Source organism: Nostoc sp. NMS7 (assembly GCF_017115085.1).
Lineage (GTDB): Bacteria > Cyanobacteriota > Cyanobacteriia > Cyanobacteriales > Nostocaceae > Nostoc.
The window spans coordinates 1-57671 of sequence record NZ_JABXKJ010000267.1; the positions used below are offsets into that span (position 1 = coordinate 1).

Sequence of the window (57671 nt, forward strand, 5' to 3'; positions counted from 1 at the left end):
TAGTACTAGAGTACTATTTGTTAGCGATCGCATTGTGCCAGTTGCGTAAGTCCTGAACAGTAACAACACCGTGCATACGCTTTTTAACAATGCAGCGCCTACGTTCTGTTTGTCAGGAGTAAAGAGAGAAGATTTCTCTGCTAAAATATAGTCAAAATGTCTAAAATAGTCAAAATTGCTATGCAGACCTACACTCTGACTGATGCTCGTAACAAACACGGTGAGGTTTTTGATAAGGCTGCTACTGAGCCAGTCCTACTAACTAAGCAATCACGGCCTAGTCATGTGATTATTTCAGCCGAGAGCTACCAAAAATTAATTAATCGGCTGGAAGAATTAGAGGATATGGTTTTTGGTCAAGCAGCTGAAGTTGCTCTGAGTCAGTCCAAAATGATTGGTGCGGAGGCTTTTACATCTGCATTGGAGCATTTAGTTAATGGCGAAGCTTGATGGTCTAGCAACTGTTCTTGATTTTCTAAACGGTTTGCAGCCTAAAATAGCAGCACAGATTGCAAAAAAGGTTTTGGCTTTGAATGTTGAGCCTTTACCCGCTGATAGTGAGCAGCTATCTGGTTATCAGGGTTTATATCGAGTTGATAGTGGTGAATATCGAATTGTTTACAGGTATTTTCCTGATCAAGATTTAGTAGAAGTGATTTTAGTCGGTAAGCGCAATGATGATGATGTCTACAAAAGATTAAAGCGTTTACTAGCATAAACTTCTGTTTTCATTAAAATGCTAAAATCGCTCCAGCACAAATGCTTTCAGGCATCTTTGATGACTTTCGACCTTCCCGACTCTCTGATTCTCGATAGTGCGCTTTCAGTATCTGGATTAACTGACTATATCCGCTTGCTGTTAGAGCAAGATGAACAATTGCGGCAAGTTTGGGTAACTGGCGAAGTTTCCAGCGCTAACCATCATCGCAGTGGGTTATTTTTCACGCTGCAAGATACCGATCGCACCGCCGGAATTAAGTGTGTAGTATGGAATAGCCAATTGCCAAAACTCGCCCAGATACCCGTTCCCGGTGAGCAGATAATCATTTTGGGCAGTATTCGCGTGTATCCACAACGGGGAGAGTATCAGTTATCAGTTTGGCAGACTCTACCGGCTGGTGTTGGTTTACAGGCGCTACGGTATCAACAACTAAAAAATCGCTTGCTGGCTGAGGGATTGTTCGACGCGCAAAGAAAGCGATCGCTCCCAACTCACCCCCAAACGATCGCTGTCGTCACTTCACCAACTGCGGCTGCTTGGGGTGATATTCAAAAAACTCTCAAGCAAAGGTATCCAGGTTTACACGTTTTATTTTCTCCAGCTACAGTACAAGGTGAGCAAGCGCCGGAATCTATCGTCAAAGCAATTGAGCGGGTGGAAAGAGATGGACGCGCCGAAGTGCTAATTTTATCGCGGGGTGGTGGTGCAGTTGAGGAGTTGGCTTGCTTTAATGATGAACGAGTGGTGCGATCGCTTGCTAGTTGTTCTATTCCGATAATTACTGGTATTGGTCATCAAAGGGATGAATTTTTGGCAGATTTAGTTGCAGATGCTTGTGTGCATACACCGACTGCGGCGGCGGAAATGGTTGTGCCAGCACTTTCTGAGTTGTATACTGAGCATCGGGAGCGAGTTTTGGCTTTACGTGAAGCGGTGCATGACTCTTGGGAAACTGCTGAAAATAAGCTGCAAGTATTGCGGAATCGTTTGCGACGTTTGCGGTTAGATCGACAAGTGCAATTAGAGGTGGAAAAGTTGGCTTGGAAGCGTCAGCAATTGGTGCAAATTACCACGGGGCGATCGCAGCAAGCAACACAGCATCTAGAATTATTGCGGCAAAAGTTGGCAACTCTTGACCCGAAAGCAGTATTAGGGCGTGGTTATGCGGTGGTTAGGCGGGAAGATGGAGCGATCGCGCGATCGGCGGCGGAGTTAGAAATAGGACAAGATTTGTTCATTCAATTGGGGCAGGGTGGGGTTAAAGTAAAGGTTATGGAAATAAATGAACCGCTCCAGGCGCAGAGGACACAGAGAGGTTGATGGTTAAACGTAAGGGTGCTTCTAATTCTGAGGAAGGTTGGAATTATGAGGCGAAGGTTTCTGAAATAGAGGAAATTATCGCTCGCATTGAGGCGGGTGAGTTGGAATTGTCAGATGTGTTTGAGCAATTTGCAACTGCTGTTGAGTATGTGCGTCAGTGCGAAAGTTTTTTGCAACAGCGACAGCAACAGGTAGATTTGTTGATTGAAACATTAAACCAAGAGTAGAAGCTAGAGCCTGAGATAAAGGCTCTAGCAGTCGAATTTCAACCCGGAGATTACCAAATTATTGAAAAAATCAGGGACTTGTTTCTGCGCGTTTGATTCAGGATTGCTATAGTTAAAGTATCTATTTAAAACCTGTATATTTTATAGAGAGTTTTATTAGTCAGTTAAATATAATTAAAAAGCTAAATAGCTAAAAAGAAATAATTTGACTTAGTAAATCTCTGTTTTCCCTACATATTCAACATTTCTGATTTATATCAAAGTTCTAATGAGGAGTTTGAGAAACTGAGAATGACTGACCAGACAATTGATTTGACAAACTGCGATCGCGAACCGATCCACATTCCCAGTCTGATTCAGCCTCACGGGGTTTTACTCGTTTTGCAATATCCTACTTTGGAAATCGTTCAGGTGAGCAGCAATACCCAGAAAGTTGTTGGTCGTCAACCTGAGGAATTGCTGGGCAAGTCGCTATCAAATTTACTGGATGCCAAGCAGATTAAGCTGATTCAACAATGTCTAGCAAAGGATTTTGAGAGTATTAATCCCCTGAATCTGTCTATCAAGCATTTGAATAAATCAATTTATTTTGATGGCATTGTACATCGTTTAGATAATATCATTATTATTGAATTGGAACAGAAAAAAGCGAAGGGCAAAACAGACTTTTTTGACTTCTATCAACAGGTAAGAGGAACCATTACCCGCGTTCAAAAAGCCCCCACGCTGCTGGAAATGTGCCAGATCGTGGTTCAAGAAGTGCGGACAATTACTGGCTTTGATCGCGTCATGGTCTATCGATTTGATCAGGAAGGGGCAGGTAGAGTCATTGCTGAAGACACCAATCAAGAAACCCCTTATTTAGACTTACACTATCCGCCTTCGGACATTCCCAAGCAAGCCCGACAGCTATACACCCTCAACTGGCTACGGCTGATCCCAAATGCTAATTATCAACCTGTTGGTTTAATTCCAGCAGACAATCCCTTGACAAATCAACCGCTCGACATGAGTTTATCGGTGTTGCGGAGTGTTTCGCCGATTCATCTAGAGTATCTGCAAAATATGGGCGTGACCGCCTCTATGTCTATTTCTCTGATACAGGATCAAAAGCTTTGGGGCTTGATTGCCTGTCATCATTCGTCGCCCAAATATCTTTCTTACAATATCCGCACTGTGTGCGAGTTTATTGGACAGGTGATGTCTGTGGAACTGGCAAACAAAGAAGCGAGTGAAGATATTGATTATAAAAGGCAATTGAAGTCATTACAAACTGAATTTGTCGAAGCCTTGTCTCAGGCTGAGTATTTCCTGGATGGGATGGTGCAACTGAAATCTCAATTACTGAATCTGGTGAATGCCACCGGAGCAGCAATATGCAGTGGTGACCAGTGCATTCGAGTGGGTAAAACGCCATCAGAGGAAGAGGTTAACGCCTTACTTGATTGGATTAAACCTCACGTTTATCATAACTTGTTTGAGACGCGATCGCTCTTGTTAGATTACCCTGTCGCCGAGTCATATAAAGCGATCGCTAGTGGCGTGTTAGCCCTGGAAATATCTAAAGTTCACCACAATTACATTCTCTGGTTTCGTCCAGAGGTGATCCAAACCGTGAATTGGGGCGGCGACCCCAACAAACCTGTGGAAGTCTTATCAGATGGCAGTTTCCGAATGTCTCCTCGCAAATCCTTTCAATTGTGGCAAGAAACGGTGCAAGGGTCTGCCCTGCCCTGGAAACCCTGCGAAGTTGAAGCGGTTACTGAACTGCGAAGTTTGGTTGTCGGCGTTGTGTTGCGACAGGCAGACAAATTAGCAGCGATGAATTATGAATTACAACGGAGTAACGAAGAACTCGATTCCTTTGCCTACGTCGCCTCCCATGATTTGAAAGAACCGCTCCGGGGCATTCACAACTACGCTAACTTCTTAATGGAAGACTATGCAGAAGTCTTGGATGATGATGGGGTTGCGAAACTCCAAACCCTGGTAAAGCTGACGCAGCGCATGGAAGACTTGATTAATTCACTCCTGCATTTCTCCCGGTTAGGACGCGCCGAACTAATCCGACAACTAGTGAATCTGGATGAATTAGTGCCGCAGATCATCACCACTTTGACCATTGCCCGACCGCAGAGCGAAGTTGAGTTTCGCATTCCTCGATCGCTTAACAGCATTATGTGCGATCGCGCTCAGATCACTGAACTCTTCAGCAACCTGATCAGCAACGCCATTAAGTACAATGATAAACCTCAGAAGTGGGTTGAAATTGGTTTGCTCGAAGAAAATGAGCAAAGAAAAGTTGCTCCCACTTCCCTGACTTTCTACGTTCGTGATAACGGCATTGGCATCCCCCAACAGCATCTCGACAAAATCTTTCAAATCTTCCGCCGCTTACATGGACGGGATGAGTTTGGCGGTGGAACTGGAGTCGGGTTAACCATTGCCCGCAAAATTGTCGAACGTCACGGTGGTAGAATTTGGGTAGAATCTGTGCCCACTCAAGGCAGTACGTTTTATTTCACCCTGTCAACGGAGGCTAACGCATGACTAGCATTTCAGCTTCTGCTGTCAGGAAAACGCCATTACTTTTAATTGTGGAAGACAGCAACGAAGACTTTGAGGCACTGCAAAGGTTTCTCCGACGATCTCAGATTGCGATCCCCATTCAGAGGTGTGTGAATGGGGAACAAGCATTGGCGTTTCTTTACCACACTGGCAACTATGTTGAGCGCGAAAGTAACCCCCGTCCCGGCATGATTTTGCTTGATCTGAATCTGCCTGGAACCGATGGACGGGAAGTATTGCACCGAATTAAACAGGATGATAATCTAAAAACAATTCCAATTGTGGTGTTTACTACCTCTAACAATCCCAAAGATATCAAAGACTGCTATCAATATGGTGTCAACAGCTACATCGTCAAGCCGATCAATTTTAATCAACTAAAACGAGATATTCAAATACTGGTAGATTATTGGTTTGAAGTGACGATACTCCCCGATTTTTCCCAAGATTACTTATGAGCCAGAGATCACGTATCGTCTTAATTGTCGATGATTCCCCAGAAGATCGAGAACTCTATCGGCAATGTTTGCTGCGCGATCGCGAATATTCTTATACGCTTTTGGAAGCAACTTTGGGAGGGCAAGGACTACAATTTTGGCAGCAACACCAGCCAGACATTATTTTACTTGATTATCGACTGCCCGACCTAGACGGACTGGAATTTCTCGCTCAATTGCAACCCCTAATCCAACAGTCGTCCCTACCTGTGATCGTGATCACCGGGCAGGGGAATGAAGCGATCGCAGTTCAGGCAATGAAAGCCGGCGCACAAGATTATATTGTCAAAGAGCAAATTACCCCAGAAGGGTTGCGACTGGCAGTAAATGGAGCAATTGAAGCAGTGCAGCTACGTATCCAACTGCAACAGCGCATCGAACGAGAGCGGTTAGTCTCACATATTACCCAGCAAATTCACCAATCGCTGAATCTGGATGAAATTCTTCAGACAACCGTAACCCAGGTACGGCAGTTTCTCCAGACCGATCGCGTTTTGGTTTTTCGGTTAATGCCTGATGGGGATGGCACAGTCATCGCAGAATCAGTTGGGGAAGAGTGGCGATCGCTGCTCTTTTCTAATATGTATGATCCTTGCCTCGCTGAGAGCTACGTCCGATCTAATCGACCGAAAACTATCAGCTACGATCCCGCCTTTGTCGAGAATTATATCGAACGCTATCGTCAGGGTTACGTAACCGCGATATTTGATATTCAGGATAGCAGTATTGACCCATGCCACGTTGAATTGTTGGCTCAGTTTCAAGTCAAAGCTAATCTGGTTGTGCCAATTATCCAAGATCACCAGTTTTGGGGATTGCTAATTGCTCATCATTGTGCATCCCCTCGATTTTGGCAGCCCTTAGAGATTGACTTGCTCAAAGAACTAGCAATTCAGGTAAGTATTGCCTTGCGACAGGCGGAACTCTATCAGCAAGCACAGAATGAACTGGCTGATCGCAGACGGATAGAAGCAAAACTCCGCCAGAGTGAAGAACGGCTGCGATTGGCACTGTCATCCTCTCGGATGGGAACGTGGAACTGGAACATCCAGACAGGGGTAATTTCCTGGTCGGATAACCTAGAAGCTTTATTTGGACTGGAACCAGGAGAGTTTGACGGCTCATTTGAGATGTTTGTAGCTCGGCTGCACCCTGACGATCGCGATCGCGTTTTAGCAGCCGTAAATCATGCGATCGCCACCGGAGAAGATTATGACATCGAATTCCGGGTAGTATATCCTAACGGCAACATTCGCTGGGCACTGAGCCAGGGCAAGGTATTTTACGACCAACACAAGCAACCGATTCAGATGGCTGGTATTGATCTAGACATCACCGAACGCAAACGGTCAGCGAAAGCTCTGCGGGATAGTGAAGAACGCTTCCGCCAGCTTGCAGAAAATATTGATGCGGTGTTCTGGATTAGAGAAGTGTGCGAAAACCGAGTCAGCTATGTTAGCCCTGCCTACAAACGCCTCTGGGGATTAGACCCGCAGGAATTGTATAAAAACCAACAAAGCTGGGTTAATCGGATTCATCCAGAAGATCGGGAATCGACAGACAGAGCGTTTCAGGAAAAAGCCGCCGCAGGTGAATTTGATCAAGAATACCGGATTGTTTTCCCCGATGGTGGTATTCGCTGGGTTCACGATCGCTGCTTTCCACTTCGAGATCAAACAGGAGAGATTTATCGGTTTGCAGGTATTGCCGAAGACATCAGCGATCGCAAACAAACCGAAAAAGCTTTGCGCGAAAACGAACAACTATTGCGGCTAGCCCTGGCCGGCGCTCATGCTGGCTCATGGGACTGGGAAATTCCCACAAACAAAATTGTTTGGTCGTCAGAAAACTTTGACCTGTATGGACTTGATCCAGCAAATAGTTTACCTGAGTATGAAGAATGGTACAACACCTTGCACCCAGACGATCGCCAATGGGTTAATGCTGAAGTATATCGTGTGGTTGAGGAAAGGCTGCCAGAATTTCGGGCTGAATTTCGGATTATTCACCCCCAATTAGGCATTCGCTGGCTGCTCGGTGTGGGTCGCCTCACTTTAAATAAGCAGGGTGAGCCAATTCGGTTGAGCGGCATCAACTTGGATATCACCGATCGCAAACAGGCAGAATCAGCGCTGCGGCAAAGCGAAGAGTTTAAACGCCGGATCTTGGAAAGCAGTAGCGATTGCATCAAACTACTAGATTTTGATGGGCGACTCTTGTACATGAACATGGGTGGAATGTGTTTGCTAGAAATGGATGATATTGCGCCCTACCTGAACGTAGAATGGACTAGTTTTTGGCAAAACGGTGATCGCCCAACAGCAGAAGCAGCGATCGCCACAGCCAGAGCCGGGGAACTGATTCGATTTCAGGGCTTTTGTCCAACCGCCAAAGGAACGCCCAAATGGTGGGATGTCGCAGTTACACCCATTCTCGACACCGCAAGGAATGTCTTACAAATCTTGGCAATCTCGCGCGATATCACTGAGCGCAAGCAAGGAGAGCAAGAACGCGATCGCCTGTTAGAACAGGAGCAATTAGCCAGAGCCGAAGCCGAACGCGCCAACCGAATTAAAGATGAGTTTTTTGCCATCCTCTCCCACGAATTGCGATCGCCGCTCAACCCGATTCTCGGCTGGACAAGACTGCTGCGAACCCGCAAGTTTGATCAAATCAAAACAGCCGAAGCTTTAGCTACCATCGAACGCAACGTTAAACTGCAAACTCAACTAATTGATGACTTGCTAGATATAGCCAAGATTCTGCGCGGTAAACTCAGCATGGATGCGGCTCCGGTGAATCTGACATTTGTGATTGAATCTGCGATCGACACGGTAAAGACAGCAGCCCTTTCCAAATCAATTCTGTTACATCCAGTACTGCCGAATATTGGGCAAGTCTCAGGAGATTCCACCCGCCTTCAACAGATCGTTTGGAACTTACTTTCCAACGCCATCAAGTTTACTGACAACGGCGGACGGGTAGAAATCCGACTACAGCGAGTCGATCAGCAAGCACATATTATTGTGAGTGACACCGGCAAAGGGATTAACCCTGACTTTCTCCCAGATATTTTTGAATCATTTCGCCAAGAAGATGTCTCAATTACTCGCAAGTATGGGGGGTTAGGATTGGGGTTAGCGATCGTCCGTCAATTAGTTGAGGCTCACGGCGGCACGATCGCGGCTGAGAGTCCTGGTGAAGGGTTGGGAGCCACCTTTACAGTCCGGTTGCCACTGCTGAATATTGAACCGGAAATCAAGCCGATAGATAAGTTTCCACAACAAGCACTCAATCTCACCGGAATTCGAGTCCTCGCAGTCGATGATGACCTTGATGCCCGTGAGCTATTAACAGTATTACTTGTTGAATATGGAGCCGAAGTTTTGACCGTTGCCTCTGCCGCAGAAGTGTTGGTCAACCTGGAGTCCTTCCAACCCGATGTATTAGTTAGTGATATTGGGATGCCCGAAGTTGATGGTTATACCTTAATCCAACAGATCAGAACATTACCTCCCGAAAAAGGGGGACAGATTCTGGCGATCGCTTTGACTGCATACGCAAGAGAAGATGATCACCAACGAGCGATCGCCAGTGGCTATCAACGGCACGTTACCAAGCCCCTTGATCCAGAAGAGTTAGTTGAAGCTGTGGTGGTACTCGCACACAGTAAACTAAACCATGCCATTCCCTAAAATGATTCGGTTTAACCCTTTTTAAATACTTAACTGCTGAATAAACATCTGATGTTCCACTGAACTTAGGCCTTTCTGCAACACTGCCAACACCTGTTGCATATTTCCCGCAACTAATGCTGATACATCAAGCCACAATCCCGGAAACACTTGACTTTGAATTATGCCTGACGCATTTGGTATCAATGCTACGTATTCACCATTTTGCAAGCTGAACCAACTAACTGTGCTATCAAAAACCTGCCAAACAATATATTCCTGAATACCATTGCGGCGATAGGCACGTTTTTTATCATACAAATCTTTCCTGGCACTGCTGGCGGCAACTTCTGCTACTAATTCGGGCGCACCTTCCACGTATCCATCAGTACCCAGATGAGACAATCCGCCACACGCTGCATCAATTAACAAAATGGCATCAGGTTGGGGTTCATTATCTAAATCTAGCCGCACAGTTGGATTATCGCCCAGTCTGACACCGGGCGTAGCTACTTTATAAATTCCCAGCCAAATCATTAAATTACCATGCGGTTCGGCATCTGGTTCAAAGCGCAAAGGTGATGCCACGTAAACGACTCCCTCAATCAATTCGGCTTTCTTGACATTGGGCATGGCATTGTAGCGACGCTCAAACTCTGGACGAGTGAGGCGATCGCCACTCTCAAGAGGCAGAATGTAGGAGGGAGAATCGCTTGGAGTCGGATGTTGTGGAGAGGTATTGACCACGACCGCAGGTGCTATGAAATGGTTAAATTGATTGTATCGTAGTGCATTAAGCAAAAGAGAAGTAGCACCGCTACGTCTCTACATTGTTTTTCGGTGCTACGTCTCTGTAGATATCGCTCAAATTAAAACATTAGTTGTCAAAGTTTGAACGTTTGTAGCTAATGCTCTGTCATTGATAAGTAATGCTTAAGCATTTGCAAGAAATGTATAAGTAGTTGCCACGTATGCTTAATACTTTCCAACAAACGCTCTTCCATATATAAGAAACGCTTAAGCATTTGCAAGGAATGTATAAGCAGTTGCCCCAAATGCTTAATACTTTCCAACAAACGCTCTTCCATGTATAAGAAATGTTTAAGCATTTGCTGCAATCATTGTAATGAACTTATAAATCTATTTATTACTTAAAATTTAACAGCAAAGGCAGTTTTTCCAGCATGAATATTGCTCTGTTTTGTTAAACCTGACATCTTGCACCATTCTCAATTAGCACCATCGCCCGCCCAGAACTCAAGTTCTGGGCTGATAGCTCAACTCCACGCTTAGTGGACTCAAACTTTTGCTCAGTCTTCTTTAGAAGACTTTAGCTATTAGCCTCAGAATGAATTCTGAGGCGGTTTTTGGAACTGATGCAAGATGTCAGTTAAACCAGACTACATCTATGTTTTCTTTAGATTAAGTGCAAAAAAGACATAAACTTTTTGATGTAAAGCGAAGCATAAGAGGTGTTTATGACTAAATTTCTTTTTGTAACCGATCTAGATGACACCCTTGTATATCGCACCGTGGGAGATGACAGCGCTTTACCAGAACTAAATCAACTGCTGAACAGACATCGCCAAGAATACGGTACTAAAATTGTTTATTCTACCGGGCGATCGCCTCTACTTTACAAAGAACTCCAAGCTCAAAAAAATCTTTTGCAACCGGATGCTCTTGTTCTTTCTGTGGGTACAGAAATCTACCTAGATGGTAGTGATACTCCAGACTCAGGTTGGTCAGAAATCCTCTCTCCGGGATGGGAACGCGAAACTGTATTATCTATTACTAAAAAATACCGAGAGCTAGTTCTGCAACCAGATTCAGAACAGCGTCCCTTCAAAGTGAGTTTTTTCCTAGAACAAGATTCATCTGCAAATGTTCTACCACAACTTGAAGTGGAGTTGCAGAAATATAAATTAAATGTAAAGTTAATCTACAGTAGTGGGATTGACCTTGACATTGTGCCCCATAGCAGCGATAAAGGTCAGGCAATGCAGTTTTTACGCAAAAAGTGGAAATTTGCAGCAGAACAAACAGTTGTCTGTGGTGATTCAGGTAATGATATTGCTTTATTTGCTGTAGGCAACGAACGGGGAATCATTGTGGGGAATGCCCGAAAAGAGTTACTCCAATGGCACAATGAGTATCCCTCTGACTACCACTACCTGGCTTCATGTTTTTGTGCAGGTGGAATTATCGAAGGATTAAAATATTTTGGTCTCTTAGAATGATTAGTTATCTAAAAGGTATAGTCGCTGGTATCCAAACAATTGGCGCTAATCGCGTCATCCTGACTCTGGAAGTGAATGGCTTGGGGTATGATTTGCAAGTTCCTCAACGGCTAGCAAACCATTTACCAGAGTCGGGAGGAGTGGCGCAAATTTTTACGCATTTCCAAATTCGGGAAGAAGTGCCGTTACTATATGGCTTTGCTTCGCCATCCGAACGCGATTTATTTCGCCAATTGCTGACTGTTAGCGGTATTGGTGCAGCCTTAGCGATCGCACTATTGGACACTCTGGAACTACCAGATTTAGTCCAAGCAATTATCGCTGGCAATACACAAATCTTAATTCAGGCTCCCGGTGTCGGTAAGAAAATCGCCGAACGCATCTGTTTGGAACTGAAAAGCAAATTAGTCGAGTGGCGCAAATCAGCCGGGTTCTTCGTCGCCACAGGTGGCCCAGCACCGGGAATCCTTGAAGAAGTGCAAATGACTCTCTTCGCTTTGGGATATACTGCCCATGAGGTCAGTCACGCCCTGCATGTGGTGAGTGAAGACATTGGACTACCCAAAGACGCTTATGTGGAAGATTGGATTAAACAAGCGATCGCTCATCTCAGCAGCGAACAAGTTTAATAGTCATTAGTCATTTGTTATTCTCCTCAGCCTCCCCACTTCCCACCTTTCAAGGGCTTGTAATTACCAACATCTTTATAAATTTTCCGCTTCATTGCCATATAGCCTTGGAATTTATTCCAAGGCTAATAGGGAAAGTCCTCTCAAGAGGACTAAATACAAGATTTTTTTCAGCGATGTAGATAGCTATACTTTTTGACATCCTCCCCGCCGTAAACGGTCGGGGATTCCTAAGACTCACGGCTTAGGTTTCTGTTTCATAGCAACCGCCTCCACCCCCTAAGAGGATTTGGTCTTATGTTCGCTCCACAGACTTTACGACTGCGTGTCCCGCAGCAACTTGAAATTGATAAAATGTTCAGGTGTTTTGTAACTTAAGGGTGTTTCCATTGCCTCTCGTTCTTATCCCAGTCTGCCGTCTTTTCTGCGCCGTCGATAGTCTTCTACCGAACTTTGGTGTTAGGCTTTCTGTCTCCGATGTCTGGGTGGGTCAACGACGACTTCTAACTCTACCACGATACCTCTAATATAAAGCCGTTCTTAAAGGCGTTGCCCTGAGCTTGCCGAAGGGACGGGGTTTTAAACCCATTTTTCTGATAAAAACGAAAATTTTAGTCCACTTGAGTGGACTTTCGCTATTAGCCCAGAACTTCAGTTCTGGGCGGGATGTCGGATGAGATGCCCAACCCACAATAGTTTTACTTACAGGTAATATGCAACTTTTATGTCCAACACCTTACCCTTGAAACCCACTCCCCATTACTAAATCATGTCAAAGCCTCGTTTTATCCGCTTTTTTCGCCACCTCAATTGGCGCACACTCAAAAAAACTTTTACCAGGACAACCGAAAGACGACTTTTGGGACTCGCCTCGGAAATCGCCTTCAATGCCATGTTATCGCTGTTTCCAGCAATTCTTGCTTTCATCACAGCTATTGGCTTATTAGCAGAATCTTTGCAAGCCACCTTTAATAAACTGGCGGTTCAACTAAGTCAAGTTCTACCTGAACAAGCCCTGGAGCTGATTCGTGATTTTGCCACCACAGAAATTACCAACTCCAAAAACAGTAGTTTGTTTTCTCTGAGCTTTATATTAGCAATTTGGGCTGCTTCTGGGGCGGTGAATACTGCTATGACAGCCCTCGACCAAATCCATCTAATTCCTCCAGAAAAGATGCGCCCCTTTTGGAAAGCCAAGCTCGTCTCTCTGGGATTAACAGTCGGTACGATGTTACTTTTAGTGCTGGCTTCTTTTTTAGTGTTTACCAGCGATTGGCTCTTGGGAATAGTAGTGCGCGAAAATGGTTCTTTGATCTTCTTGGTGCATCTTTGGCAGTTGTTACGCTGGCCTTTAGCTTTAACTATTGTTGCTGTCGCCTTTGGCTTTGTCTATCGCTATGGACCAAGCCAGTGGAACTCAGGCACACCAATGATGCCTGGAGCAATTTTAGCAGCTGTTTTCTGGGCAATATTGTCTGCCCTATTTCGGCTTTATGTAGCGAATTTTGGCAACTATAATAAAGTCTATGGTGCTGTAGGGGCTGTGATAGTTTTAATGCTCTGGTTGTGGATGAGCGCTGCTGTGGTGTTAATCGGCGAGCAGTTGAATGTGACTGTGGGCGAAGATATGCGCCCAAAAGCACAGTCAGAATCTCCTGAAAAATATTAATTTGTAAATATAGCTAAAATCTCTGAGGAAATTTTTGCAAAAGCTCAGTAAACAAGTCAAATATATAACGATTCAATACAAAGTTCGCGATCGCCTATTATGCCTGATTCTTCTCCTCGATTTTCGATGATTGAAGCTGATACGAAAGCACCCACCTTGAAGCGCCTGCGTCAGTTAAGTCGGCTGCTGGATAATGTTATTACCATTCCTGGTACAAAGATTGGTTTTGGTCTTGATCCAATTATCGGACTAATACCTATTGGTGGTGATTTTTTGGGAGTTATGTTTTCTAGCTACATCATCTTAGAAGCGGCGCGGCTGGGTGTATCTAGAGCCACCTTAAGCAAAATGGTTTTGAATGTGATCATTGATGGCTTAGTAGGCGCTGTCCCAGTTTTGGGAGACTTGTTTGATTTTGCCTGGACAGCTAACAGTTATAATATCAAGTTATTGGAAGAGTACTTAAAGTTTCCCAGCCAGCAAAGGAGTGCAGACAGGTGGTTTATCTTTGCCGTTTTTGCTGGATTGTTGCTAATCTCCATTGTTTTAGTAGCATTACCCGTCATATTAATTAGAATCCTGTGGAACGCCTTAACTGGCACTTAAATCATTTATTGATAACCGAATGAAAGATTGGTGGCAAGCTACTTTTCCTAAAGGGCGGCAAAGTCTAGTTATTACTGATGGTAAAGGCTATCCTGTACAAATTGCTTATGGCGAAAAAGGTAGAGGTAAACCGTTAATTTTATTACATGGCATGGGTAGTTGGAGCTATAATTGGCGGCACAGTATAGAACCATTATCTAAATATTATCGAGTAATTTGTTTTGATGCCAAAGGTTTTGGTTTTTCCGAAAAACCAGTGTTTCGTAGAGAAGACAACGGTCATCAAGTTATTGAGTTTCAAAGAATTATTCAGGCATTATGCGATGAACCCGCAGTAATTGTGGCTGAATCTCTGGGGGGATTAGTTGCCCTTGCCCTTGCTCAAGAAAATCCGCAATTAATCGGGCGGCTTGTAGTAGTAAACGTACCTGTTTTTACTGAACATCTACCCCATTGGGCTATGTGGTTACTTGCCCAAACGCCCCTGGAAATAATGCAAACAATTGACTCCTTACGTCTGGCATATTTGTTTGCACCCCTATTTAGAGAAATTATGGCAATAGAAAGACGTAGGGTATTATTTGATCCGTCAATTTTGACACAAGAAGATGTCTATTGGATAACTTACCCATTTATTGATCTGCCGGGTACGGTTGCAAAAGTCGCCGAAGAGTTACAAATAGCAGCGCGAGAAATTGAGAATTGGCAATTAAACAAGCCTAATATGCTTACCCAAATTCAAAATAACCTGAATGCGATTAAGTGTCCTACACTAGTTTTGTGGGGTGATCAAGATAGTTGGTTTCCTGTTAGTCATGGTGAAAAACTGCATCAGCATATTCCCAATTCTAAATTACAAATTTTGTCTAACTGCTGTCATGATGCCTCAACTGGTGCTTTTGAGGAGTTGAATACAGCGATTCTTAAGTTTTTACAAGATACTGACTTCTAAAGACAGTTCATGTTTTGATAGAAGCATCTCAATTAGAAATCGCTAAATAAAAAGAGAGTGAGAGGAAGCATATCAGTCAGCTTTCAAACTCCCACTCTGCCATTTGCCGCTGAAGTGAACAGGAATGTATAGAGACGTTGCCCGTTATTTGGGTGCTAATGCGTGTTTCAACAACAACGCCCAGACGCATTTAATATTCCTGTTGCAGCAAATGCCAAACCTGATTATTCATATTTATCTGCTGATAAAAATACTTTGCAAATAATTGGTATAGATAGTTTTTTATTTTTGTAAATCACTTAATAGATTGTGTTTTAGAAAAGGAATTTGCTTACGTGATAGCCATTGATAACAAAACCCTTGAAGTCGTTTATCTTTTACAATTTAACTTGGTTAATCAGAATCGGGTTGCCATTTTGGCAGGTTTTTAAATTTTCTCATTACTCGCCTGTTGCAGCACCGTCGCCTTCTCTTGCTTTTCTGGTGGATACTGTGTGTGATACTTGGATCATCTATGATAATTCTGGGTCTGAACCTCTATTAGTGGCTGCATCAAATATCAATCAGGAAACAATTATCTATGAACCCCAAATCTGGAATCAAATTACAACCAGGGAATAAAGCGCAAATTCCCCTAACAGAAATCCATCAAAAAATTGATGGTGGTGTCAAAGCTGCTGTTGCTAAAGCTATTGAAAGACACCGCCGATTAGGAGAATCTATTAGCATTTGACAAGATGGGCAAGTTGTGACATTAACCGCCGATCAAATTCCTCCTCTTGATTCAACTGTTAGTCATGGCGAATGATAGTTAAACCATATATACAGATTTAATTAAATGGGCTAACAAATCTTCGACTTCCTGATGATGGCGTTAGCTACAATGATTATGTATAAAAGCTTTGGCATTTTTACACCTAGGTTTAATTGCCTAGTATGCCAATTCAGGAGTCAGAATGAATTCTGTACGACGAAGACGACAGAGATTAAGCTGACTGGGGATTCCTAATAAACTACTATTGGGCGATAGTATAACTGTAGATTCTTTCAATTTTCTGAGCTACCATGCCAAAACAGTCTATAGGTCTTGATAACCAACTCTATAATTACCTTTTATCCGTTTCGCTGCGGGAACCGGAGATTCTTTTGAAGTTGCGCCAAGAAACCGCCAGCCATCCCCGAAGTGGAATGCAGATTTCACCAGAACAAGGGCAGTTTATGAGACTTTTGGTAGAGTTAATTGGAGCGAAGAAAACCCTGGAAGTTGGAGTGTTTACGGGTTATAGCTCACTTTCTGTAGCTTTGGCACTACCGGCTGATGGGAAAATTATCGCTGCTGATGTGAGTGAAGAATTTACTGCGATCGCCCGCCGATATTGGCAAGAAGCCGGAGTTGCTGATAAAATCGATCTGCGCTTGGCACCAGCTTTAGAAACTTTAGATCAGCTGTTGGCAACTGGGCAAGCCGAGACATTTGATTTTGCCTTTATTGATGCCGATAAAGAAAATTATGATGGATATTACGAGCGATTGCTACAATTGATCCGTCCAGGTGGATTGATTGCTATTGATAATGTTTTATGGTCGGGAAAAGTTGCTGACCCGCAATATCAAGATGAAAGCACCCAAGTTCTCCGGGCGCTCAACGAAAAGTTACATCATGACGAACGTGTTACCCTTTCCCTTGTCCCCATCGCCGATGGACTTACTTTAGCCATCAAGCGATCTTAAGTATAGTTTCAACCTAACTTACTCAGGAATTACGCAAACAATAGCCGAAAAGAATGATTTTCACGTAGGGGCAATTCATGAATTGCCCCTACCGCGTGTTCTACTTCTATTTAATTAGAAGTTGTAGCCAACTCCGAATAGTACCCCTACATCAGTATCATCCAGAAAAGCAGCATTTACACCACCTGTGAGCGTAAATTTAGAACCGAGAGGAACGTCTACACCACCAGTTAGCAGTAATCCAAAATCAGTATTGTTATTAGCTGCAATTGCTACACCAGCACCTACGTAAGGAGATATAGTATAGGTTCTTTCGCCCACCGAACCTGCTATCTTGGGAGACCAATCTAAAGTCAAGGGAACCAGAAATAGTGTATTATCCCCAAATATTACCGATGGTCGTACTGATATATTGCGTGTCAGACCAACTTTGCTGATGACTGCAAAGTTGCCGTCGCTCAGAGCTCTATCGTTGCCGAGCAAACCAATGTTACCAGCAACTCCGATATAGCTTCTGCCACCACGAGTAGCTCTACCTGGCTCAACATTAGGCGTGTTTGCTGTTGGTGGTTGATTTAACTTACTGATGTTAACATCAGGCGGGATCAGGACTTGGTTAACTGCATGGATAATACCATTGCTAGCTTTGATATCCGGCTGGATAACTCTGGCATTATTCACCTCGACTTGATTGTTAGCGCGATCGATTTTAATATTTACAGGTCTATCTTCATAGGTTTTCAGTTCCCCATTCGTCAGTTGACTAGCAGTTACTGCTCCAGGAACCACATGATATCTCAAAATCTTAATCAATGCTTCTCTGTTTTCTGGTTGCTGTAACTGCTGTAGGGTAGCAGCAGGCAAAGCAGCAAATGCTTCATCGGTGGGAGCAAAAACTGTATAAGGCCCAGGCTGTTGAAGAATATCTGCTAAACCAGCTGTCTTTAATAAAGAAGTCAGAGTTGTCAGAGAACTACTGGATGCAGCAAGAGAAACAATATCGCTACCGGTTTGAGTTCCACCGACAATATACTGACTAGCTGGAAGATTGCTCGCAATCGGTTGTATCCGTCCCTGTTTAGCTAAAGCTTGATATAAAAGTGCCGCAGCTTCAGCACGAGTCAAGGGCTGTTGCGGATTGAGTTGTTTTATATCTGGATAATTAACAACAAGATTAGATTGGGTTGCTGCTGTCACACTATTAACAGCATAGTTCGGAATACTTGAGGCGTCAGTGTAGTAGGTGCCCAGATCACTACTTGCTCCAGTAGTGCTAACAGTCAAACCCAAACCATTTGCTAAAGCAACGATCCCCTGCACTCTCGGAATTTGTTGATTTGGTAAAAACACGTTCCCAGGATAGCCTGCCAAAAATCCAGTTTCGTAGGCGCTCTGAATTGCAGAAGCCGCCCAATAGCCAGTAGGAACATCACTAAATCCACCTGCGCTTAATTGCCGAACTCGGTTTTGGCTCCCAAAAGCTTTTTGAATTAGGGCGGCAAATTCAGCACGAGTCACAGCTTGATTCGGTCTAAAGGTGCCATCAGGAAAGCCTGCAATCACGTTATTGTCAGCTAGGGCTTGAATGAAGGGACGCGCCCAATAATCTGAGGAAACATCAGACAAGTTAACTGTTGAAGTAGGCGCTGGTGTGGCAGATGGAGGAATATTTTGAGATGAAGCTGGGAGAGAAATTAGGATGGGAGTTATTGTCGCGGCTGTCATTCCCAGAACTATTAAAGCAACCCTTGCTGATGATCTACCAAACAAACTAGACATGGAAATATCCTCTTTTCAAATTCTTGGATTGACTATTGGAAAATACTGAATGCAAGGTTAAGTGAATACAAATATCCAGATGATTGTTTAGTTTGCCCCGCAAGGTAAAACATAAATACAACCTTTAACTCTGGAAAATTCAAATGGTGGACATTATGAGTAGCTGCTCTGACATCTCATAACATTTATCCAAATCTTTACCAAACATAGTATAAGATTCGTATTGGATTTTTAAAGAACCGCAGATAGCACTAATCAGGATAAGCAGCTATCCTTTGGTGATCTCGTAGGTTGCAACAATAAAGATACTTAATGCCAGCAAGAGATTTTATCAGTTATAAAATCCCAGTCAAGCAGTAGGATAATTGGCTTTTAATAGCCGTTTCTTCATAATTGCCCAAGAGGGTTAATGCCGTCAAGCTCAATATATCATGATCTTTAGCAAGATTTAAGAAATAAAAGGTGTCTTGGCGATATGATATATTCATAATCTATATATCCAACTTATAAAACTAACTAATGGCTGAATCTAGAGGGAGAAGTTTCACTCTTTAGATAGTTGTCGATGATGGTAAATTTTAAAATATTAGACTGGAAAATAGCGATCGCAATCAAAAATGTCGGGCATGATTACGACGTGGATCGCGTAGAATTGTTTCCCACATCGTCAGCAGCTAGAAGCGCAAGTGGTGTTCCAACCCCCAGAACTTGGGGAAGTTCGCCGCGTGCAATCAGGGCAACGATAATTATGGTTTTAGACAAAGCTGTACTAAGGTGATTAATCCTTTCTCCAGCATAGGCGTAAGAGCGATCGCCTTGATTCTCAAAAAGAACCTCAACCGATTTTATTCTACTTTCGGGTGAACTGGGACTTACTTAAGTAAAAGTTGCTGCCCAGATCCGCGACTCTTCAAGAAATCGGGAATCTAGATTCTGAGATTCATTATTATATAAAGATGCGTTTGTCCTGCATCTTTATATAACTTCATAGTTTACAAACATCCTCTTACATAGCACGACAATCCAAATAAGGGCTTGTCTTCAAACATCACCCCCGGTTTCCAGTTATCATACCTTTGGAATGGTATTTGCTTGGTTTTTTTTCATTAATGAGAAAATATTCATGAGATACAAACTCTTGGGCAAAAGCGGGTTAAGAGTCTCTGAACTCTCCTTGGGAACCATGACCTTTGGTGAAGATTGGGGTTGGGGTGCATCTGTTGACGAAAGTCGTAAAATGTTTGATAGCTATGTAGAAGCAGGGGGTAATTTCATTGATACCGCGAATGGTTATACCGATGGTAGTAGTGAAAAAATTGTCGGTGAATTGATTGGCTTAGAACGAGAACGCTTTGTAGTTGCGACAAAATATTCCTTTCCCTTGCAGATGAATCTGAAGAAGGGCGATCCTAACGCCAGTGGAAACCATCGTAAGAATTTAATTCAGTCTTTAGAAGGTAGCCTGAAACGGCTGAATACCGATTACATTGATTTATTCTGGTTGCACGCTTGGGATTTCACAACACCGATTGAAGAAGTCTTGCGATCGCTTGATGATGTAGTCCGTCAAGGTAAAGTACTTTATATCGGTATTTCTGACACACCTGCTTGGATCGTTTCTCAAGCAAATACCATCGCCCAATACCAAGGATGGACGCAGTTTGTCGCCCTGCAAATTGAATATAGTTTGATTCAGCGAACACCAGAACGTGACTTGCTACCGATGGCCAAAGCCTTTGATTTAGCAGTAACACCGTGGTCGCCTTTAGGTGGTGGTGTGCTGACAGGTAAGTATAATCAGCCTCCTCAAGAGGGTAGCGAACAGGCGCGATTAGCAAATGCAGCCTTAGGAACTATTTCCGAACGGAATTTAGCGATCGCTCAAGTTGTCAGTGAAGTTGCAGCCAAAATTGGACACACACCTTCACAGGTAGCATTAGCTTGGTTACGCGCTCAAAGTGGTGTGATTATTCCGATTATTGGGGCACGTAAATTAACGCAGTTACAAGATAACTTAGCTTCAATAGAAGTCAGCCTCTCGCCAGAACATTTGCAACGTTTAAATGAAGTGAGTCAAATTGAACTGGGTTTTCCCCATGACTTTTTACACAATGATGATATTCGCGATCGCCTTTTCGGTGGTACATTCAATACTATAGAAAACCATCGGATCTGATTAATAGTCATAAACCTTAACACATTCAGACGTTAATTCAATCTGCCGTCAGAGAGTTTCGCAGACCCAAACACTCTTTGTAAAGTTAGATGTAAAAGGTATTAACGTAGAACCATGATCGACAACACCATTTCATCACGTCTGTTCCCGACCCGGATTGACATTCCCGCCGAAGCGCGAGTGCAAATCGTGGTACTTCTCAACCAAACCTTGGCAGCTACTTCGGATCTGAAAACCCAAGCAAAGCAAGCGCACTGGAATGTTAAAGGAACTGACTTCTACCAGCTACACCTATTATTTGATGAACTTGCTACTGAGTTGGAAGGGTACATCGATCTGGTAGCTGAACGCGTCACAGCTTTAGGCGGATACGCTTTCGGAACAGCCCGCGCCGCAGCTAGTAATTCAATTTTGCCAGAATATCCTTTAGATATTTTGGATGGCAAAGACCACGTAACAGCTCTGTCAGATCGTTATGCACTCTATGCTAAACATCTGCGGGAAGCGATCGCTAAAACTGATGAATTAGACGACCTAGATACAGCCGACCTTTACACCGAAATTTCCCGCACCATTGACAAACGACTCTGGTTCTTAGAAGCTCATCTACAAGTAGCAGAAATTAAGGCAGAGAATAGCAAAGCGGCTACTATTACAACTCAAAAGATCCCTGCTGGTGTAAAATAAGCACTTCTGAAATAAAGTAGCTTTTCTTAAATCTAATAGTATGTTTTTAGTAAGTACGTCACTTTTAAGTGCGTACTTTTCATTTATATGTATATACCTTACTATTGAAATAGTTAAAAACTAGGTCGGAAAACTCAAAAATATCTTCGACAAGTGATACATCAAGGTTGATACTTCAACTTCAATAAGCTAGTCGGTTACTGAAAAGGTATGCTAATTCCATTCAATTCCTAACTCTTGTACAGACGCGATTAATCGCCTCTCTAAATACTCATTAACAACAAGGTAAATATATGTCTCAAAATACAATTAGCCATCTAATTCATGATAGAAACGCCCGTGGTCACGCTAAAATGGGCTGGCTCGATAGTTATCACACATTTTCCTTCGGTAGTTTTTACGATCCCAACCGCATGGGATTTCGCTCTCTGCGAGTGATTAACGACGATCGCATCGCCCCTGGTGCTGGGTTCCCTACGCACAGCCATCGTGACATGGAAATCCTCACATACGTCTTAGAAGGTGCTGTAGAGCATAAAGACAGCTTGGGTACTGGATCGGTGATTCGTCCCGGCGATGCACAGATTATGAGCGCTGGTACTGGAATCAGCCACAGTGAATTTAATCCTTCACCAGACGAACCACTACACTTACTACAAATCTGGATTCTTCCCGATGAAGAAGGATTAGCGCCAAGATACGAACAAAAAGCTTTTCCTCTGGAAGAAAAGCAAGGCAAACTCCGCTTAATTGCTTCTAAAGATGGGCGCGATGGTGCTGTGACAATTCACCAAGATGTTGATTTATACACATCTGTTTTAGAGTCAGGTGATGTTGTTACTTATCAAGTCAAACGCGATCGCTATGCCTGGTTACAAATAGCGCAAGGCATAGTTAACCTGAATGGCGAAGAACTCAGAGCCGGCGACGGAGTGCAAATCAACGGCGAAGAACAGCTAGAAATTAGCACCAACATCGGCGGCGAAATCTTGCTTTTCGATTTAGGCTAATATCTCTTTTCTCTGTTAAAGGCTCATTTAGATGAGCCTTTAACTCAGAATATTACGTTTACGAATTAAGTATGTTTGCGTGTTCCGTGAAGGCAAAGAAAATCCTGGAAATGCTAGCAGAACGTCTGAAAGTGATTGGTGTAAATCTAGATTATTTGGTTTAGAATGTGCTTCGGGGTAAATTATGGCGATCGCAATCTCCGACAACCAAGCCACAAATCTAAAAAACTGGTGAACGAGTATCAAAGACTCTCGCGCAAGTATTAAAGACTCGCTCACGAGTATCAAAGAACTCGCCGACGAGTATTAAAGACTCTCCCGCGAGTATCAAAGACTCGCTCACGAGTATTAAAGACTCTCCCGCGAGTATCAAAGACTCGCCGACGAGTATTAAAGACTCTCGCACGAGTATCAAAGACTCGCCGACGAGTATCAAAGACTCGTGGATGAGTCAGCTTAACGCAAAAGGGGCGATCGCTTACAGGAATTCTTCAAAATAGGCGACAGATGCCAACCTGTAAAACCAGATTACAGGAGTTTTTATGTATTTGAACCATATCTGCCGTAAGGGCACAGCATTGCTGTGCCCCTACATCGTGGTATATTTACCTGAAAATAGCTGTAAATTTCAACTTTCTTAATTACGAATTACGAATTAAATCTTGCACTCTCGCCACCACTTGCCCTAATCTCTCAGCATCAGGAGATTGGATACGCTGCAATATCTCCAAGGCTTGCTGCAAATAATCTAGTGCTTGATTGTAATCGCATTGTTGTTCTGCTATACCCCCTAACCACCACAGCGTCATTGCCTTACCTCGATCATTGCCAATTGGTTCTTTGAGGGCAAGAGATTGTTCAAAAAGGTTGATCGCTTCGTTAATTTCTCCGCTATTGGCTTTGAGTATTCCCAAGTGTTGATCTGCAAGTAACTCCAGGCTTATTTTAAACAACATCCCAAGGCAATTTCTCAGTCTTCCTATGCTCTATCTTCTTAAAGCTTCGTTATGCTTTACATCAAATCGTAATTTTCGCTCTCAAGACTGAAGCATCAGCAGTGGGAATAGGTAATATCAATTCTGTATGAAGATGCGTCGATAGTGCAAGAAATAAAGAACGAACCGCTTTACATTTAATACCGTCCGTAGCGGTGCGCTGGCAATGAAAACATAGAACTTATTGCTTCCACTTTGTCTACACTAGAACTGGATTAAAGTACTTAAAAACTAATAAAAACCTAATGTCTAAAAAGTCCGATTCACAGTTCCAAAATCTCTTTACTTCACACAAATCAAGCAACTGGGATGAAAGATTAGGCCAAGTAGCCTATCGCTTTAACCGAGAATATCAAGGTGAAACCTTTGAACTCCCAACAGAAGTACAGGCGATGCCAATATTCCGCGAGTGGATTGCTGGGAGTTTCTCAGGGAGAATTGCTTCCCCTTTCTGGGAAATTGCTAAACCTCAAAAAAACCAGCACTGTATAGATATCGGCTGTGGTATCAGCTTTTTAATTTATCCTTGGCGGGATTGGCAAGCGTTTTTTCATGGGCAAGAAATCAGTAATGTGGCACGCGATACCCTGAATTCCCGTGGGCCGCAGTTGAATTCTAAGCTGTTCAAAGGTGTTGAGTTGGGAGCAGCTGATCAGTTAAACTATTCAGCAGAGCAATTTGATCTGGCGATCGCCACCGGATTCAGCTGCTATTTTCCACTCGAATACTGGGATGCTGTAATGGCAGAAGTCAAGCGGGTGTTAAAACCAGGTGGACATTTCGTGTTTGACATCCTCAACCCAGAACAGCCTTTAGCGGAAGATTGGGCAGTTCTAGAAACCTATTTGGGGGCTGAGGTGTTTTTAGAGCCTTTGGCTAAGTGGGAAAAAACGATTAAGGCCACTGGTGCTAAAGTAATAGCGCAGAAATCAGGGGAATTATTCGAGTTGTATAAGGTGCGGTTTTGAAAATACTATTACTCAGGGATAAGTGGACTCATTGGATCTAAAGAAGTTGTAAAAACAAAATAGATTACCCCAGTTCCGAGAATCATTACAGCGAGACTGAACAGCAACACCCAACGGTCAGTTGGTTCATAAGTATCTTCTTCGATATGACGACGGACAGCGAAATAGTGTGACGTTGAGAGCCATACTGTGATTAAACCCACCAGCGAGAAGACTAAACCTAACTTCCAGCCGTTGCCAGGACGGGGTATCAAAGGTACTTGGAAAGCACGTAAACGCACGATGACGACACCAAAACCTAAAAGAGCGATCCCTGTCCGCATCCAAGCGAGGTAAGTACGCTCATTTGCCAAGTGATCTCGGACTCTGGAAGGATTCAGCCGTCCTGGCTTTTTTTTATCTTTATCTTCTTCTGTAGGTTTCAATTGTAACTGCATTAATAATACCCTTATCCCCAAAGCGGCTCTTCTTACAAAAATGCGAAGGTAGTAGGAAATCTCCTTCCAGATGACTTGCACCAAGCGCAATAGTCGCGCTACTGAAATATGCCTATTGTGATTGTACATTTTTTCAAAATTTATTTTCATGCAGATATCGAAATAAAACAAGCCTGACCGACTAATTCGTAATTCGTAATTGATGGTACAGAGCAACTGTAAGTAATAAAGGGTCATAAAGAAAACAGCCAAGATCAGAGAGGCTTTTTACCAGTGCTTGTCCTGTTTTGCCTCTGATTTTGGCTGTCACCCTATTTAAATTGAGAACAATAGACTTCTTGCATAAATCAAAAAAAGAACCCCACCCCGCCTTCGACTTAGGTCAAAGTCTCCCCTAAGAGCCGGCGGGTGGGGTGTTAGGGGACTTTTGCAAGAGGTTTAAACATTCAAAATAATAGACTATGCGCTTCTATTTCAAGATTTCTTGGTAGGCGCATTGGGAACTCGTGTATCTATTAGAGCCTGTGATATATCTGGGATAAACCAGTTAGCCTCTTTGCTGTTAAGAACTTTCACAGTCGGAACACTCAATTCAATTGCAGCAGTAGCGGGATTCGTCTTAATCACTAACTGAGTTCCATCAAGTATCTTGAGAGCAACCGGCCCAGTCAATTCTTCACCTTGCCCATTCGGACTAGAAGTGAAATTTGCTACCTCCGCATCATTCGCTAGATAAATGCCATCACAATCCCAGTTATTTTTAGTGGACTGACCATTAGCTAGAAAATACAGACCATTCTCGTATACGGCATCTTCATTGTCTTCATCATTTGGTCTTTTGCCATATACTGCTATAGTATTACCTGTTTGGTTGTCGCATTGACCCCAGTTGATTCCCGTTTCTAAAGCATATTTTTGCAGTGTTAATTCCTGGATTCGGTTTTGAATTTCTTCTGGTGTGAGACCTTCAACTTGAGTTTGGCTATCTTTTGTCTGAGAGAGTTCCTTAAGAGCTTTAGTGACTTCGATATAGTCAGGGTTTTTGCTAAACTTTGGTCGATCAGCAAAAGAAGGTTGAGCAAAGGCTAGATTAGTAAAAATCATCAAGACAATTAGCAGAGATTTCCAGATTTTCATGTTTCGATTCCTGTTAAGGGGTAATATATTTTACAGTTTGGCATTCATTGTGACCAGAAAATTCATCATGCACCTGTTTTTAGATACTTAATTTTTATTGTTCTTCACTCGACGGCTGAGTATTGAAACCTAAAATCAATGAAAATATATAACTGGAAACTACAGATAAAAGAGTCCAAGTAACATTTTCGGTAACAATAAATACACCTAATCCAATTAAGATACAAGGCACAAAACTGTTGCCATTTTCCGTTAAAAAGTCTGCGATCGCAGGCAAGTAGGTTAACTTATAAGCGGCATAACACCACACACCCACTAGCGAAAAGAATACACTTAGTATTACCAGCAGACTATCTAGTTCAGAATTGGCGAACAGGGGCACATAGACGCTGATATTATCACTACCATTCGCAAAGGCGATCGCAGCTACATTGCAGGTTTGCGGAGAGATAAAACTGCTAATTATAGAGGGACAAGACGGCTCGGCTTCTTCTTCGGCTTTCTCTGCTGAATCCTCTTCACGTTTTAGTAAACTACTCATACCAATGATTATTGGCATTAAGCCAAGTAGTCTAATCCAGTCCTGCGGTATGATTAGTCCACCGAAGAAACCGGGAAGGCTAGCAATGATCAATGCAGCAAAACCGAGATACTGACCAGCAAGGATGTGACGACTACGGAACGTTTTATTTATTTGTGAAAAAAGCAGCGTCAGAATCACAATATCATCAATGTTGGTGGCAGTGAATGCGGTAATCCCTGTGGTAATTGCAGTTACTAAATCGCTCATTTTTGGAAGTCCTTATTTTCATGCTTGGGCATTGGGCATTGGGCATGGGGCATGGGGCATTGGGCATGAGGCATTGGGCATTTGTATGTACTGAGCATTTCCAAAGTATTAGGCATTGGATACTCCGCTTCTCCCCCTTGTCCCCCTTGTCTCCCTTGTCTCCCACTCTGCGGTCAGCTAAAGCTACATCCCCCTCATCTCCTGCTCGTTTAGTTCTGTGCCGAAGCCTTGATTTATACTTTAGTCAAATTAACCGATAGAATCAAATGCTTTTATTTGTCAGAATGATAAATGAAAGTGATTAAAATTTTGACACCAAGTTATAGGGATACCATAAATGGCAGGAATGACGCTTGAGCAGCTAAAAATCTTTCAGGCTGTGGCGCAGCACTTACACTTTACTCGCGCAGCAGAGGAGCTTTATATTACACAACCTGCCGTCAGCGCCGCAATCCACAACTTAGAGCAAGAATACGGAGTGAAACTATTCCATCGGATTGGTCGCCATATCGAGATTGCTGAGGCGGGTAAATTATTGCAAGTGGAAGCGCAGAAAATTCTCGATCAAGTTTCCTTGACTGAAAGGGGATTGCGAGAATTGAACAATCTGCAACGGGGTGAATTGAAATTAGGGTCGAGTCTAACAATTGGTAACTACTGGCTACCAAGTAAGATTAGTGAGTTTAAGAGCCGATATCCCGGTATCCAGATTAACTGTAGCCTTGCCAATACAGACGAGATTTGTGTAGGAACGGCGACCGGACAGTTTGATTTAGGTTTGGTGGAAGGAGATGTGAAGCCAGCGCTTCAGAATACTCTAGAGTACGAAATAGTGGGGAGCGATCGCTTGCAAATTGTCGTAGGTAAAAAACACCCTTGGTTTGAGTGGGGAGAAATTGATTTAAGCCAATTGACTAAAACCCTTTGGGTGATGCGAGAACCAGGTTCTGGAACCCAGCAAAGGTTTGAGGAAGCTTTACAGAATTGGGGAATCAATCTCAGTGAACTGGATGTGATTTTAGTATTCAATAGTGGAGAGATGACAAAAGCCGCGATCGAAGATGGTGTCGGTGCAATTGGAATTTCTGAGTTGATGGTAAAAAAAGAAATCCAGTTAGGAACTCTACGCGCTATTCGAGTTATTGATAACAGAGAGGGCAACGGTGCGATGTCTACGGCAGGCTATGCCTACGCAGAAATCGTTCGACCTTTTTTCAAACTTAAACATCGTCAGCGTTTTCAAACTGCTCTTTCCAAAGTCTTTGAACAAATGTTGATATCTTCTATGGTAGATGGCTCACATCAAGATATATTAAAATAAGTTATTTAAAGTAATAGCTTATCCTTTAGGACACGCTACGCGATCGCCAATTTAATCAGAAAGAATCGAGGCGTTAGTCATACAGTATTCATGCTGAATTCTGTACGACTAGCGGATGAATTGAAAAACGCTGTAATCTCAAATCCGCTTGCAGGCGAGTCCAAAATCCCCTTCAGACCTTCTGCATATTTCTACTGATCGGGTCAAAACCTCTAGAAAACCGCGTGCTTTCATCGTAGTAAGCGCCAGTCAGATTCGCTCCATACAACTTGGCATAGTTGAGTTTGGCTCCCCGGAGATTTGCTTCATTCAGTTTGACACCGCTCAAATTAGCTTTGGTCAAGTTCGCTTGGGCTAAATTAGCTCTACTCAAATCTGCTCCCCAGAGTTTAGCTTTAGCTAGGTTAGCTCCACTCAAGTCAGATCCCCATAAATTGATTCCAGGCAAATAAGCTCCAATCAGCTTGTCCCGACTTAAATTGATCGCTGGAAAATATCTTTCCCCGGCGGCAAAACGCCTTTTTAATTCTTCAGCATTCATGCGACGCGTTGACCTTCCTTAGCAATACAGAAGTTATTTGTTCCCATTCCTGACTTAGTTCTCCTAAAAATTCTGGCTGACCACTGCGTTGATACCAAAAACGGGCATTGTTCAAATCGCCTTCTTTGCGGTGCAGGTAAGCATGAATCCGGGCACTATCGGCATCGCTGGCATTTGCAACTATTTCATGAGCTTTGCTCCAATCACCTTTCTTGTCATACCACATTGCTTGCAGTCCTTTTGGCAGTGTCTGAGGACATGGGCGCTGCTTTTCGATCAATTGCAGGAATTCCTCTGTATTCACCATCGCCACCCAACAAGAATCAAACTTCTATTTCTAAGATACTCCTCAGCTTGAGGTTAAGGGGAGTAAGAATTTTAGATTTTAGACTTTCCTGCGGAACGCTACGCGAACGGCGTGAGCGCTCAGTCGAACGCTTTTGGATTAAAGAATTGAAATTTAATCCAAAATCGTCAATCCCTTTTAAGTAGAGCGGTGTGAATAATTCAAGGTTTGTAGTCAGGACTTTACTCCTCATTTGAGGGCTGTTCGCGTTGGCGGAGCCTCTCGTAGAGAAGCGTTCCCGCAGGGTAGCCCTCTCTACGAGACCCTTCTCTACGAGACGCTACGCGTAGCTTGCTTCCACGAAGTGGTACGGCAAGCTCAGGGCATCGCGCTACGCGAACACTACGAACTCATCTCAAGATTTTTTACATTACTTAATCTACTTTGATTTATTCTCGCCTACTTAACTCGAATAAGTTCAAACTCGAAAGTACTGATCAAACGGTCATCAATATAGACCTCTATTCTATGCTTACCAACCGGATCGCCAGCAGCGATCGTCCAAAAATTCTCAATCACACCCCCTGGAGCCGACTGTGTGCGCCGTATCACAGATGTAGTGCCGTCTGCTGATATTGAGAAGTTTTCACCGTTATCTGTACCCCAACTTTCTGGAGGTTTTGGTAAACGTAAGACTTCGCGCCATTTCACTTCACCTTGGTAATCTTTGAGTTTAATCCGCCAGCCGTAGCTTTTTCCTTCCTGAAGTGGCACTCTTGTTGTCTGGAAAATGCTAACGTTACCTTTGGAGTCAACTCTCTTCAGCCCAAACTCGGCGGTACTAACAGTAATCTGTTTTGTATGCGTTGGCGCAGGAGATGATATAGGATTTTCTAGTAAAACAGAACTAGCGTTGATTGGCTGACAACCTATGACCCCAGATATTAGCCAAGAAGAAGCTAGCACAATAGTAGTAAGCCAAATTCTCATTAGTATGTTTTTCCTGTCAAACTTTAGTACTTATTCAAGTAATTTGACATATTTTCCGGGTCAAGGTGATCTATGGTTGGACAAAGATGAAATTGCGAGAGTGAATCTGGCGGATTTAACCGATAAAATCACCGTAAAAAGTATACTTGAGTCAAAGATCAACCTTTCAAATTAACCTTCCCTCAAACTTTGATCCATCTTGATGAGATAAAAGTTTTTCAGTGCTGTGATAACTTCTTCGCCATTTTTCGAGCTGATCTATAGATATTGATTTAGATGTGACGTTCACACCATTTCCTCGCCAAGCAAGTTCTGAATCTGTTGTGAAAACCCCGCACTCTAATTGATCTAGCCTCATATTCCAATATTCACTAAATCGTCCTTTTAAAGTTATAACTTGCTCAAATACCTTATTTCTGTGTTTATTTCTTCTTTTTCTTTCTGTCGCTCCGGTTGCTTCTGTATCAATAAACTTAGTTTCAATTAAAAACAGACTACCTTTAAAGGTCAGGAAAACAAAATCACACTTCCCTAAATCTGTATAATCTGAAATTGGGGATTTTTCAAATAACAGCAATTCAGCGCACGAGGGAAACAACTCTTTAATATTCAGAAATAAATAAGCTTGCAATAGAAGTTCCTTATCATAAGGAAACAGAATCACTCCTTCAAAAAATTTTTGAATGTCCTCATGAGTTTGCGGTTGAATTTTTTTACAGTATGAAACAAATTTCTGTAGCTCGTTTACGATCATCAAGTTCTAACTCCTTCCCCCGGTCGCAGCCTTGAGGGTATTAGCATAAAAAGATACCACTCCCTCAAGGAAAATATCATCCGCATAAGTAACTAAAAAAACTATGAAGCTCTTGCATATTTAAGGCTATTTACTGTTGACAGTTGGGTAAAACTAATTTTTAACCTGTTTTTCAGTATTAATAGACTTTTTACTCCTGGTGTCAGCTACCAGTCAGCGATTTTAGATGAGCAGTAAAACTGGCGTTTTGCAAAGCTTGAACAGTTATTCTAGAATCTTGTACGCAAAATTGCCAACCCAAGCGAACAAGTTTACGAGAATTTTCAGTTTGGATAATTCCAATCACTGGCATTTTTGCCTTTTCTTTGTCTCCTGACTGTTCTTGCAAAATTGTTTTCAAGTGATGTAGGTAATCGATATTATTTGCTTGCTGCGGATTTAACTCCACCATCACCATTTGTACTGTTTCCACCGGTTCTGCATCTTCAAGAATAAATTGAGTTTGTTCGTCGCGTCGATCTACTTTTCCCCAAATAATCAATCTAGTATCAACTACGAGTAGGGAACTAATGCGTTCATAGGTTTTAGGAAAAACTACAGCTTCGGTTTGTGTAGTTAAGTCTTCTATTTGCAAAATTGCCATCTGATCGCCTTTTTTAGTAACCACTTTTTTGACATTATTCAATATTACAACTGCACAAAGCCTTATTTCTTCCTTTTGTTCGCCCAGTTGCGAAAGGTTAATTGGAGTCAAAAGTGGTGCTATTTTTCGTAAGGATTTCAGGGGATGATCTGATACATAAAAGCCTAATAATTCTTTCTCTTTCTGCAACTTTTCCTGTGGGGTAAAATCCATTACAGGTTGAGATTTAGGAGCAGTTTCAAAGACATTATTTGCTCTTTTATTCTGAGTCGAAGAAAATCCGTCGCCTAATAAATCCAAGAGATTCCCTTGACCACTAGCTCTGTCTTTAGCGCGAGATTGTGCCCAATCATACACTAATTCTAAGTCGTTAATTAACTGTTGGCGGTTGGGTTGAATTTTGTCAAAGCCTCCACAGTAAATCAGTGACTCTAGAGTGCGGCGGTTAACAGCCCGTAAATCGACGCGATCGCAAAAATCAGCAAGGGATTTAAATTCTCCTGTCTGATCTCTCGCCTCCAAAATACAGGCGATCGCATTCTGTCCCACGTTACGCACCGCCGAAAATCCAAACAGAATTTTTCCCAATGTCGGCGTAAAATCAACACCAGAACGATTAATATCTGGCGGGTCTATGGAAATAGCCATATTTGTACAGTTAGTAATATATCTCTGTACCTTATCGGTATCACCACTGTTAGCCGTTAACAGCGCCGCCATATATTCTAATGGGTAATTAGCTTTTAAATATGCTGTTTGATAAGTTACATAACCATAAGCAGTCGAATGGGATTTATTGAAACAATTGGAAGCTATTAAGCCATTTTTGACCGCAAAATTATGGTCACGCTCAACCCCAATGTCATAGACATTTTCTTTACCTAAATATTTACGTGTGGCTATTTTGATCATCCTAACCTATCCCCGAAAAAAAAAATTGCTAAATTAATTAATTGAGAAAATAATCAAAATTGTAGCTGTATTGATACCTATAATACAAAATTATATCACTAGAAAACACTGCTATACTTTTGCACAAAACTAGCCAAAATATATCAAAACTTTGGTAAACTCTTAGATAGACGGTTAATAGCCGTATAATTGCTGTTTTTAAAGTTTATTAAATACATTCCAATAGATATTAATCCGGTTAGTCAGATGCCTGGGGAGTGGAAAAGAAGCTCTTGAACTCTTAGCTGGGGTAAAAAAGTTTACCTTTGAGTACTCCGCCCCTCTGCTTCTTTCCAATGCCCAATGCGTCAGTTACTATCGTTAAAAAGCAACTCAGTATAAGAGGGTGTCGGTAGGTGAAAGTAGCGCTGATCGTAATTTTGGCGGTAGTTGTAGGATTGTTTGTGGTAGTCGAGATCGGACTGCGATCGCTCTTTGGCTTTGGCAATCCCCTGATTTACATTGGCGATGAGCAGATTGGTTATTTATTGGCTCCTAACCAGCATACCCGTCGTTTTGGTAATCGCATTGAAATTAATCAGTATTCGATGCGAGGTAGTCCGATCAAAAAGACACCTGCACCTTCTGGGCTGCGAGTTTTACTGTTAGGTGATTCAATTGCTAATGGCGGCTGGTGGACAGATCAGACTAATACAATATCCAGCCTGATGATGCGTTCTCTGGCATCATCCACTAATAGTAATTATCAGGAAGTAGAAGTATTGAATGCTTCAGCTAACTCTTGGGGTCCAAGGAACGAATTAGCTTATTTACAGAAGTTTAGCAATTTCAACGCGCAAGTAGTAGTGTTATTAATTAATACTGATGATTTGTTTGCTACTCCTCCCACCTCTTTCCCGGTAGGACGCGATCGCAACTATCCCGATAGTAAACCTCCCCTAGCATTAGTGGAAGTGTGGCAACGTTATATCGTCAAACAAAAGCCAATTCCCGAAATGAAAGCAGTGCATAATGAAGCAGGCGATCGCATTGGGATTAATCTGGAGGCGATCGGCAAAATTCAAGCCTTGAACCGCCAAACCAACAGCCAATTTCTACTAGTCATGACTCCCTTACTGCGAGAAATTGGTCAACCAGGCCCCCGCGATTATGAAATTAAAGCCCGCCAGCGCTTAAACGATTTTACCAAAGCAGAGCAAATTAACTATATAGACTTTTTACCGATATTCAATTCAACCACCAACCCGCAAGGTTTATATCACGATCACATTCACCTCAACTTGCAAGGTAATAAATTTGTCACTGAAGTTATGGAGCGATCGCTTTTGGAAATACTGGCGAAGATGTCAATATAATTCATAATTTATAATTAATAATTCCTAATTTCAAGAGCGTGTGAGCTTCTGAACTATCCATTTTATATTAGTAAATTAAACAATATGCTGAAAGATCACTTTTAGTAAATCTCCTTGTGTAAAAGGCTTAGTTAAATAGCCAGATGCTCTGACCATCCTAGCTTTAGCTCTATCTATAAACCCGACTTTTTCTGACACCATAATCACAGGTGTATTTTTAAAATGTGAGTGTTTACGCAGCAAAGAGCAGAGTTCATATCCATTTAAATTAGGCATCGAAATATTCAACAAAATTATGTCGGGTTTTATGCGAATAATCTGCATTAAAGCCTCTAAAGAATCATTGACTCCGACAACAGAAAAGGTTTGCTCATCTAAATAACTTTTAATATCATTTAATACCGTCAGACTGTCATCAATACAGAAGATTGTGTAGATTTTTTTGTCAGCAGGCGGTTGGATGATTCCCTGACCCCTATGTTCATTAGTATTAATCGGGTAGGCTGCTGGTTTATAGCCATTTGTTCTAGGTAACTCTGGTGTAGTTTTGACTTTAGGTTGTAGCTGATTTATTTGGAACAATTGTGAGGGGTGCGATTGAGAACTTGGCGATGTCTGACGATAAACCGCTTCTCTTTCAGAGACGCCAACGCTTCGGGGCGTTTGACATCGTTCAACTAATAAGCGGAGATTTAGATGGCAAAACTTTGGCATGTCATCCAGAAAGCTTTCTGGAATAAATTCATAACTCCCTTCTTCTAAGTTCAAGAATGACTCTAGAACTTCTAGCGCCAATTGTTCTATCAGTATCGCCGCTTGAGAGGGACTGATATACTTCTGATTGACTAACCAGCAAATAGCCAGATAATCTGGGTTTGGTATTGCCTGATTCTCAATACCAGTTTCAAATATCGCGCGTAACTGTTCTTTGATTCCGTCAGGGAGAGTAGAAATTTGCTGACTCAAACGTTGCAAATTCCTGTAAAGCGGCTCAAACATTTTTTCTGAGTAGCAGGCATAAATTAGTTTACCCTCGTCCATATATATTGACCAAGAGCCTGACGTGCTAAACACCTGCAAACAACCAGTAACCGACTTACCAGTGATTTTTTTCAACAGAGATAAAGGCTGGAGCTTTTGGAAAAATCTGTATCTACTAATCGGAAGTGTCTTCATTGGAATGGCTCTGGAATAAAATTAATATTTGCAGGCAAAATTAATGAATTACCTTTTCGCAATTCACCGCGACTTTCTTGGAAGTACTTTCAGATAAATATAGCGGTAACAATTGAGTTAGTACAGAGATTCCACACCCCCCAACTCTTAATTCACCAATCTCTGTTAAGCTATAATCCACGAATTACAACTAAACCAATTCATGTTATTGCCCAATAGCAAAATTGCCCGACTGGTTGCCAGGATATAGTATTTCAAAAATTAGATTGGTTTTCTGTATCTTTCGCTAATCTAGCCAATCTAACAATAACTCAAGTGCCACGCACAGACAATTGGCTCTCGCCCATCAGTCACAAAAGCATCATTGTTATCCGTATTTGTCAGCCTAAAATTGTAGATACTTTAGTTCTCTTGCAAAATTTTTTTTACCCCTAATGCTAAAGTCTGGGGTGATCAAAATCTACTGTAATGTAGACAGAAATGGCTCTCAATCAAGGCTTTTAGCCTATGTTTTTCTAGCCGTAACGTAGGTGGTTGGGTACTTTTCCAAGAAGTTTCTTCTTGAGGAGAACTTCATCAAGAGAAAAAGTATTATTAAAAACTAAGCATTCCAAAAGTTCAATATCTTACTTAAGTTTGTGATTGTAGAGCAACTTTTAGTGTTGGGATTGGGCAAAATTATCACTTGCACAACAAACAAGAATGCTAAACCTCCGACCAAGGATGAGTTAGCTGATAATTGCCGCCATGATGGTATGTGGTGAGATGCACAGGCGACCAAATCAGCAGAAGGGAATCTCTTCATAAGTACTGGAAACGGGTTCTAATGTTGTGTGGGGCTAAATAAGTCACCCTGCACAATTTGGAGTGACAAATTCAAGAACTAATAGCGATGTTCTTGATTGGTAGTACAGACCTGCAAAATAGCTATTTTCAGCTAGATGGTAGATAAGAAGTAACGTACTCACTAAAATTCAGGTTACTATAGTTTTCAAAAAAGTTAGCAGAAATATATAAACTTCATGATAAATAAGTAAAGTAAACATGAAAACTAATTAATAGCATCTTCCAGATAATTGTCATAAATATTTATTTTTTAGGATGTCCGGTAAGGCTGAAAATGTACAGTAAAAGATAATTTTGGATGGTTATTTAATTACACTTATAAATGAGTGAATCATTTTATGGTAGCAATTTGCCCGATAAATCTCAAGTTTTAAAAGTCACAAATATAAATACAAAAGTCGTAGACATGGTATTAATTAACCCATAAGATATATGTAGCAAAAAGACGCAAAGAATTTCTTTACGTCTTGGGCGTGAGATTTAGAAGTAGATACTTCTCCATCTACTTAAAATTGCTCCCGCCAGCACCAGGTTAAAAGTGTGCCACCAGCCACCAGCTTAACTACTTCTAGTAGCCAATAACCGCCGTGTAGTAAATTCATTGTGGATGGAATAGCAGCAGCAGCTTCAAATAGGTTGAGTTGAACTGCTATAGCGCACATCTGCGGAGTTAAGAAATAGGTGTCAAGCATCGCTATAGTTAGCAGCAGCACGGATAAAACAATACTGCCAATCCGCAAGTGATATTGGGTTTTGCTCAAAGCTAGTGCCCCAGTCAATACTACAGCAGCAGAGAATAATTCCATCCGATTGAAGTTCCAAAAAATCATATAGCCTGCTGTCGTAAAACCAGATTGGCTGATCATTCCAGACAGATAAAGACTAGGCATGATTACCCAGTCTAAAACTAGACTAGCACTGATCCAAAAGCCCAAAGTCAATATGATCGCGGTTTGCCAAATTGGCCGTTTGAATTCCAGGTTAGAAATAGCAGTCATATAAATAATTGCATATGTTGTATTTCTTAGTGTCTAACTTAACCAGCAGTTTGACAAGAAATATCAACTAACCTTTACAAAGCGATCGCTTGTGAATATCTCACTTTTGTAAAAAGCTTTGTAAAACCTCACCCCAGCCCTTTCCGTGGGTTCGGAGAGGGAGCAAGAATCTTGTTTTTCATCTGGTATATTTGCTTTCACTAAGATGCTTCCAAGCGATCGCTCTTAATTCTGAACTCAATCCCAAGATTTTTTCAACTTAGTTAAGAAATATTAAGATATTTGGAAAATTAATTTAAATAATCCTCCAAGTGAACAGTGAAAAAGTACAGCTTAAAGACAATTTGTTTGCTTTGAGAATTGGTCAATAGCGATCGCAAAATTATTTGCCATGTGTCTTCTGCGCCTCTGTGGTTAGTTATTCCGTAGACTTGTGCGTAAGTCTTACTGTATTCCATGCAATTGAGAACCGTTATAGTAGGGGCACAGCAATGCTCATACGTGTCAACTTAACGTAAAAGCCATGTCCCGCAAGGAACTGAAGTTCCTTGCTAATAGCGAAAGTCATCTAAAGATGACTAAATAATCTGAAAAGTCTTTAGTCTACTTCAGTAGACTTAGGGTATTAGCCCTGAAATTTATTTCTGGGCGGGACTGGAAGTCAACAGGCGATTTCTAGCTGAAGTTGACACCAATGAGCAATGCTGTGCCCCTACTGAGTTACTTCAGTCAAAGCAAAACGCCTCGTTACCGCTAACACCACTCGTTACTCAGCACTGATCACCCAGATGGAGAGAAGAATTTGAAAAATCAGCAATTGGGAAATTGGCAAACCACAGTTTTAGGAATTGTATTAGCAATACTACTGATTATCGGACTAAATTCCTATATCATTATTAATCCTGGACAAGCAGGAGTGATCAGCATCTTAGGTAAAGCTAGAGATGGCGCTTTATTAGAAGGTATTCACGTAAAACCGGCTTTTATTACAGTGATAGATGTGTATGATTTGACAGTGCAAAAGTTTGAAGTACCCGCAGAGAGTTCTACCAAGGATCTGCAAAATTTATCTGCGAGATTTGCGATTAACTTTCGCCTCGACCCGATAAAGGTAGTTGAAGTTAGAAGGAAACAAGGAACCTTAGAAAATATTGTATCAAAAATCATTGCACCTCAGACACAAGAAGCATTTAAAATTGCCGCAGCCAGAAGAACAGTAGAAGAAGCAATTACTAAAAGAAGCGAATTGAAAGAAGACTTTGATCATGCATTAGGCGATCGCTTAGACAAATATGGGATAATTGTGTTAGATACTAGCGTAGTTGACTTAGCGTTCTCACCAGAATTTGCCAAAGCAGTGGAAGAAAAACAAATTGCTGAACAGAGGGCGCAAAGAGCCGTTTATGTAGCACGGGAAGCTGAACAAGAAGCACAAGCAGATGTGAATCGCGCCAAAGGTAAGGCAGAATCTCAAAGACTCTTAGCAGAGACACTCAAAGCCCAAGGAGGACAGTTGGTTCTCCAAAAAGAAGCAATTGAAGCTTGGAAGAGTGGCGGCGCTCAGATGCCAAAAGTCCTTGTTATGGGTGGTGACTCCAAAAGCGGCGTCCCCTTTATGTTCAACCTTGGAAATGTCCAAAATCAACCTTAAAGCCGAGCGAAGTCGAGGCTTTGATTCGAGTCCAGAATACTTAGGAAGTTAGGCTAATCCTAACTCAAACACAACAGAAAAACTAACAAGATAATAAACGAAGTTTATGTCAACCCCCAATCATCAGAATCTCACCGCCGAAGAAGCGAAAAAATTACTGAATAAATTCAACTGTCTAGACATTGCGCCTGTCCTGAAGCCATCAGAAAAATCTATAATTCGTAGTGCCTTAATTTTGCTCACCAACCTTGCTGATTACCAAATTTTAGGAATTTGTGCTGATACAGCAGAAGAAGGAATACTGGCGATGAAGACCTATTCTCTGGCTTTGGGTTATGAACCACCAAACAATTTACTTACACCGGAAGGGCCAGTTTATATCAAATTAAATGGTAAAAATGGCTTGTGTTATCTCGATTCTTATGCTGGACATCATCGTGGTGTATTAGTATCTTGTCAGTCTAATGACGAAGGGGGAATCAACGAGATGTATGGACATTTACCCTTGGATTTATTTGTATAGAATTCGGCAAATGTAGGTAGGGTATGTGCCTTGCCTACTCACTAATGAAAAATAACTAATGACGTAAATCTTATGAGTATTATTACGCTACAATCGGTAAAAAAAGACTTTGGCATCAAGGAAATTTTAAAAGATGCTAGTTTTAGCGTCGATGCTAGCGATAAAGTTGGTTTAATTGGTACTAATGGTTCTGGTAAATCAACCATATTAAAAATGATCGCTGGTCTAGAATCGATAGATAGTGGTCAAATTTTAATCAACTCTGGTTCTAAAATTATCTACTTACCGCAGCAGCCAGATTTAGATGAAAATCACACAGTTCTAGAGCAAGTTTTTGCTGACAGTGGCGAACACATGGCTTTAGTACGTGAGTATGAAGAACTGTCAGATAAATTGGTTCATTATCCAGATGATAGCCAACTGATGTCTCGCCTTTCTGTGGTGATGCAACGGATGGATACAAGTGGTGCTTGGGAACTAGAAACTAATGCCAAAATCATTCTCACAAAATTAGGAATTTCTGACTTTGATGCCAAAATAAGTACTTTATCGGGAGGTTATCGCAAACGCATTGCTTTAGCATCAGCGTTGCTATCAGAACCAGATGTTTTGCTCATGGATGAGCCGACAAACCATCTTGATGCTCTTTCTGTAGAATGGTTACAAAGTTATTTGAATCGCTATCGCGGGGCGCTTTTTCTGATTACCCACGATCGCTACTTTTTGGATCGCGTTACCAATCGGATCATTGAAATTGACCGAGGCGACATTTACACTTATACAGGCAACTATTCATATTACCTGGAAAAGAAAGCGTTAGCTGAAGAATCTGCTGTAAGTAGTCAACGTAAACATCAAGGTTTATTGCGGCGCGAGTTGGAATGGCTCAAAAAAGGCCCGAAAGCCAGAAGTACTAAGCAAAAAGCTAGAATTGACCGCGCTCATGCTTTGCGGGATACTGAATTTAAACAAGTTCAGGGTAAAGTTGATATTTCTACAGTTGGTCGGCGCATTGGCAAAAAAGTTATTGAATTAAATCAAATTTCTAAAGCCTACGATGGACGTACCCTGATTAATAATTTTACCTACGAATTTGGCCGAGAAGACCGCATTGGCATCATCGGTGCTAATGGTGCTGGTAAATCCACTTTAATGGATATGATTACTGGGCGGGTTAAGCCAGATTCAGGCATTGCAGAAATTGGTACTACAATTCATATCGGTTATTTTGACCAGCATTCTGAAGAATTGCTCACAAAAATGAACGAAAATCAGCGCGTGATTGACTACATCAAAGAAGAAGGGGAATTTGTCAAAATTACTGATGGTACTCAAATTACTGCTTCTCAAATGTTGGAGCGGTTTCTGTTTCCTGGTAATCAGCAGTATGCGCCAATTAGTAAACTTTCTGGTGGAGAAAAAAGACGTTTATTTCTGTTGCGGGTTCTGATGGGTGCGCCAAATGTGTTGATTTTAGATGAACCGACAAATGATTTAGATGTACAGACATTGGCAATATTAGAGGATTATTTAGAAGATTTTGCCGGGTGTGTAATTGTAGTTTCTCACGATCGCTACTTTCTTGATCGCACCATCGATACAGTATTTTCCTTTGAAGAAGGCGGTAATCTCCGGCAATATCCAGGTAATTACTCAGTTTATCTCGACTTTAAGAAGGCTGAAGAAGCACAGCAACAAGCTGCTAATGCTAAGGAGAAGCCCAAAAATATCGAAGTCCAAAATGTTACGTCTTCGCCCAAAAATGTAGAGAATACAAAGCGGCGGCGGTTATCCAACTGGGAAAAAAAAGAATTTCAGCAGTTGGAAGGTAAAATTGCCCAGTTAGAAGCTGAGAAAGCAGAAACCGAGAAAACACTAGCGAATGTTTCATCGGGGAATTATAGCCAAGTCCAAAAACTCTATAATCATGTGGAAAAGCTCAAGCAAGCGATCGATATGGCGACTGAACGCTGGTTAGAATTGGCAGAGATGGAGTCTTAATAAGTAGGGTGCGTTGCGCTTTGCGACAACGCACCATTTGAATATCTATTGCGGTGGTTACGGCGTTCTACCTAATACACCCTACCACTTTATCTTTTACTTTTGAGCTTTGGAGAATCGTTTTTCTCCTTTTATCCTGCAAGCTACGAATTTTAACCAGTACTGGAATATATTGTTGAATCATCCACGTTAACGTCTCAAGGGTTGAGTTACCTTGGTCAATCCGGCTTTTAGCTTGTAAACCAATTAAAAATAATTGCATTGCCAGTAATAAAGCAATAGTTTTACCAAGAATATTTTGACGCTTGCCTTGCATTTGTTTGTACCCCAAAGAGTTGATAGATACAGCTTCTCTTTGGGGTTGTCTCTCTAAGCAAATACCCTAATCTTGCTGAAAATGCCTTAGAATCTGGATTACATAAGTTTGGGGTGGTAGTTCCGATTTGGGGTAGCCCTAAACTTCTTACTCAATTTTTTAAATGCAATGCCGCGACAAACTTATGGACTTGAACCTAAAAAGCGAGTCAAGCGTCTGCTAGAGGCGTTGCTTTGTTTTGCTGATGAAGAATTTGAGGACAGTAATTTTAAAATTGAGTACGACTGGAAAGAAGAAGACAGCGCTAACCCCAAGCTGACTGTGCAGACTACGTTAGTCACATTGGAGTTGATGACCCAAAAAGACAAATATCTTGGTAAGTTAACTAAAGCGCAAATTCGAGAAGCGCTGAATTTGCTGAAGGATTTTTTGAAGATTCTGGAAGATAACCGTATTCAAACTCAAGGTTCTGAAGACTGGCGTTTTACTTTAAAGCTATGGTCAAAGGATAGAGAAAAGAACCTGAAACGGTTTGATGAGGCATGGGAAAAGAATAGACCAAAGAAATCAAAAGAATTAGCAGATAATCTTACCAAAGATGAAGGTGTTACAGTTACAGCCCAAATTAAACTTGCACTGTTGCAAGCACCACCCTTACCCCAACACTTTGTAGAACGCCCAGAATACAGCAACGATTTAAAAACTCGCCTCCTCACAGAGTCATCAAGTAATCGCACTTTGGTAATTACTGCGATTCACGGCTTGGGTTCTGTGGGCAAATCAACTTTAGCGATGGCTTTAGCCCATGATGCCTCGGTACAATCTCGTTTTTGTGATGGCATTCTTTGGGCAACTTTAGGTCAAGACCCCAATGTGCTTTCTTTAATTAGTGGCTGGGTGCAAGCACTAGGAGACTATAGCTTTAAACCTACGAGTGTAGAAGCAACTTCTTGCCATCTTCGGACTCTGCTTTATGACAAAGCTGTGTTGCTGGTGGTGGATGATGCGTGGGATACAAAACATGCACAAGCGTTTAATGTTGGTGGTGTGCATTGTCAAGTTTTAGTAACTACTCGTGAAGGAGCGATCGCTGACGCATTACGAGCCAGCACCTACAGTCTGGATATAATGACAGCATCCCAAGCAATGGAATTGCTGACAAACAAGTTAGGACGGGAGATTACAGGTAAAGAATATGAGTCAGCAGAAAATTTAGCTAAAGGCGTTGGTTATCTCCCCCTAGCATTGGAACTTGCAGCAGCAGAAATTGCAGATGGTACAACTTGGACAGTGTTGTTACGAAATGTTGAACTTTTTCCCCTTTGGCAAGATACACTTCATGAGCTATCTCTTCGGACTCGCCCTAACTTGCTAGGTGATATAGAGGCATTAATTTTGGTTATCTTTGCATTAAGTGGTGAAGCAGCAACGGCAGAAATTGCCCGTGCTATTGTGGATGTGGCGCGATGGTGGAAGTAATTCGTAATTCGTAATTTAAGAGAGTTAGATTTAATTTGAGTTTACAGACTTGCATCTGTAGCCTGATTTTGGTCAATTGGTATAAGGGAATGCAGGGATGCAGTATTTATAGTTTTAAGCAAAGTGCGATCCTATACTTTTGCAGCGACTCAACCGAGTTCTCTAACAACAGCACAGGAACACGAGGTATCGCATTTACAAACTCTCTCTGGTGTCGATGAGTGTCCGATCGCAATTAGTCATAAAATCATCAGAGAAATTGTCTAGACTGTCGATGTGCGATCGCAGCAATTGGATTTGCCTAACTGACGATTAGTGCGATCGCTCTTCTATAAACTGCGATGCCTAAGTTGGGCTTTACCTACGCAGCGATATCTACCAAGAAATCGTTTTGCGTTTACGCACTCCCCAACAAACGGGAGCGGTATCACAACTTACGGGAGCCGTATCACAGCTTACGGGAGCCGTATCACAACTTATGGGAGCGGTATCACACCTTACGGGAGGTGTATCACAACTTATGGGAATGGTTTCTTAACTTATGGAAAGCGTTTTTTCACAACTTATGGGAGCGGTATCAGAACTTAGGGGAACAGTATCACAACTTAGGGGAACGCTTTCTCAACTTACAGGAACAGTCTCACTTAAAGTTTTTATCAATCTTAGACAATTATCTTTATAAAGACTAACATTTAGTAATTAAATTCCGAAAATTTACTGCTATCACTTAAAAAGTTTATTATAAACAATTGCGCGTTCTACTGAACCGGAATGCACTTTAATTGAGGCAAGCTAGCTGTAGATGCATCTTAAAGGAGTAAATTTATGTCTCGTAAAAAACGTACATCCCGCGTTTTAGAAAAAGCGCAGTTAAGATCAGCTGGACTCAAATCGATTGTTCCAAACATCAAATATGATGAAGATTATAGTCTGGAAAAACTGATTGAGTCAACTGATCAGTTACGTAACAAAATTGATGTTTATAATACGGCTCTGTCTGTGGTTGACTCTTCTAAAGCTGAAATTGAACAAATGGAAAAAAACTTGAGTCAGCTTTCTGAGAAGATGCTGATGGTGGTTGCGATCAAATACGGCAAAGACAGCCGTGAATATGAAATGGCGGGTGGTGTTCGCAGTAGCGATCGCATCCGCAAAATCAGGTCGAGCCGCTTGAAAAATGTTGCTGAACAAGCATTAGATGAAAATGCTAAAACTGCATAGTAGAGTGTGTTAAGCCAAAAGCTAACGCACCGTTTTTATGATCTATTGCGGTGCGTTATGGCATGAGCCTAACGCACCCTACATATACTGGCACAGTGCTAACATATAGGACTAGTATTTGATTTTTGAAATGCACGTAGTAGACCCTCTAGGCTAAAATAGTGGATTAAACGTAGGTTGGGGAGCCACTGCGTTGCACGGGTTCCCCGCGTTGTAGCAAGTGGCGTTGGAGCGGAGCGCAACCCAACTGATTATCAGGATGTTGGGTTATGCAAAGCCTCCACCCAACCTACAATTTTTTGCAACTAGTTTAATATTTAACTTTACAGCTATTTTCAGGTAAATAGACCACGCGGTAGGGGCACAGCAATGCTGTGCCCCTACGACAGATGTGGTTAAAATACATGAAAACTGCTTTAAGTACGTGGGCAATCTACAAAATCTGAATAGAGCAAAGCAGGCGTTAGCATAATAACAAAATCAGCAAATAATGTAATATATGCCTATATTAAAAGTCACCTATGCTGCAAAATAACCAAACTGCCGTCGAATTCCGCGATGTCACCTTTAGCCGCAATCATCGCCCTTTGGTGTCAAATCTGAATTTTGCCATCCGCCAAGGAGAAGCACTCGTATTACTTGGACGTAGTGGAAGCGGCAAAACTACAACAATGAAGTTAATTAATCGCCTATTCACACCCACACAAGGCGAAGTTTTATTTGAGGGGATTCCGACAACTCAGTGGGATCAAATTAAACTGCGGCGAAAAATTGGTTATGTCATTCAAGAAATTGGTTTATTTCCTCATTTCACTGTAGAACGCAATGTGGGTTTAGTGCCGGCTTTGGAAGGTTGGCAACCAAAACAAATTAAAATACGGGTTTATGAATTGTTGCAATTGGTGGGTTTAGAACCAGCAAAATTTGCCCAGCGTTACCCGCACGAACTTTCGGGAGGACAAAGGCAAAGAGTCGGCGTAGCCAGGGCTTTAGCGGCAGATCCGCCAGTGTTGTTGATGGATGAACCCTTTGGCGCACTCGATCCGATTACGCGGCTGGAACTGCAACAAGAGTTTCGGCATTTGCAGCAGGAATTAGGCAAGACAGCTGTTTTTGTCACCCACGATATTCAAGAAGCTTTTATTTTGGCATCGAGAATTGGTTTAATGTATGACGGAGAATTGGTAGTATTGGGGACAACAGATGAATTTATGCGATCGCAACACCCAGAAAGCCTTGCCTTTCTCCAATGTCTGCGTTCCTTGTAAAACACTTTATGAAAAATTTCTTTCTCGTTAAGTATGCCCCAGAAATTCTTCAGCATACTCTAGAACACCTGTTTTTGGTAGGAATTGCAATTGGAATTGCCATACTGATAGGCATTCCATTAGGTATTTTGATTACACGTAAAACTTATCTTCGCCAACCAATTCTCGGCATAGCGAATATTCTCCAAACTATTCCTAGTTTGGCACTGTTTGGCTTACTCATTCCTGTTCCCATAATTGGCGGAATTGGTGCAGTACCAGCAATTGTTGCTCTGATTGTATATTCTTTGCTGCCGATAATTCGTAACACTTACACAGGTATTACAGGCGTAGACCCAGCGATTCGGGAAGCTGGGAGAGGGATGGGAATGACAGATAGACAATTGTTATTACAAGTTGAGATTCCCTTGGCAATGGGAGTAATTTTGGCGGGAGTGCGAGTCGCAACAGTAATTGCCATTGGTATTGCAACTATTGCCGCCGCAATTGGTGCTGGTGGTTTGGGAGTGTTTATTTTTCGTGGGATATCAGTTGTGAATGATCAGTTAATTTTAGCTGGTGCAGTTCCGGCGGCGGGAATTGCATTACTGGCTGACTTTGCAATTGGCTGGTTGGAGAATAAATTCAAAATTCAAAATTAATGAAAATATTTTTAACACTTTGCTTTTTAACCTTTAACTTGTTATTGGTAATCACTAGCTGCACGCCGAATTTAAATAGTAGCAGCACTGCTAATATTATCGTTGCTTCCAAAGATTTTACTGAACAAGATATTTTAGGTGAACTGTTAGCACAGCAAATCGAGGCCACAACTAATTTAAAAGTAGATCGTCGTCTCCATCTGGGTGGTTCTTTCGTTTGTCATAGTGCAATTACTGCTGGAAAAATTGATGCTTATATTGAGTATACAGGTACAGCTTTTACTGGAATTTTAAAACAAAAAGCAGTTAACAATCCCCAAGAAGTTTATGAAAAGTTAAAACAAGCATACTCCAAACAATTCAATCTGGAAGTCATGCCAAGCTTAGGTTTTGAAAATACTTTTGCGATGATTGTCCGAGGTGAAGATGCCAGACGCTACAATATACAAACTCTCTCCGAAGCTACTCAATATACACCACAATGGCGCGGTGGTTTCGGCTACGAATTTTTAGAACGAGAAGATGGTTTTCCCGGATTAGCTAAAACTTATGGTTTACGTTTTGCCAAATCACCCCAAATCATGGACTTGGGTTTAATATATCGTGCTTTGATTCAAAAACAGGTGGATATGGTAGCGGGTAATTCTACTGACGGACAGATTTCTCGCTTGGGTTTAGTTGTACTAAAAGATGATAAACACTATTTTCCACCTTATGAAACTGTGCCAATTGTCCGACAAGAAATATTAAAAAAATATCCCGAATTAAGAAAAGCGATCGCACAACTTGCCGGCAAGATTTCGGCAGATGAAATGCGACAGTTAAACTATTTAGTTGAGGGAGAATTACGTGATATTAAAGATGTTGTCCAGGAGTTTCGGAAATCTAAGGGATTAAAATAATTCGTAATTAAGCGTTACCGTAACGCACCCTACTGTTGTCCATGTAAAAAGTTCTTTAACCACCTAATGATTTCACTTGTTGTTTGCTCATTAGCCATTTGGAGACATTGCTGCACAATTTCTCTGACGTTAGTAAAATAGCTGCTTTCTGTAAGGACATAACTTTCTGCTTGCAATCGATAAATTAATAACTGATGACTTTTTAATATCCAGACTTCTGGCACTCGATAAGGCAAGAAATCATTAATGTCGGTGTAGCTTGTCACATCTATTTCAATTGCTAAATCTGGTGGTGGATCTGACTCCCAATCAATTCTTTTTTTGCCTACTACTGCTCTCCAATTTTCAATGTAAAAGCAATAGTCTGGTTCAATACCACTAATTTCTGGCAAGCTCATGGTGATCGGCGTAAATGAGTCATATTTTTGCTCTAAATGATCCAGCAAAACCTTAGCAATATCTGCCAGCAAGCTTGCATCTCTTCCATGCTCTGCTAGTGGTGCCATCAGTAAAATTTCCCCTCTTCGATATTTAATCCGAGGCGAGGAGCGATCGCCTAGTTGCTGACTCAATACTTGATAGTCTTTCCACCCTCCCAAAAGCTTCAACACCGCGCCAGGTGGCAACTCTATTCTTTTTGGTGTAATTACGGTATCCATATTAGCTGCCATTTTAAATATTCCCGATCGCATTGTTTACATGGAGGATGGGCGATCGCAGGATTCATGAATTCAATCAACAGATTCTTATATCAAAGGCTTTTGCTGACAAATACAAAGCCACGGCTTTTATTTGATACGGAATCATTTGTGAGCATTGCTTTCCATAAATCTGCTGTTTTTACCCAAACTGGTGGATATTTGTAACGAGAAACATCCAGAATTAAAAACCTATCTGTTTGCTCATTATATGCTGCTAAAGGAGAAATATGTCCACCTTTGTCTTGACCTATTTCTTTGCGTAAATAGTTTACTAAAACGAAGTTTTGCGGTTGTTTTAAATTTTCTGCCGCTTGTTTGCGGAACTCCTCTAAACTAGTGTCGGCAGCGTGGTAAACATTAACTTTAACGCCATAGCTGGCTAGGAATTGCCCTAACTGGTCTAAAGTCATACCTTGACGAGATACAACTTCAGGAGTTAGCACTTTTTTTGTATTATCATTACTAAAAAAGTTTTCTTGAGTAAATATTCGATATGGCTTGTACTGCGGTACTTCTGGTGCTGGAATTTTTAGACTATTCAGTACCATAACTATACTAGCAACACCACAATATGCCTGATTATTTTGAGTGGTGAATTGCATACTCAGCGGAAAAAAGTCTTCATTTGACTTACTCTCAACTAATAATTTTTCACCTTCAGGGGTATTAAAACCTACTAAGTTAGAGGGCAGGGGTAATGTTTGAGAGAGAACGCTGCCGCTAGAGATGCATAATCCAATAGTTAAAGCTTTGAAAAATGTTTTACTGATTTTTCGTAACATAGCATTTATAAGTGCTGTAAAATTTTCAAATCAGATCATATCAAGAATCTCACATCAAGATGCTAAACAAGTATAAAATTTTAGGAGAAATGGGATAAAAATGTTTACCGTTGCTAAACCGAAGCGAGTTATCTACGCAATTTTTTCTTTCACCGTCTTAATTTACAGCCAAGTCGCATCAGCCGCCCTGACTTTACCTCTACACAGCAAAAAGGGAATGGTGGTTTCAGCCCATCCCCTAGCAAGTGAAGCGGGAATTGCAATGTTACGCAAAGGTGGTAATGCAGTAGATGCAGCCGTAGCCACAACTTTTGCAATCTCTGTACTTGAGCCTTTTTCGGCGGGAATCGGTGGCGGGGGATTTTTGCTGATGCACTCTGAGAAAACTGGCGAAATTAAAGCGCTAGATTTCCGCGAACGCGCACCCCTGAAAGCTACAAGAAATATGTATCTGGACGCAAAAGGAAAGGTGGTACCGAATGCAAGTATTAATGGTTATTTGGCAGTAGGGACACCAGGAACGGTGGCGGGACTATATGAAGTGCATCGCCGCTATGGTAAACTTTCTTGGCAAGAAGTGATAAAACCTGCGATCGCACTCGCTCAAGATGGCTTTATTATTGGGGATGCACCAACTTGGCGTTCTCTGCAAACAAACCAATCCTCCAAGCAAGCAATTCTCAACAATCCAGCCGGGCGAGAAATTTTCACTCGCAATGGCGAATTTTATCAACCAGGGGACAAGCTAGTGCAGCGTGATTTGGCACGCACTTTAACAGCAATTGCCGAAAATCCCCAAAGTTTTTACACCGGAAGTATTGCTCATGCGATCGCTTCTGATATGGTAAAAAATGGTGGTTTAATTACTCTAGAAGACCTCAAAGCCTACAAACCAATCTGGCGCACTCCCGTTTGTGGAAACTTTCGCAAAGCTAAAATTTGTTCAATGCCACCACCATCATCGGGAGGCGTTCACCTATTGCAGATTTTAAATATTATCGGTGATACTGATTTAAAATCTTTAGGATGGCATCATCCCGACGCTATACATTTAATGGTAGAAGCAATGAAGATTGCTTACGCCGATCGCTCCCAATATTTAGGCGATCCAGATTTTATCAAAGTCCCTGTACAAGAACTTCTCAGTCCAGCTTACGCCAAAAAACGCCGTCAAGAAATTAATATGCAAGTGGCTAGACCTTCGACTGAGGTAAAGCCAATAGATAAAGAGACATTACAACGTTTTAGTCAACCTAATAATCAGAGTTTGAGAGAAAATATCATCCCGTTATCTAATCAATCTCTCAAACTCCACGCGACTCGGCATGAATCTCCTGAAACCAGTCATCTTACTGTTGTTGATCAAGAACACAACGCCGTGAGTCTGACTTTCACGATTAATCTCATTTTTGGTGCTGGTGTGGTGACACCGGGAACTGGAATTGTCCTCAACAATGAGATGGATGATTTTGCTTCCGCGCCAGGAGTGCCTAATGCCTTTGGTTTGGTTGGTAATGATGCCAACAGCATTGTACCCCGTAAAACTCCTCTATCCAGCATGACTCCCACAATTGTCACAGAAAATGGTCATTTCCGCATGGCAGCAGGTGCGCCTGGTGGTAGCACCATCATCACCCAGGTTTTGCAAGTGATCCTGAATGTGCTGGAATACAACATGGATGTTGGCGCGGCTGTTTCTGTTCCACGCATACATCATCAGTGGCTTCCAGATGAGTTGCGCGTAGAATCTTGGGGTTTGGATGCTCTGACCATGCAAGAATTACGCCGTCGGGGGCATAAAATTAAGGAAACTCCTCCTTGGGGTAATGGTAATGCGATCGCTGTGACATCTGATGGAACTCTAGAAGGGGCAGCAGATCCTCGCGGTGAAGGTTTCCCCAGAGGGTGGTGAGGAAGACTTGGGGGACAAGGGGGACAAGGGGGACAAGGGGGACAACGAGAAAAATAATAACTCCTAATGACCAATGACCAATGACTAATGACTATTGATTTTGGATTGTTGACTCTGCGTAGCTGCTGCTGCCAAACTCGTTTGCACGTGTGCTAGGTACTAGTGTCCAGCCTGCTTTGAGTAGTTTTTGATAAGTTGCCCAACCTTTAGAACCACCTGCTATTTTATAATCTGGGACTGTAAATTGTCCAAAAGCTGTGTAGGGACGCCAAGGTTGATTGGGTTCTGTCTGCAAATACAAAATTTTCTCTCCGTCGCCACCAGATTTAGATAACCAGCACATTTGTCGATGCATTGCAAACTCCTTTGCTTTTAGTTAAAAATGCATAATAGCAGACTTTTGTCAAGTCCCATCTCACCCTTGGGAATACTTTTTTGCCTAATAGTTGAGACAAAATGTAATTAAGTTCTATCCACTACGGGATAATTACTTAACAACTCATACCCTGAGAAAGCTGCTAGTAGGACACAAAGATAAACAGCTTTGCCTCACCTTCCTTCTAGGGGAGATTTTTCTCATATTATCCGCGCTTTTTCTGTTTGTGTGTAACAATAACTACTATTTTGGCTGAAGTTTGCAATCAGACTATTTGTTTTTCTGCTTACATACATAAGCGTAGATTTTGGAAATTACTTGTAAAGTTCCAATGATGAAAACCCAAAATGAAATTATCAAACAGGGCTACAATGCCTTAATCAATTCTCTGGGAGTTGCCGATACTATTCGGTTTATTCAATATTTCAGTCCTGGTAAAGGGGATTACACCAAAGAACGTTATCAATGGCTAGATAAAAAAACTTTGGCGGATGTGTTGTGGAGATGAAAGAATTGCAGGAAGATGACACCAATCAATATGACAAAATTATTGAGTAGAACTTAGAGATCATTTATAACTAGGACTTACGCAAAACTATACGCGGTAGGGGCAATACCCTGCGGTCAGCTAAAGCTACATGAATTGCCCCTACCTAAAAATCATTCTTTTGAGTTATTGTTTGCGTAAGTCCTGATAAAGTAAAAATAAAATTAGCTGTAGGCTAGAATGGCGCTTACTTCAGCTAAATTTAGATCCCCGACTTCTTCAAAAAGTCGGGGATATGGGCAGCAACTTGGGTTATTAGAAGGATTGAGCATACAACTTATCGCCGACAATGCCGCGAATTGTCTCTACTAGTTGGCTATATGCAAAATTAGATAAAACTGGTTTTGCTGCTTGCAACTCAATTGGTTGATTTAAATCAATCCATGACTTACAGCCAGCGTATTTGGGGTAATAGGGAATTTCTTGCTCTTGGGGTAGTTTATATGTCCGCAGGAGGAGAATATAAAGCGGCTGGCGTGGTTTCCATTTGAGGCGATCGCTAATAAAATGCTCGTTCCAAATATGGAAGGGAAGCAACCCATTCACAATAAATTCGTCACTCACTGGCAAAATATCGGTAATTTCAGCCCAACTGCCGATGCGAACTGTTTCAGGATGCCAACCTGATGTTACTGGATAAACACCATTAGCATATTCAGCTTTCAACATGAAAGCTTGTTGATGTTCACAAGTAGGGTAAAGCAAAATTTGCTTGTGGGCAACTTGGAAATGTCCATTTCGTTCATGGATACCGCCTTTGCGGAGCAACATAATTGTTTTGCCACTTTCCAAAGCATTTATGGCAGCTGCCCATTCTTTGAGAGCATGAAAAGTTGTAGTCAATTCCATCAGCATCTACTGTAACTCTGATTTAATTTAAAGCTAAAACCGATAAAGTATAAAACTGTCCAAGGGAATGAATTAGGAAGCAGTTATGGAAAAGCGATCGCTAGGTACAACTGAAGTCAAAATCACACCCATCTTGATGGGAACAAGCACTAGACAAAGCATTAGCCGCCCAAATCCAACTATCTACCGCCCAATTGGCAGAAATTGGCGCCATTGGACGTAGTGTCACCGACCATCTGGATAACAGTCAGATTATGTGGAATTGGTGACAATGCAGTTGAGTTAGCCATGTTGCTCTCTCGAAGATGCCTTCAACTTTCTTAAAAAGAGAATTAGGGATCAAACTTCTGGCTCTAGATTGCAAAATTTAACAAAAGGTCAACTTTAGTAAACTAAAAGTTACGACTCATAAACTAAGTGATAAGTTAAATAGTAGGACACCAAACAAAATCAAACCAAACTAAAAGGGTAAATGACTTAGTGTCTCCTGTCATCAACCCAAGCAAATCTCAGCAGATTAGATATAGAAGTGGTAAAAAGCCGAATGTAGAAGGCAAAGCCAAATCCCAAAGCGGAAAAACGCAAGAATGCTGAGTTTGTTCGTTGTTTAGTCCACCCTAGTTATTAACTTTCAATTACTTAATTAGTTTAACAATTTGAAACCTGTGAACTCAATAAAACCTGGTCAACCTTGATCAGGTTTTTGGTATTTGCTCAAAAGATAGTTAATCTGCCCAAGAAACTGCATAGATTTTTGAAAAGAGCATTCCTGTGCCCCGATGAGTCGTCTGTATTCTATACAATTCAGAACCACTATAAATCAATACGTCTGGTGTTAGGGACTTCCAACAAATAAATTATCCAATCTTGTGGGGTGGGCAGCGTTCGATGGTTCCTGAGCTTTGTCGAAGGACTAAGCGCTCACGCCGAAGTCTTGCCCGCCTTTGGCTATGGGCTCTCGTGTCGCCCACCCCACAAGAAGTAGTTGAGTATTTTTTTATTTGTCAGTCCCTTAGCGTTAAAAACCATAAACTGCTCGCGGTTGGTTTGAACGTTCACGCAGCGTCCATAGGGAAGTGAAACTCTATGCAATTTGAAAAGCGCTCTAAATAAGATTGTGGAAGCTCAGGCATGAGTAATGCATGCGAATGGTAACATGATCCTGGTAGCCCAAACACCTACAGTTAATCCTGTGCGTTCCTGGCTATGACTTACCTCTTGCCATGCTTATGACTAAAACAACTAAGATTTCTGGCGCGAATTCTGTAAAAGTTAAAAGGCAAAAGCAGCCAGGGCGTGGCTCCCCTTCTCTACGAAAGGCTGCTTGGCGTTGGGAGAAGACGAGGCTGGATCAGTTTTTACGTTTGCCTTTGTACTTCTTAATCGCTTTGTTATGCATCCTTGGTTCACCCGTGCTGGCAAAAGTTGCTGGCTCAATTAATTCCTCATCCCAATTACCAATTAACAATCTGACATCGCTGGCTGTCGCCACTGACCCCGCCTCACTACTACAACAGGGCAAACTTTTATACAATACTGGAAACTTTGCCAAGGCTGTAGAAGTGTTAAAAGAGGCTGTCCAAGCATATAAACAGCAAGGAGACACCCTGAGACTAGCAGCGACACTGAGTAATCTTTCCCTAGCTTACCAGCAACTCGGTGCATGGAGTCAGGCACAGCAGGCAATTACAGAGAGCTTAAATTTGCTCAAAGGAGAGGATGAAAACCAAAATCTGCAAATATTTGCCCAATCACTGGATATTCAAGGTCGTCTCCAACTGAGAATGGGACAGTCGGAGGCGGCTTTAGCAACTTGGCAGCAGACGGAAAAAATTTACAAGCAAGTTGATAATAAAAGCGGTGTGGTGCGATCGCTAATCAATCAAGCACAGGCATGGCGAACCCAAGGATTTTACCCTCGATCTGTCAAAACACTCGAAGAGGTTAGTCAGACGTTAAAATCTCAACCAGACTCTATCGAAAAAACAGTGAGTTTGCGATCGCTCGGTGATGCCCTTTTAGTAGTGGGCGATTTGGAAAAGTCACGCCAGGCGCTAGAAGAAAGTCTGAGGATTGCTCGAAACCTGCAATCAAGCGCTGATATTGGTGCTAGTCTGTTCAGCCTGGGGAATAATGCCCGTAAACAACAGGACAAAACAAAGGCGATCATCTATTATCAACAAACAGTTGAAGCATCTCCCTCACCTCTGACAAAAGTCCAAGCGCAACTGAATCACCTGGGCTTACTGATTCAAGATCAACAATGGCTAGAGGTTCAAACTCTCTTGCCCTTGATTGAGTCGCAACTCGACAAACTCCCCCTCAGCCGTGCTAGTATTTTCGCTCAAGTTAACTTTTCACAAAAGTTGTCAAAAGTCAACAGTGGTGTCTTGCAAGCATCCAGTCAGAATTACTACTCAGGATTTAGCAGAAAAGACTCAGCACTATTACTCGCTAGCGCCATCCAGCAATCCCGCAATTTAGGGGACAAGCGGGCAGAAGCTTATGCTCTGAAGAGTTTGGGCGGCTTGTACGAAGAATCCAGACAGTGGTCAGAGGCGCAAGACCTGACCCGGCAAGGATTAGCTTTGGCACAGAGCAGCAATGCACCAGAAATTACCTATACTTTACAGTGGCAGTTAGGTAGATTGCTCTGGCTACAAAAAGATATTAATGGTGCGATCGCGGCGTATGATGCTGCTGTAGAAACTCTCCAGTCTCTTCGCAAAGATTTAGTAGTCAATAAAGATATAGTCAACCAGGATGTGCAATTTAACTTCCGGGACAGCGTAGAACCCATCTACCGACAGTCAGTAGAGTTACTGCTGAAATCCCAAGAAGGGAAACCAGATGAAAAAATATTAGAGAAAGCACGTCAGCGAATTGAAGCACTCCAACTAGCAGAATTGGACGACTTCTTCCGGGAAGCTTGCCTGCAAGGTCAAAGAGTAACCCTCGATCAAGTCGTAGACCAAGATAATCCCACGGCTGCTATCCTTTATCCAATTATTCTGGAAAAAGAACTCCAGGTAATTGTCAAAATTCCCAAACAACCTCTGCAAAGCTACACTACTCAGATTTCCCACACAGAAGTAGAGAAACTCTTAGTAGAACTGCGAAAAAATCTTGTCAATCCCACCGCTACTAAAGCCGTCCAAACCCACTCGCACGAAGTTTACAACTGGCTGCTCAAACCTATTGAGTCACAATTGCAAAAAAGTGGGGTAGATACCCTAGTGTTCGTTCTGGATGGGCCGTTACGTAATTTACCAATGGCAGCTCTCTATGATGGTAAGCAATATTTAGTAGAGAAATATGCGATCGCACTGAGCGTCGGTCTGCAACTCCTCGACCCCAAACCGCTAGTACAACAGCAGCTAAGAGCTATAACCGCCGGATTAACTCAGCCGCCGCCAGGGTTTTCCAAGTTTGCACCCTTGCTGGCGATCAAATCTGAATTCGAGGGCATTACCAAAGCAGGAGTTTCCACAACTAGCCTACTAGATAAAGATTTTAAGAAAAAGAATTTAGAGAGTGAAATTGGTGCTGCTTCATTCAACATAGTCCATTTAGCAACCCACGGTCAGTTTAGTTCCCGCTTTGAAGACACTTTTATTTTGGATTTCGATGGTGAGATAAATGTCAAGGATTTTGATACTCTCTTCCGTAGTCAGGGTAAAACCATAGTAGAATTATTAGTTTTGAGTGCTTGCCAGACAGCAACAGGAGACAGCCGTGCAGCACTCGGTCTAGCAGGAGCAGCTGTACGAGCTGGGGCACGCAGTACCGTAGCTTCCCTGTGGCAGATTGATGATGAATCGACGGCAATGTTTGTTAGTGCCTTCTATCGAGAACTCAAGAGTGGCAAAATCACCAAAGCCGAAGCTATCCACCGCGCCCAACTACAACTGCTAAAACATCCTAACTACAAAGCACCAAGCTTTTGGTCTGCCTATGTGTTGATTGGCAATTGGTTGTAATTTGAGAACTGGGGAAAAGTCTTCTCAGTCTTCTCTAGGGACTGACAAATAAAAAAATATCCAACTACTTATTGTGAGGTGGGCGTCTCCCCATTGGTGTCAACTTCAGAAAAAATCTGCTTTATATTCTTCCGGGTTCTCCGCAGAGATGGGGACACGAGCAAAGTCATTTCGGATGGCGTTAGGTGCATTAATAATAAAAGAGAAACTTACCTTTTCTGTGCTATAGCCTGTAGCCATTCAATTAGGGGTCTTAAGGTTCCTGGCAATGCTGACTCACTGACAGTTACGGTATGCTGTTTGCCGTTATCTTCCACTGTTAACTTATACTGAAAGCGATCGCTCTCTTGATTTGGCGAAGTAATTAGTTCAGGTAGCCTAAATAAATCAGCAACTTCCACCAGTTGGGGAAGTGTCGCAGCTTCATTTGGTGGCAGAGTGTCTGTATCAACGGTAGTCTTCTTGCTGATTCCAGCAAAGCCGCCCGTGCGTTCAAATGATACCCGCATTTTTTTTGCTCTCAGTTGTGTTATTGAGTTGGGATAAATACAAACACTGGGAGATGATAGTTATCGGCTCCCAGTTTAGCAATAACAAACAATACATCTAAAAAGTTATAAGTTAAGAAAAAACTCATAACTCCTGTACAGACTCGATTAATCGCGTCTCTCCTGTACAGACGCGATTAATCGCGTCTCTAAATAACTCCAACCTTTTGCCAAGCGTTCTGCACAGCTTTTTGCTCATTACTGTCATTACCGTAGAGTTCGCCAGCAATTTGAATGGTGACACTGGCAGCTTGTTTAAAATCTGCTTTGGCACGCAAGCGATCGCGTAAAGCTATATACCAAATTTTGCCAGCTTTCTCCCAAGCATAACCACCAATCTCAACAGCCGCTAGATAAAAGGCATAGTTAGGGATTCCTGAGTTGATATGCACCCCACCGTTATCATCAACACCAGTATATTTATCTTTTACATGCGCGGGTTGGGGATCTTTACCCAATACTGGATCATCGTATGCTGTTCCCGGTGCTTTCATGGAGCGGAGGGCAACACCTTTAACAGTGGGTACCAAAAGACCTTCACCAATCAGCCAGTCTGCCTCTTGTGCAGTCTGATTTTTGGACTTTTGTTTCACCAAAGAACCGAAAACATCAGAAAACGATTCATTTAGTGCCCCAGGTTCGCCATAATACAGTAAACCCGCTTCATGCTGGGTTACACCATGAGTTAGTTCATGCCCAATCACATCAATTGACTTTGTGAAGCGTTGAAACAGTTCTCCGTCGCCATCACCATAAACCATTTGGTCGCCGTTCCAAAAGGCGTTATCATATTTGACGCCATAATGCACGCTGGAGTCTAAACGCAGTCCTTTGTCATCAATCGAATTGCGATCGAATATCTCATGAAATAAGTCATAAGTAGCACCAGCTCCATCGTAGGCTTCATTCACTACTGGATCACTACTGGCGGGATCTCCTTCAGCACGCACCAATGTGCCAGGGAGTTGCTGTGCATTTTTGGCATCGTAAATAGTGCGGCGCTTTTCACCCGGAGAAGGTGCAAAGGAAATATTACCGATAACATCTCTCCGTCCACGAAGCTGTGCCGAAACATTTAATGTATGAAAAGCCCAAGTACGCTGCTGGGGGTTGCCATTTACAACGACATTTTCCAGCATGTGCGGCGGGACAATACAACAAATTGGGCATCTAGAGTAAAGTGGATGCTCATACTTAAACCCGGCTGATTTCTTTTTATTTCGAGCCATCCAAGATATTCTCCTTTTGAAACTAAGTGATGGCAAACAAAGGAGCCAAAAAACGAATCCAAACCATAGAACGGATTATATCGCAACTAATGATATATCTCAAAGTTCTA

57 protein-coding genes and 1 pseudogene are annotated in these 57671 nt (G+C 42.1%); 35 read left to right on the forward strand and 23 right to left on the reverse strand.

Translation table 11 applies throughout. The features are described 5' to 3' along the window. Window positions 1-156: 156 nt before the first annotated feature. From HWQ38_RS39165 to HWQ38_RS39195, 7 genes are all read left to right on the forward strand, one after another. A complete protein-coding gene (locus HWQ38_RS39165) occupies window positions 157-450 on the forward strand; it encodes a type II toxin-antitoxin system Phd/YefM family antitoxin (protein ID WP_292805623.1) in 294 nt (97 codons plus the stop codon). Next, complete coding sequence (locus HWQ38_RS39170; protein WP_292805626.1) at window positions 437-718, forward strand: type II toxin-antitoxin system RelE/ParE family toxin; 282 nt, start codon at window positions 437-439, stop codon at window positions 716-718. The genes HWQ38_RS39165 and HWQ38_RS39170 overlap by 14 nt, the downstream gene beginning before the upstream one ends. Before the next feature lie 60 nt (window positions 719-778). Next, the gene (gene xseA / locus HWQ38_RS39175; RefSeq protein WP_292805629.1) at window positions 779-2041 is read left to right on the forward strand and encodes an exodeoxyribonuclease VII large subunit; all 1263 of its coding nucleotides are present in this window, start codon (window positions 779-781) and stop codon (window positions 2039-2041) included. Then, window positions 2041-2268, forward strand: a complete 228-nt coding sequence (gene xseB, locus HWQ38_RS39180; RefSeq protein ID WP_292805632.1) for an exodeoxyribonuclease VII small subunit — start codon at window positions 2041-2043, stop codon at window positions 2266-2268. The genes xseA and xseB overlap by 1 nt, the downstream gene beginning before the upstream one ends. Before the next feature lie 291 nt (window positions 2269-2559). Further along, window positions 2560-4818: an ATP-binding protein gene (locus tag HWQ38_RS39185; RefSeq protein WP_292805635.1), complete on the forward strand. Its 2259-nt coding sequence runs from the start codon at window positions 2560-2562 to the stop codon at window positions 4816-4818. After that, the gene (locus HWQ38_RS39190) at window positions 4815-5294 is read left to right on the forward strand and encodes a response regulator (protein WP_292805638.1); all 480 of its coding nucleotides are present in this window, start codon (window positions 4815-4817) and stop codon (window positions 5292-5294) included. The genes HWQ38_RS39185 and HWQ38_RS39190 overlap by 4 nt, the downstream gene beginning before the upstream one ends. After that, entirely contained in the window at window positions 5291-9028 is a 3738-nt protein-coding gene (locus HWQ38_RS39195; protein WP_292805641.1) for a PAS domain-containing protein, read from the forward strand. Before HWQ38_RS39190 ends, HWQ38_RS39195 begins: the two co-directional genes overlap by 4 nt. Window positions 9029-9049: 21 nt before the next feature. Here HWQ38_RS39195 and HWQ38_RS39200 read toward each other — a convergent pair whose 3' ends face one another. After that, window positions 9050-9754, reverse strand: coding sequence for a Uma2 family endonuclease (locus HWQ38_RS39200; RefSeq protein ID WP_292805643.1), 705 nt, complete (start codon window positions 9752-9754; stop codon window positions 9050-9052). A 731-nt stretch (window positions 9755-10485) separates the two neighbouring features. On the opposite strand from HWQ38_RS39200, the gene HWQ38_RS39205 reads away from it, so the two are divergent. The 8 genes from HWQ38_RS39205 (at window position 10486) to HWQ38_RS39240 (ending at window position 16834) form a co-directional block, all read left to right on the forward strand. Continuing rightward, a complete protein-coding gene (locus HWQ38_RS39205) occupies window positions 10486-11247 on the forward strand; it encodes a sucrose-phosphate phosphatase (RefSeq protein ID WP_292805645.1) in 762 nt (253 codons plus the stop codon). Next, window positions 11244-11876: a Holliday junction branch migration protein RuvA gene (gene ruvA / locus HWQ38_RS39210; RefSeq protein WP_292805647.1), complete on the forward strand. Its 633-nt coding sequence runs from the start codon at window positions 11244-11246 to the stop codon at window positions 11874-11876. Before HWQ38_RS39205 ends, ruvA begins: the two co-directional genes overlap by 4 nt. A 769-nt stretch (window positions 11877-12645) precedes the next feature. Beyond that, entirely contained in the window at window positions 12646-13545 is a 900-nt protein-coding gene (locus tag HWQ38_RS39215) for a YihY/virulence factor BrkB family protein (RefSeq protein WP_292805648.1), read from the forward strand. A 99-nt stretch (window positions 13546-13644) separates the two neighbouring features. After that, window positions 13645-14151 carry a DUF4112 domain-containing protein gene (locus HWQ38_RS39220; RefSeq protein ID WP_292805650.1) on the forward strand — a complete coding sequence of 169 codons (507 nt, stop codon included), beginning with the start codon at window positions 13645-13647 and terminating at the stop codon, window positions 14149-14151. Between the two features lie 19 nt (window positions 14152-14170). Then, window positions 14171-15103: an alpha/beta hydrolase gene (locus HWQ38_RS39225; RefSeq protein ID WP_292805652.1), complete on the forward strand. Its 933-nt coding sequence runs from the start codon at window positions 14171-14173 to the stop codon at window positions 15101-15103. Between the two features lie 162 nt (window positions 15104-15265). After that, the gene (locus HWQ38_RS39230) at window positions 15266-15397 is read left to right on the forward strand and encodes a hypothetical protein (protein ID WP_292805654.1); all 132 of its coding nucleotides are present in this window, start codon (window positions 15266-15268) and stop codon (window positions 15395-15397) included. Between the two features lie 286 nt (window positions 15398-15683). Beyond that, window positions 15684-15836, forward strand: coding sequence for a hypothetical protein (locus HWQ38_RS39235; protein WP_292805816.1), 153 nt, complete (start codon window positions 15684-15686; stop codon window positions 15834-15836). A 332-nt stretch (window positions 15837-16168) separates the two neighbouring features. After that, window positions 16169-16834, forward strand: coding sequence for a class I SAM-dependent methyltransferase (locus HWQ38_RS39240; protein ID WP_292805656.1), 666 nt, complete (start codon window positions 16169-16171; stop codon window positions 16832-16834). Window positions 16835-16948: 114 nt separating this feature from the next. Here HWQ38_RS39240 and HWQ38_RS39245 read toward each other — a convergent pair whose 3' ends face one another. Both HWQ38_RS39245 and HWQ38_RS39250 read right to left on the reverse strand, forming a co-directional pair. Then, window positions 16949-18613, reverse strand: coding sequence for a fasciclin domain-containing protein (locus tag HWQ38_RS39245; RefSeq protein WP_292805658.1), 1665 nt, complete (start codon window positions 18611-18613; stop codon window positions 16949-16951). Between the two features lie 335 nt (window positions 18614-18948). Then, complete coding sequence (locus HWQ38_RS39250) at window positions 18949-19101, reverse strand: hypothetical protein (RefSeq protein ID WP_292805660.1); 153 nt, start codon at window positions 19099-19101, stop codon at window positions 18949-18951. A 77-nt stretch (window positions 19102-19178) separates the two neighbouring features. On the opposite strand from HWQ38_RS39250, the gene HWQ38_RS39255 reads away from it, so the two are divergent. The 4 genes from HWQ38_RS39255 (at window position 19179) to HWQ38_RS39270 (ending at window position 22486) form a co-directional block, all read left to right on the forward strand. Beyond that, window positions 19179-19391 (forward strand): hypothetical protein, encoded by a 213-nt coding sequence (locus tag HWQ38_RS39255; RefSeq protein WP_292805662.1) that lies wholly within the window; start codon window positions 19179-19181, stop codon window positions 19389-19391. A 345-nt stretch (window positions 19392-19736) separates the two neighbouring features. Further along, window positions 19737-20789 carry an aldo/keto reductase gene (locus HWQ38_RS39260; RefSeq protein ID WP_292805664.1) on the forward strand — a complete coding sequence of 351 codons (1053 nt, stop codon included), beginning with the start codon at window positions 19737-19739 and terminating at the stop codon, window positions 20787-20789. A 114-nt stretch (window positions 20790-20903) separates the two neighbouring features. After that, window positions 20904-21476, forward strand: coding sequence for a DNA starvation/stationary phase protection protein Dps (dps, locus tag HWQ38_RS39265; protein WP_292805666.1), 573 nt, complete (start codon window positions 20904-20906; stop codon window positions 21474-21476). 293 nt (window positions 21477-21769) lie between these two features. After that, a complete protein-coding gene (locus HWQ38_RS39270) occupies window positions 21770-22486 on the forward strand; it encodes a pirin family protein (RefSeq protein ID WP_292805668.1) in 717 nt (238 codons plus the stop codon). Window positions 22487-22525: 39 nt separating this feature from the next. Here the strand turns inward: HWQ38_RS39270 and HWQ38_RS39275 are convergent, their stop codons facing one another. Then, the gene (locus tag HWQ38_RS39275) at window positions 22526-22702 is read right to left on the reverse strand and encodes a hypothetical protein (protein ID WP_292805670.1); all 177 of its coding nucleotides are present in this window, start codon (window positions 22700-22702) and stop codon (window positions 22526-22528) included. Window positions 22703-23127: 425 nt separating this feature from the next. Then, window positions 23128-23442 (reverse strand): tetratricopeptide repeat protein, encoded by a 315-nt coding sequence (locus HWQ38_RS39280; RefSeq protein ID WP_292805672.1) that lies wholly within the window; start codon window positions 23440-23442, stop codon window positions 23128-23130. Between the two features lie 284 nt (window positions 23443-23726). Here HWQ38_RS39280 and HWQ38_RS39285 point away from each other — a divergent pair, with 284 nt between their 5' ends. After that, on the forward strand, window positions 23727-24449 hold the full coding sequence (locus HWQ38_RS39285; RefSeq protein WP_292805674.1) for a class I SAM-dependent methyltransferase: 723 nt from the start codon (window positions 23727-23729) through the stop codon (window positions 24447-24449). An 8-nt stretch (window positions 24450-24457) separates the two neighbouring features. On the opposite strand, the gene HWQ38_RS39290 is transcribed toward HWQ38_RS39285, so the two are convergent. The 3 genes from HWQ38_RS39290 to HWQ38_RS39300 form a co-directional block, all read right to left on the reverse strand. After that, window positions 24458-25015 carry a DUF202 domain-containing protein gene (locus HWQ38_RS39290; RefSeq protein WP_366933405.1) on the reverse strand — a complete coding sequence of 186 codons (558 nt, stop codon included), beginning with the start codon at window positions 25013-25015 and terminating at the stop codon, window positions 24458-24460. A gap of 345 nt (window positions 25016-25360) precedes the next feature. Further along, a complete protein-coding gene (locus HWQ38_RS39295) occupies window positions 25361-26023 on the reverse strand; it encodes a hypothetical protein (RefSeq protein WP_292805676.1) in 663 nt (220 codons plus the stop codon). 94 nt (window positions 26024-26117) lie between these two features. Next, window positions 26118-26813, reverse strand: a complete 696-nt coding sequence (locus tag HWQ38_RS39300) for a cadmium resistance transporter (RefSeq protein ID WP_292805677.1) — start codon at window positions 26811-26813, stop codon at window positions 26118-26120. Between the two features lie 337 nt (window positions 26814-27150). On the opposite strand from HWQ38_RS39300, the gene HWQ38_RS39305 reads away from it, so the two are divergent. Further along, on the forward strand, window positions 27151-28134 hold the full coding sequence (locus HWQ38_RS39305; protein WP_292805679.1) for a LysR substrate-binding domain-containing protein: 984 nt from the start codon (window positions 27151-27153) through the stop codon (window positions 28132-28134). A gap of 172 nt (window positions 28135-28306) precedes the next feature. Here HWQ38_RS39305 and HWQ38_RS39310 read toward each other — a convergent pair whose 3' ends face one another. The 5 genes from HWQ38_RS39310 to HWQ38_RS39330 form a co-directional block, all read right to left on the reverse strand. Continuing rightward, the gene (locus HWQ38_RS39310; RefSeq protein ID WP_292805681.1) at window positions 28307-28675 is read right to left on the reverse strand and encodes a pentapeptide repeat-containing protein; all 369 of its coding nucleotides are present in this window, start codon (window positions 28673-28675) and stop codon (window positions 28307-28309) included. Beyond that, complete coding sequence (locus tag HWQ38_RS39315; protein WP_292805683.1) at window positions 28665-28982, reverse strand: hypothetical protein; 318 nt, start codon at window positions 28980-28982, stop codon at window positions 28665-28667. Before HWQ38_RS39315 ends, HWQ38_RS39310 begins: the two co-directional genes overlap by 11 nt. Before the next feature lie 438 nt (window positions 28983-29420). Next, window positions 29421-29951 carry a hypothetical protein gene (locus HWQ38_RS39320; RefSeq protein WP_292805686.1) on the reverse strand — a complete coding sequence of 177 codons (531 nt, stop codon included), beginning with the start codon at window positions 29949-29951 and terminating at the stop codon, window positions 29421-29423. Between the two features lie 166 nt (window positions 29952-30117). After that, window positions 30118-30705 carry a hypothetical protein gene (locus HWQ38_RS39325; protein WP_292805689.1) on the reverse strand — a complete coding sequence of 196 codons (588 nt, stop codon included), beginning with the start codon at window positions 30703-30705 and terminating at the stop codon, window positions 30118-30120. Between the two features lie 202 nt (window positions 30706-30907). After that, the gene (locus HWQ38_RS39330; RefSeq protein ID WP_292805692.1) at window positions 30908-32260 is read right to left on the reverse strand and encodes an OB-fold nucleic acid binding domain-containing protein; all 1353 of its coding nucleotides are present in this window, start codon (window positions 32258-32260) and stop codon (window positions 30908-30910) included. A gap of 395 nt (window positions 32261-32655) precedes the next feature. Between HWQ38_RS39330 and HWQ38_RS39335 the strand changes: the two genes are divergently transcribed. Continuing rightward, on the forward strand, window positions 32656-33615 hold the full coding sequence (locus HWQ38_RS39335; RefSeq protein ID WP_292805695.1) for an SGNH/GDSL hydrolase family protein: 960 nt from the start codon (window positions 32656-32658) through the stop codon (window positions 33613-33615). Window positions 33616-33690: 75 nt separating this feature from the next. Here the strand turns inward: HWQ38_RS39335 and HWQ38_RS39340 are convergent, their stop codons facing one another. Further along, complete coding sequence (locus HWQ38_RS39340) at window positions 33691-34791, reverse strand: response regulator (protein WP_292805698.1); 1101 nt, start codon at window positions 34789-34791, stop codon at window positions 33691-33693. A gap of 638 nt (window positions 34792-35429) precedes the next feature. Here HWQ38_RS39340 and HWQ38_RS39345 point away from each other — a divergent pair. Further along, complete coding sequence (locus HWQ38_RS39345) at window positions 35430-35555, forward strand: hypothetical protein (RefSeq protein WP_292805701.1); 126 nt, start codon at window positions 35430-35432, stop codon at window positions 35553-35555. Between the two features lie 588 nt (window positions 35556-36143). Here HWQ38_RS39345 and HWQ38_RS39350 read toward each other — a convergent pair. Both HWQ38_RS39350 and HWQ38_RS39355 read right to left on the reverse strand, forming a co-directional pair. Continuing rightward, window positions 36144-36635: a hypothetical protein gene (locus tag HWQ38_RS39350; RefSeq protein WP_292805704.1), complete on the reverse strand. Its 492-nt coding sequence runs from the start codon at window positions 36633-36635 to the stop codon at window positions 36144-36146. A 290-nt stretch (window positions 36636-36925) separates the two neighbouring features. Continuing rightward, window positions 36926-37093 carry a hypothetical protein gene (locus HWQ38_RS39355; protein WP_292805707.1) on the reverse strand — a complete coding sequence of 56 codons (168 nt, stop codon included), beginning with the start codon at window positions 37091-37093 and terminating at the stop codon, window positions 36926-36928. 344 nt (window positions 37094-37437) lie between these two features. Here HWQ38_RS39355 and HWQ38_RS39360 point away from each other — a divergent pair, with 344 nt between their 5' ends. The 3 genes from HWQ38_RS39360 (at window position 37438) to HWQ38_RS39370 (ending at window position 40810) form a co-directional block, all read left to right on the forward strand. Further along, the gene (locus tag HWQ38_RS39360; RefSeq protein ID WP_292805710.1) at window positions 37438-38286 is read left to right on the forward strand and encodes a prohibitin family protein; all 849 of its coding nucleotides are present in this window, start codon (window positions 37438-37440) and stop codon (window positions 38284-38286) included. A gap of 106 nt (window positions 38287-38392) precedes the next feature. Beyond that, complete coding sequence (locus HWQ38_RS39365; protein ID WP_292805713.1) at window positions 38393-38809, forward strand: DUF1824 family protein; 417 nt, start codon at window positions 38393-38395, stop codon at window positions 38807-38809. 72 nt (window positions 38810-38881) lie between these two features. Next, window positions 38882-40810: an ABC-F family ATP-binding cassette domain-containing protein gene (locus HWQ38_RS39370; RefSeq protein WP_292805715.1), complete on the forward strand. Its 1929-nt coding sequence runs from the start codon at window positions 38882-38884 to the stop codon at window positions 40808-40810. 67 nt (window positions 40811-40877) lie between these two features. On the opposite strand, the gene HWQ38_RS39375 is transcribed toward HWQ38_RS39370, so the two are convergent. Then, window positions 40878-41126 (reverse strand): hypothetical protein, encoded by a 249-nt coding sequence (locus HWQ38_RS39375; RefSeq protein WP_292805718.1) that lies wholly within the window; start codon window positions 41124-41126, stop codon window positions 40878-40880. A gap of 168 nt (window positions 41127-41294) precedes the next feature. Here HWQ38_RS39375 and HWQ38_RS39380 point away from each other — a divergent pair, with 168 nt between their 5' ends. The 6 genes from HWQ38_RS39380 to HWQ38_RS39405 all read left to right on the forward strand — a co-directional run bounded on the left by HWQ38_RS39380 (window position 41295) and on the right by HWQ38_RS39405 (window position 46637). After that, window positions 41295-42605, forward strand: a complete 1311-nt coding sequence (locus HWQ38_RS39380; RefSeq protein WP_292805721.1) for an NB-ARC domain-containing protein — start codon at window positions 41295-41297, stop codon at window positions 42603-42605. 123 nt (window positions 42606-42728) lie between these two features. After that, the gene (locus tag HWQ38_RS39385) at window positions 42729-42872 is read left to right on the forward strand and encodes a hypothetical protein (protein WP_292805724.1); all 144 of its coding nucleotides are present in this window, start codon (window positions 42729-42731) and stop codon (window positions 42870-42872) included. A gap of 558 nt (window positions 42873-43430) precedes the next feature. Beyond that, window positions 43431-43826 carry a hypothetical protein gene (locus HWQ38_RS39390; protein WP_292805727.1) on the forward strand — a complete coding sequence of 132 codons (396 nt, stop codon included), beginning with the start codon at window positions 43431-43433 and terminating at the stop codon, window positions 43824-43826. Between the two features lie 521 nt (window positions 43827-44347). Further along, window positions 44348-45094, forward strand: coding sequence for an ATP-binding cassette domain-containing protein (locus HWQ38_RS39395; RefSeq protein ID WP_292805730.1), 747 nt, complete (start codon window positions 44348-44350; stop codon window positions 45092-45094). A gap of 8 nt (window positions 45095-45102) precedes the next feature. Next, window positions 45103-45735, forward strand: coding sequence for an ABC transporter permease (locus HWQ38_RS39400; protein WP_292805733.1), 633 nt, complete (start codon window positions 45103-45105; stop codon window positions 45733-45735). Then, complete coding sequence (locus tag HWQ38_RS39405) at window positions 45735-46637, forward strand: glycine betaine ABC transporter substrate-binding protein (protein ID WP_292805736.1); 903 nt, start codon at window positions 45735-45737, stop codon at window positions 46635-46637. The genes HWQ38_RS39400 and HWQ38_RS39405 overlap by 1 nt, the downstream gene beginning before the upstream one ends. A gap of 29 nt (window positions 46638-46666) precedes the next feature. Here HWQ38_RS39405 and HWQ38_RS39410 read toward each other — a convergent pair whose 3' ends face one another. After that, the gene (locus HWQ38_RS39410) at window positions 46667-47296 is read right to left on the reverse strand and encodes a Uma2 family endonuclease (RefSeq protein ID WP_292805807.1); all 630 of its coding nucleotides are present in this window, start codon (window positions 47294-47296) and stop codon (window positions 46667-46669) included. A 92-nt stretch (window positions 47297-47388) separates the two neighbouring features. Then, window positions 47389-48120 carry a phytochelatin synthase family protein gene (locus HWQ38_RS39415; protein ID WP_292805739.1) on the reverse strand — a complete coding sequence of 244 codons (732 nt, stop codon included), beginning with the start codon at window positions 48118-48120 and terminating at the stop codon, window positions 47389-47391. Between the two features lie 100 nt (window positions 48121-48220). Between HWQ38_RS39415 and ggt the strand changes: the two genes are divergently transcribed. After that, window positions 48221-50032 carry a gamma-glutamyltransferase gene (gene ggt, locus HWQ38_RS39420; RefSeq protein ID WP_292805742.1) on the forward strand — a complete coding sequence of 604 codons (1812 nt, stop codon included), beginning with the start codon at window positions 48221-48223 and terminating at the stop codon, window positions 50030-50032. 91 nt (window positions 50033-50123) lie between these two features. Here the strand turns inward: ggt and HWQ38_RS39425 are convergent, their stop codons facing one another. Beyond that, on the reverse strand, window positions 50124-50387 hold the full coding sequence (locus tag HWQ38_RS39425; RefSeq protein WP_292805745.1) for a hypothetical protein: 264 nt from the start codon (window positions 50385-50387) through the stop codon (window positions 50124-50126). A gap of 355 nt (window positions 50388-50742) precedes the next feature. Between HWQ38_RS39425 and HWQ38_RS39430 the strand changes: the two are divergent. Further along, window positions 50743-50966: pseudogene (locus tag HWQ38_RS39430) on the forward strand (hypothetical protein). 244 nt (window positions 50967-51210) lie between these two features. Here HWQ38_RS39430 and HWQ38_RS39435 read toward each other — a convergent pair. Further along, window positions 51211-51810 carry a DUF1802 family protein gene (locus HWQ38_RS39435; protein WP_292805751.1) on the reverse strand — a complete coding sequence of 200 codons (600 nt, stop codon included), beginning with the start codon at window positions 51808-51810 and terminating at the stop codon, window positions 51211-51213. 1217 nt (window positions 51811-53027) lie between these two features. Between HWQ38_RS39435 and HWQ38_RS39440 the strand changes: the two genes are divergently transcribed. Beyond that, window positions 53028-55784 carry a CHAT domain-containing protein gene (locus HWQ38_RS39440; protein WP_292805754.1) on the forward strand — a complete coding sequence of 919 codons (2757 nt, stop codon included), beginning with the start codon at window positions 53028-53030 and terminating at the stop codon, window positions 55782-55784. Window positions 55785-55993: 209 nt separating this feature from the next. Here HWQ38_RS39440 and HWQ38_RS39445 read toward each other — a convergent pair whose 3' ends face one another. Then, window positions 55994-56293 (reverse strand): protealysin inhibitor emfourin, encoded by a 300-nt coding sequence (locus HWQ38_RS39445; protein WP_292805757.1) that lies wholly within the window; start codon window positions 56291-56293, stop codon window positions 55994-55996. Between the two features lie 188 nt (window positions 56294-56481). Next, entirely contained in the window at window positions 56482-57561 is a 1080-nt protein-coding gene (locus tag HWQ38_RS39450) for a M4 family metallopeptidase (RefSeq protein WP_292805760.1), read from the reverse strand. Between the last annotated feature and the right edge of the window lie 110 nt (window positions 57562-57671).

Bases quoted from the DNA above. Each gene is read 5' to 3' on its own strand.
- HWQ38_RS39165 (WP_292805623.1), top strand. From the start codon at position 157: ATGTCTAAAATAGTCAAAATTGCTATGCAGACCTACACTCTGACTGAT.
- HWQ38_RS39170 (WP_292805626.1), top strand. From the start codon at position 437: ATGGCGAAGCTTGATGGTCTAGCAACTGTTCTTGATTTTCTAAACGGT.
- xseA (WP_292805629.1), top strand. From the start codon at position 779: ATGACTTTCGACCTTCCCGACTCTCTGATTCTCGATAGTGCGCTTTCA.
- xseB (WP_292805632.1), top strand. From the start codon at position 2,041: ATGGTTAAACGTAAGGGTGCTTCTAATTCTGAGGAAGGTTGGAATTAT.
- HWQ38_RS39185 (WP_292805635.1), top strand. From the start codon at position 2,560: ATGACTGACCAGACAATTGATTTGACAAACTGCGATCGCGAACCGATC.
- HWQ38_RS39190 (WP_292805638.1), top strand. From the start codon at position 4,815: ATGACTAGCATTTCAGCTTCTGCTGTCAGGAAAACGCCATTACTTTTA.
- HWQ38_RS39195 (WP_292805641.1), top strand. From the start codon at position 5,291: ATGAGCCAGAGATCACGTATCGTCTTAATTGTCGATGATTCCCCAGAA.
- HWQ38_RS39205 (WP_292805645.1), top strand. From the start codon at position 10,486: ATGACTAAATTTCTTTTTGTAACCGATCTAGATGACACCCTTGTATAT.
- ruvA (WP_292805647.1), top strand. From the start codon at position 11,244: ATGATTAGTTATCTAAAAGGTATAGTCGCTGGTATCCAAACAATTGGC.
- HWQ38_RS39215 (WP_292805648.1), top strand. From the start codon at position 12,646: ATGTCAAAGCCTCGTTTTATCCGCTTTTTTCGCCACCTCAATTGGCGC.
- HWQ38_RS39220 (WP_292805650.1), top strand. From the start codon at position 13,645: ATGCCTGATTCTTCTCCTCGATTTTCGATGATTGAAGCTGATACGAAA.
- HWQ38_RS39225 (WP_292805652.1), top strand. From the start codon at position 14,171: ATGAAAGATTGGTGGCAAGCTACTTTTCCTAAAGGGCGGCAAAGTCTA.
- HWQ38_RS39235 (WP_292805816.1), top strand. From the start codon at position 15,684: ATGAACCCCAAATCTGGAATCAAATTACAACCAGGGAATAAAGCGCAA.
- HWQ38_RS39240 (WP_292805656.1), top strand. From the start codon at position 16,169: ATGCCAAAACAGTCTATAGGTCTTGATAACCAACTCTATAATTACCTT.
- HWQ38_RS39245 (WP_292805658.1), bottom strand. From the start codon at position 18,613: ATGTCTAGTTTGTTTGGTAGATCATCAGCAAGGGTTGCTTTAATAGTT.
- HWQ38_RS39250 (WP_292805660.1), bottom strand. From the start codon at position 19,101: ATGAATATATCATATCGCCAAGACACCTTTTATTTCTTAAATCTTGCT.
- HWQ38_RS39255 (WP_292805662.1), top strand. From the start codon at position 19,179: ATGATGGTAAATTTTAAAATATTAGACTGGAAAATAGCGATCGCAATC.
- HWQ38_RS39260 (WP_292805664.1), top strand. From the start codon at position 19,737: ATGAGATACAAACTCTTGGGCAAAAGCGGGTTAAGAGTCTCTGAACTC.
- dps (WP_292805666.1), top strand. From the start codon at position 20,904: ATGATCGACAACACCATTTCATCACGTCTGTTCCCGACCCGGATTGAC.
- HWQ38_RS39270 (WP_292805668.1), top strand. From the start codon at position 21,770: ATGTCTCAAAATACAATTAGCCATCTAATTCATGATAGAAACGCCCGT.
- HWQ38_RS39280 (WP_292805672.1), bottom strand. From the start codon at position 23,442: ATGTTGTTTAAAATAAGCCTGGAGTTACTTGCAGATCAACACTTGGGA.
- HWQ38_RS39285 (WP_292805674.1), top strand. From the start codon at position 23,727: ATGTCTAAAAAGTCCGATTCACAGTTCCAAAATCTCTTTACTTCACAC.
- HWQ38_RS39290 (WP_366933405.1), bottom strand. From the start codon at position 25,015: ATGTACAATCACAATAGGCATATTTCAGTAGCGCGACTATTGCGCTTG.
- HWQ38_RS39295 (WP_292805676.1), bottom strand. From the start codon at position 26,023: ATGAAAATCTGGAAATCTCTGCTAATTGTCTTGATGATTTTTACTAAT.
- HWQ38_RS39300 (WP_292805677.1), bottom strand. From the start codon at position 26,813: ATGAGCGATTTAGTAACTGCAATTACCACAGGGATTACCGCATTCACT.
- HWQ38_RS39305 (WP_292805679.1), top strand. From the start codon at position 27,151: ATGGCAGGAATGACGCTTGAGCAGCTAAAAATCTTTCAGGCTGTGGCG.
- HWQ38_RS39310 (WP_292805681.1), bottom strand. From the start codon at position 28,675: ATGAATGCTGAAGAATTAAAAAGGCGTTTTGCCGCCGGGGAAAGATAT.
- HWQ38_RS39315 (WP_292805683.1), bottom strand. From the start codon at position 28,982: ATGGTGAATACAGAGGAATTCCTGCAATTGATCGAAAAGCAGCGCCCA.
- HWQ38_RS39320 (WP_292805686.1), bottom strand. From the start codon at position 29,951: ATGAGAATTTGGCTTACTACTATTGTGCTAGCTTCTTCTTGGCTAATA.
- HWQ38_RS39325 (WP_292805689.1), bottom strand. From the start codon at position 30,705: ATGATCGTAAACGAGCTACAGAAATTTGTTTCATACTGTAAAAAAATT.
- HWQ38_RS39330 (WP_292805692.1), bottom strand. From the start codon at position 32,260: ATGATCAAAATAGCCACACGTAAATATTTAGGTAAAGAAAATGTCTAT.
- HWQ38_RS39340 (WP_292805698.1), bottom strand. From the start codon at position 34,791: ATGAAGACACTTCCGATTAGTAGATACAGATTTTTCCAAAAGCTCCAG.
- HWQ38_RS39350 (WP_292805704.1), bottom strand. From the start codon at position 36,635: ATGACTGCTATTTCTAACCTGGAATTCAAACGGCCAATTTGGCAAACC.
- HWQ38_RS39355 (WP_292805707.1), bottom strand. From the start codon at position 37,093: ATGGAATACAGTAAGACTTACGCACAAGTCTACGGAATAACTAACCAC.
- HWQ38_RS39365 (WP_292805713.1), top strand. From the start codon at position 38,393: ATGTCAACCCCCAATCATCAGAATCTCACCGCCGAAGAAGCGAAAAAA.
- HWQ38_RS39370 (WP_292805715.1), top strand. From the start codon at position 38,882: ATGAGTATTATTACGCTACAATCGGTAAAAAAAGACTTTGGCATCAAG.
- HWQ38_RS39375 (WP_292805718.1), bottom strand. From the start codon at position 41,126: ATGCAAGGCAAGCGTCAAAATATTCTTGGTAAAACTATTGCTTTATTA.
- HWQ38_RS39380 (WP_292805721.1), top strand. From the start codon at position 41,295: ATGCCGCGACAAACTTATGGACTTGAACCTAAAAAGCGAGTCAAGCGT.
- HWQ38_RS39390 (WP_292805727.1), top strand. From the start codon at position 43,431: ATGTCTCGTAAAAAACGTACATCCCGCGTTTTAGAAAAAGCGCAGTTA.
- HWQ38_RS39395 (WP_292805730.1), top strand. From the start codon at position 44,348: ATGCTGCAAAATAACCAAACTGCCGTCGAATTCCGCGATGTCACCTTT.
- HWQ38_RS39400 (WP_292805733.1), top strand. From the start codon at position 45,103: ATGAAAAATTTCTTTCTCGTTAAGTATGCCCCAGAAATTCTTCAGCAT.
- HWQ38_RS39405 (WP_292805736.1), top strand. From the start codon at position 45,735: ATGAAAATATTTTTAACACTTTGCTTTTTAACCTTTAACTTGTTATTG.
- HWQ38_RS39410 (WP_292805807.1), bottom strand. From the start codon at position 47,296: ATGGATACCGTAATTACACCAAAAAGAATAGAGTTGCCACCTGGCGCG.
- HWQ38_RS39415 (WP_292805739.1), bottom strand. From the start codon at position 48,120: ATGTTACGAAAAATCAGTAAAACATTTTTCAAAGCTTTAACTATTGGA.
- ggt (WP_292805742.1), top strand. From the start codon at position 48,221: ATGTTTACCGTTGCTAAACCGAAGCGAGTTATCTACGCAATTTTTTCT.
- HWQ38_RS39425 (WP_292805745.1), bottom strand. From the start codon at position 50,387: ATGCATCGACAAATGTGCTGGTTATCTAAATCTGGTGGCGACGGAGAG.
- HWQ38_RS39435 (WP_292805751.1), bottom strand. From the start codon at position 51,810: ATGCTGATGGAATTGACTACAACTTTTCATGCTCTCAAAGAATGGGCA.
- HWQ38_RS39440 (WP_292805754.1), top strand. From the start codon at position 53,028: ATGCTTATGACTAAAACAACTAAGATTTCTGGCGCGAATTCTGTAAAA.
- HWQ38_RS39445 (WP_292805757.1), bottom strand. From the start codon at position 56,293: ATGCGGGTATCATTTGAACGCACGGGCGGCTTTGCTGGAATCAGCAAG.
- HWQ38_RS39450 (WP_292805760.1), bottom strand. From the start codon at position 57,561: ATGGCTCGAAATAAAAAGAAATCAGCCGGGTTTAAGTATGAGCATCCA.